General features: G+C 62.0%; 47 protein-coding genes (1 of these 47 running past the window's edge). 21 read left to right on the top strand and 26 right to left on the bottom strand.

Annotated elements, in window-relative coordinates; all coding sequences use genetic code 11:
* From Q5H92_RS08715 to Q5H92_RS08700, 4 genes are all read right to left on the bottom strand, one after another.
* Positions 1-203 carry the 5' end (the start) of a DUF4097 family beta strand repeat-containing protein gene (locus Q5H92_RS08715; protein ID WP_305011126.1) on the bottom strand. 523 nt of this gene lie to the left of the window's left edge, so only the first 203 of its 726 coding nucleotides appear in the window; it begins with the start codon at positions 201-203; its stop codon lies beyond the left edge, outside the window.
* Between the two features lie 139 nt (positions 204-342).
* Entirely contained in the window at positions 343-1113 is a 771-nt protein-coding gene (locus Q5H92_RS08710; protein ID WP_305011125.1) for a DUF4097 family beta strand repeat-containing protein, read from the bottom strand.
* A 225-nt stretch (positions 1114-1338) separates the two neighbouring features.
* Positions 1339-2202: a HEAT repeat domain-containing protein gene (locus tag Q5H92_RS08705; protein WP_305011124.1), complete on the bottom strand. Its 864-nt coding sequence runs from the start codon at positions 2200-2202 to the stop codon at positions 1339-1341.
* A 112-nt stretch (positions 2203-2314) separates the two neighbouring features.
* A complete protein-coding gene (locus Q5H92_RS08700) occupies positions 2315-2869 on the bottom strand; it encodes an RNA polymerase sigma factor (RefSeq protein ID WP_305011123.1) in 555 nt (184 codons plus the stop codon).
* A gap of 451 nt (positions 2870-3320) precedes the next feature.
* Between Q5H92_RS08700 and gnd the strand changes: the two genes are divergently transcribed.
* The 3 genes from gnd to pgl all read left to right on the top strand — a co-directional run bounded on the left by gnd (position 3321) and on the right by pgl (position 7241).
* A complete protein-coding gene (gene gnd, locus Q5H92_RS08695) occupies positions 3321-4820 on the top strand; it encodes an NADP-dependent phosphogluconate dehydrogenase (protein ID WP_305011122.1) in 1500 nt (499 codons plus the stop codon).
* Between the two features lie 164 nt (positions 4821-4984).
* A complete protein-coding gene (gene zwf / locus Q5H92_RS08690) occupies positions 4985-6511 on the top strand; it encodes a glucose-6-phosphate dehydrogenase (protein WP_305011121.1) in 1527 nt (508 codons plus the stop codon).
* Positions 6489-7241, top strand: coding sequence for a 6-phosphogluconolactonase (gene pgl / locus Q5H92_RS08685; RefSeq protein ID WP_305011120.1), 753 nt, complete (start codon positions 6489-6491; stop codon positions 7239-7241). The genes zwf and pgl overlap by 23 nt, the downstream gene beginning before the upstream one ends.
* 151 nt (positions 7242-7392) lie before the next feature.
* On the opposite strand, the gene rpiA is transcribed toward pgl, so the two are convergent.
* Positions 7393-8148, bottom strand: a complete 756-nt coding sequence (rpiA, locus tag Q5H92_RS08680; protein WP_305011119.1) for a ribose-5-phosphate isomerase RpiA — start codon at positions 8146-8148, stop codon at positions 7393-7395.
* A gap of 333 nt (positions 8149-8481) precedes the next feature.
* Here rpiA and Q5H92_RS08675 point away from each other — a divergent pair, with 333 nt between their 5' ends.
* The gene (locus Q5H92_RS08675) at positions 8482-11244 is read left to right on the top strand and encodes a choice-of-anchor I family protein (protein WP_305011118.1); all 2763 of its coding nucleotides are present in this window, start codon (positions 8482-8484) and stop codon (positions 11242-11244) included.
* Between the two features lie 181 nt (positions 11245-11425).
* On the opposite strand, the gene Q5H92_RS08670 is transcribed toward Q5H92_RS08675, so the two are convergent.
* From Q5H92_RS08670 to Q5H92_RS08655, 4 genes are read right to left on the bottom strand one after another with little or no spacing between them, the layout of a single operon-like run.
* Positions 11426-12286 carry a DUF4097 family beta strand repeat-containing protein gene (locus tag Q5H92_RS08670; protein WP_305011117.1) on the bottom strand — a complete coding sequence of 287 codons (861 nt, stop codon included), beginning with the start codon at positions 12284-12286 and terminating at the stop codon, positions 11426-11428.
* Positions 12287-12303: 17 nt separating this feature from the next.
* Complete coding sequence (locus Q5H92_RS08665; RefSeq protein ID WP_305011116.1) at positions 12304-13173, bottom strand: DUF4097 family beta strand repeat-containing protein; 870 nt, start codon at positions 13171-13173, stop codon at positions 12304-12306.
* Positions 13121-14029, bottom strand: a complete 909-nt coding sequence (locus tag Q5H92_RS08660; RefSeq protein ID WP_305011115.1) for a zf-HC2 domain-containing protein — start codon at positions 14027-14029, stop codon at positions 13121-13123. Before Q5H92_RS08660 ends, Q5H92_RS08665 begins: the two co-directional genes overlap by 53 nt.
* 8 nt (positions 14030-14037) lie before the next feature.
* Positions 14038-14562, bottom strand: a complete 525-nt coding sequence (locus tag Q5H92_RS08655; protein ID WP_305011486.1) for an RNA polymerase sigma factor — start codon at positions 14560-14562, stop codon at positions 14038-14040.
* 325 nt (positions 14563-14887) lie between these two features.
* Here Q5H92_RS08655 and Q5H92_RS08650 point away from each other — a divergent pair, with 325 nt between their 5' ends.
* Complete coding sequence (locus tag Q5H92_RS08650; protein WP_305011114.1) at positions 14888-15271, top strand: hypothetical protein; 384 nt, start codon at positions 14888-14890, stop codon at positions 15269-15271.
* A gap of 95 nt (positions 15272-15366) precedes the next feature.
* Positions 15367-15753: a hypothetical protein gene (locus tag Q5H92_RS08645; RefSeq protein WP_305011113.1), complete on the top strand. Its 387-nt coding sequence runs from the start codon at positions 15367-15369 to the stop codon at positions 15751-15753.
* Between the two features lie 111 nt (positions 15754-15864).
* On the opposite strand, the gene Q5H92_RS08640 is transcribed toward Q5H92_RS08645, so the two are convergent.
* From Q5H92_RS08640 to Q5H92_RS08620, 5 genes are all read right to left on the bottom strand, one after another.
* Positions 15865-16218 (bottom strand): hypothetical protein, encoded by a 354-nt coding sequence (locus Q5H92_RS08640; protein ID WP_305011112.1) that lies wholly within the window; start codon positions 16216-16218, stop codon positions 15865-15867.
* A 47-nt stretch (positions 16219-16265) separates the two neighbouring features.
* On the bottom strand, positions 16266-17252 hold the full coding sequence (gene uvsE / locus Q5H92_RS08635; RefSeq protein ID WP_305011111.1) for a UV DNA damage repair endonuclease UvsE: 987 nt from the start codon (positions 17250-17252) through the stop codon (positions 16266-16268).
* A 164-nt stretch (positions 17253-17416) separates the two neighbouring features.
* Positions 17417-18118: a carboxypeptidase-like regulatory domain-containing protein gene (locus Q5H92_RS08630; protein WP_305011110.1), complete on the bottom strand. Its 702-nt coding sequence runs from the start codon at positions 18116-18118 to the stop codon at positions 17417-17419.
* Between the two features lie 117 nt (positions 18119-18235).
* The gene (locus Q5H92_RS08625) at positions 18236-18907 is read right to left on the bottom strand and encodes a hypothetical protein (RefSeq protein WP_305011109.1); all 672 of its coding nucleotides are present in this window, start codon (positions 18905-18907) and stop codon (positions 18236-18238) included.
* Between the two features lie 129 nt (positions 18908-19036).
* Positions 19037-20281 carry a metallophosphoesterase gene (locus Q5H92_RS08620; RefSeq protein WP_305011108.1) on the bottom strand — a complete coding sequence of 415 codons (1245 nt, stop codon included), beginning with the start codon at positions 20279-20281 and terminating at the stop codon, positions 19037-19039.
* Positions 20282-20408: 127 nt separating this feature from the next.
* Here Q5H92_RS08620 and radC point away from each other — a divergent pair, with 127 nt between their 5' ends.
* Positions 20409-21140 (top strand): RadC family protein, encoded by a 732-nt coding sequence (radC, locus tag Q5H92_RS08615; protein ID WP_305011107.1) that lies wholly within the window; start codon positions 20409-20411, stop codon positions 21138-21140.
* 241 nt (positions 21141-21381) lie between these two features.
* Here the strand turns inward: radC and Q5H92_RS08610 are convergent, their stop codons facing one another.
* Positions 21382-22101 (bottom strand): T9SS type A sorting domain-containing protein, encoded by a 720-nt coding sequence (locus Q5H92_RS08610; protein ID WP_305011106.1) that lies wholly within the window; start codon positions 22099-22101, stop codon positions 21382-21384.
* Positions 22102-22233: 132 nt separating this feature from the next.
* A complete protein-coding gene (locus tag Q5H92_RS08605) occupies positions 22234-24693 on the bottom strand; it encodes a M1 family aminopeptidase (RefSeq protein WP_305011105.1) in 2460 nt (819 codons plus the stop codon).
* A 93-nt stretch (positions 24694-24786) separates the two neighbouring features.
* Here Q5H92_RS08605 and Q5H92_RS08600 point away from each other — a divergent pair, with 93 nt between their 5' ends.
* Complete coding sequence (locus Q5H92_RS08600; RefSeq protein ID WP_305011104.1) at positions 24787-25422, top strand: DUF1684 domain-containing protein; 636 nt, start codon at positions 24787-24789, stop codon at positions 25420-25422.
* 96 nt (positions 25423-25518) lie between these two features.
* Here Q5H92_RS08600 and Q5H92_RS08595 read toward each other — a convergent pair whose 3' ends face one another.
* Positions 25519-26262, bottom strand: coding sequence for a ferredoxin reductase (locus tag Q5H92_RS08595; RefSeq protein ID WP_305011103.1), 744 nt, complete (start codon positions 26260-26262; stop codon positions 25519-25521).
* Positions 26259-26903 carry a sulfite oxidase-like oxidoreductase gene (locus Q5H92_RS08590; RefSeq protein ID WP_305011102.1) on the bottom strand — a complete coding sequence of 215 codons (645 nt, stop codon included), beginning with the start codon at positions 26901-26903 and terminating at the stop codon, positions 26259-26261. Before Q5H92_RS08590 ends, Q5H92_RS08595 begins: the two co-directional genes overlap by 4 nt.
* A gap of 332 nt (positions 26904-27235) precedes the next feature.
* Between Q5H92_RS08590 and pheT the strand changes: the two genes are divergently transcribed.
* The 7 genes from pheT (at position 27236) to Q5H92_RS08555 (ending at position 38491) form a co-directional block, all read left to right on the top strand.
* The gene (gene pheT, locus Q5H92_RS08585) at positions 27236-29671 is read left to right on the top strand and encodes a phenylalanine--tRNA ligase subunit beta (protein WP_305011101.1); all 2436 of its coding nucleotides are present in this window, start codon (positions 27236-27238) and stop codon (positions 29669-29671) included.
* Positions 29672-29903: 232 nt separating this feature from the next.
* A complete protein-coding gene (locus Q5H92_RS08580) occupies positions 29904-32924 on the top strand; it encodes a M16 family metallopeptidase (protein WP_369811131.1) in 3021 nt (1006 codons plus the stop codon).
* A 302-nt stretch (positions 32925-33226) separates the two neighbouring features.
* Entirely contained in the window at positions 33227-34726 is a 1500-nt protein-coding gene (locus tag Q5H92_RS08575) for a hypothetical protein (RefSeq protein WP_305011100.1), read from the top strand.
* 261 nt (positions 34727-34987) lie between these two features.
* Entirely contained in the window at positions 34988-35284 is a 297-nt protein-coding gene (locus Q5H92_RS08570) for a hypothetical protein (RefSeq protein WP_243519355.1), read from the top strand.
* A gap of 39 nt (positions 35285-35323) precedes the next feature.
* Complete coding sequence (locus Q5H92_RS08565; protein WP_168673662.1) at positions 35324-35617, top strand: cell division protein ZapA; 294 nt, start codon at positions 35324-35326, stop codon at positions 35615-35617.
* Between the two features lie 156 nt (positions 35618-35773).
* Positions 35774-37438, top strand: a complete 1665-nt coding sequence (rny, locus tag Q5H92_RS08560) for a ribonuclease Y (RefSeq protein WP_440137019.1) — start codon at positions 35774-35776, stop codon at positions 37436-37438.
* A 258-nt stretch (positions 37439-37696) separates the two neighbouring features.
* Positions 37697-38491 (top strand): hypothetical protein, encoded by a 795-nt coding sequence (locus Q5H92_RS08555; RefSeq protein ID WP_305011098.1) that lies wholly within the window; start codon positions 37697-37699, stop codon positions 38489-38491.
* Positions 38492-38612: 121 nt separating this feature from the next.
* Here Q5H92_RS08555 and Q5H92_RS08550 read toward each other — a convergent pair whose 3' ends face one another.
* Positions 38613-39692 (bottom strand): beta propeller repeat protein, encoded by a 1080-nt coding sequence (locus Q5H92_RS08550; protein ID WP_305011097.1) that lies wholly within the window; start codon positions 39690-39692, stop codon positions 38613-38615.
* A gap of 61 nt (positions 39693-39753) precedes the next feature.
* On the opposite strand from Q5H92_RS08550, the gene Q5H92_RS08545 reads away from it, so the two are divergent.
* The 3 genes from Q5H92_RS08545 (at position 39754) to Q5H92_RS08535 (ending at position 42721) form a co-directional block, all read left to right on the top strand.
* Positions 39754-40725: an N-acetylmuramoyl-L-alanine amidase gene (locus tag Q5H92_RS08545; RefSeq protein WP_305011096.1), complete on the top strand. Its 972-nt coding sequence runs from the start codon at positions 39754-39756 to the stop codon at positions 40723-40725.
* 79 nt (positions 40726-40804) lie between these two features.
* Positions 40805-42043: a pyridoxal phosphate-dependent aminotransferase gene (locus tag Q5H92_RS08540; RefSeq protein WP_305011095.1), complete on the top strand. Its 1239-nt coding sequence runs from the start codon at positions 40805-40807 to the stop codon at positions 42041-42043.
* A 24-nt stretch (positions 42044-42067) separates the two neighbouring features.
* Positions 42068-42721 carry a cytochrome b/b6 domain-containing protein gene (locus tag Q5H92_RS08535; protein WP_305011094.1) on the top strand — a complete coding sequence of 218 codons (654 nt, stop codon included), beginning with the start codon at positions 42068-42070 and terminating at the stop codon, positions 42719-42721.
* A 183-nt stretch (positions 42722-42904) separates the two neighbouring features.
* Here Q5H92_RS08535 and Q5H92_RS08530 read toward each other — a convergent pair whose 3' ends face one another.
* From Q5H92_RS08530 to Q5H92_RS08520, 3 genes are all read right to left on the bottom strand, one after another.
* A complete protein-coding gene (locus Q5H92_RS08530; protein WP_305011093.1) occupies positions 42905-45268 on the bottom strand; it encodes a M1 family metallopeptidase in 2364 nt (787 codons plus the stop codon).
* A 235-nt stretch (positions 45269-45503) separates the two neighbouring features.
* Positions 45504-46097: a HupE/UreJ family protein gene (locus Q5H92_RS08525; RefSeq protein ID WP_305011092.1), complete on the bottom strand. Its 594-nt coding sequence runs from the start codon at positions 46095-46097 to the stop codon at positions 45504-45506.
* Between the two features lie 132 nt (positions 46098-46229).
* The gene (locus Q5H92_RS08520) at positions 46230-51395 is read right to left on the bottom strand and encodes a beta strand repeat-containing protein (RefSeq protein ID WP_305011091.1); all 5166 of its coding nucleotides are present in this window, start codon (positions 51393-51395) and stop codon (positions 46230-46232) included.
* On the opposite strand from Q5H92_RS08520, the gene Q5H92_RS08515 reads away from it, so the two are divergent.
* Positions 51394-51657, top strand: a complete 264-nt coding sequence (locus tag Q5H92_RS08515) for a hypothetical protein (RefSeq protein ID WP_305011090.1) — start codon at positions 51394-51396, stop codon at positions 51655-51657. The genes Q5H92_RS08520 and Q5H92_RS08515 overlap by 2 nt on opposite strands.
* 96 nt (positions 51658-51753) lie before the next feature.
* Positions 51754-52164, top strand: a complete 411-nt coding sequence (locus Q5H92_RS08510; RefSeq protein WP_305011089.1) for a hypothetical protein — start codon at positions 51754-51756, stop codon at positions 52162-52164.
* 311 nt (positions 52165-52475) lie between these two features.
* Here Q5H92_RS08510 and Q5H92_RS08505 read toward each other — a convergent pair whose 3' ends face one another.
* The gene (locus Q5H92_RS08505; RefSeq protein ID WP_305011088.1) at positions 52476-52817 is read right to left on the bottom strand and encodes a DUF5615 family PIN-like protein; all 342 of its coding nucleotides are present in this window, start codon (positions 52815-52817) and stop codon (positions 52476-52478) included.
* 2 nt (positions 52818-52819) lie between these two features.
* Positions 52820-53050: a DUF433 domain-containing protein gene (locus Q5H92_RS08500; protein WP_305011087.1), complete on the bottom strand. Its 231-nt coding sequence runs from the start codon at positions 53048-53050 to the stop codon at positions 52820-52822.
* A 356-nt stretch (positions 53051-53406) separates the two neighbouring features.
* Between Q5H92_RS08500 and Q5H92_RS08495 the strand changes: the two genes are divergently transcribed.
* A complete protein-coding gene (locus tag Q5H92_RS08495) occupies positions 53407-53871 on the top strand; it encodes a hypothetical protein (RefSeq protein ID WP_305011086.1) in 465 nt (154 codons plus the stop codon).
* 63 nt (positions 53872-53934) lie between these two features.
* On the opposite strand, the gene clpB is transcribed toward Q5H92_RS08495, so the two are convergent.
* On the bottom strand, positions 53935-56544 hold the full coding sequence (gene clpB / locus Q5H92_RS08490; protein ID WP_305011085.1) for an ATP-dependent chaperone ClpB: 2610 nt from the start codon (positions 56542-56544) through the stop codon (positions 53935-53937).
* 156 nt (positions 56545-56700) lie between these two features.
* Positions 56701-57372 carry a hypothetical protein gene (locus Q5H92_RS08485; RefSeq protein WP_305011084.1) on the bottom strand — a complete coding sequence of 224 codons (672 nt, stop codon included), beginning with the start codon at positions 57370-57372 and terminating at the stop codon, positions 56701-56703.
* Positions 57373-57434 lie beyond the last annotated feature (62 nt).

Here is a 57434-nt window from a genome sequence, read left to right as displayed (position 1 = left end):
CGGTTCTGGTTCAGGTTCACCGATGCTTTCAGCATCACTTTACCACTGGCACCGGCCCGAACGCGGATGTTACTGGCCTGGGGCAGTTCGAGAAATACGCGCTGGCCTTTGGCGAGGTCCACGCTTTTTTCGAGGATTTTCTGAGCGGCGGCAGGCTTAATGGCAGCCGTGACGAGGGCTAGTAGGAATAGGAGGTGACGCATGGGAAGGAGGTTTTGCAGAAGTGGAAGGTGCGGATTTGTAGGCAATAGCGCGTGAGTGGGCTGTAGCGTGGACTCTGCGAGTCCGCGCATGGCAGGACGTTCGCCCAGGCGCGGACTCGCAGAGTCCACGCTACAGCAGCTACTTGGCTTTGCGCACGTAGATATCGCCGCTCACCGTCTTGAGCGACACGCCGTTGCCGCCGCCGTTGATGGTGCCGTCCACCACCTGGCCGCCGATGTGGCGCATGCTGTCGTCGCCGTTTTTGCCCATGGTCAGGTCGAAATCGGTGTAGACTTCGCCCGACACCGAGCGCAGCTTCAGTGTGGCTTTCGTGTTGCTGGGCATGCTCACGTCCACGTCGCCGCTCACGGTGGTGATGGAGCTGGGCCCCTGGCGCATGGGCGCAAACTTCACCTGAATGTCGCCGCTCACGGCCGTGGCCACCACCGGGCCGGCCACGTTTGTCATCTTGATATCGCCCGATTTCATGGTGATTTCCATGCTGCCGCTCACGTCGCGCACCACCAGGTCGCCGCCGTTCCAGTTGGTTTGGGTGTATTGCACGCTGGAGCCCCGGGGCACCTGCACCACGTAGTTGGCGTCCTTGCGCGAGGCCCGCACGATGCGCACCGTGTTGTCGGTCTGCGTCACCGAAAGGCCGATGTTGGTGTTGTCCACGGCCGTGTTGTAGATGGGGTGCAGGCCCTCGGCGCGCTTGGGGGCCGGCTCAAAGCCGTTGCCTTTAATCACCAGCTCGGTGCCGTCGATGCCTTCCACGGTCACGTCGCTGCCCTGCATTTCGAGCACGATTTTGCGGTCTTTGCCGCCGAGTTTGGTCTTGAATTCCTGGGCGCTGGCCGTTTGAATTGCCAGAGCGCCCGTCAGAGCTAAGAGGATGAACTTGTTCATATGGTTGTAAAAATTAAGCAAATGAGGTCCTAGCGCGGCGCCGGGGTGGGCGGCGCCGCGTGCAGAAAAAAGGAGAGAAAAGCGTGGTGTTATAAGGATTTCAAAACGTCATGCAGAGCGCAGCGAAGCATCTTTACCGCAGGCAGTAATTCAATCGATTGGATTAGCGGTGGCGGGCAAGATGCTTCGCTGCGCTCTGCATGACGTTCTAAGTTGCTGACGTTCTTATATCAGTTTACCAATGCCGGCTTCGGCCTGGGCGCGCACCACGGGCAGGGCGTCGGGACGCTTGGCAAGCTTTTCGAGCTGAGGCACGGCGCGACGCACCTGCATCGATACCACCATGTCAATGAGCGTAATCTGCACGTTTGGGTCGGTTTGCACGCTGAGGGCGTGCACTAAGCCTTCGCGCACCCGCGGGTCGGCGCGCAGGCGGTAGAGGGCCTCACAGGTAGCCAGGCGCACGTTGGGGTTGGGGTCGAAGTTGAGGGTATTGAGCAGCACCTGCACGGTGGCGTCGCCGGGCTCGGTTTCGTTAGTCGAATTGTTCACGAGTTGAATCCGGTCGCTGGCCGAAACCACCTGGCCGTTGGCAGGCGTCAGGGCGCGGGCCAGCTGGGTGTGGGTTTGCTGGTTGGCGTCTGGATTAGCAACTGCTACTTCAGCGCCGCCCTGCGGGCCCCAGTGCAGGTTGCGGCCCAGCAGCACTCCGGTGGCAATAAGCACGATGCTGGCCGCCACGCGCATCCAAGTATTGAACCCGGCGGTGGGCCACATCGACACCACTTTGGCTTCGGGCTGCGCCGGGGCGGCCACCGGCTTGGCAACAGCTGCTTCAGGTTTCAGCAGCTGCTTTTGCTCCTCCAACATAGCCATAAAATTGGCGCGCAGAGCGGTGCGGGGCACTTCAGGCAGGGCCGCGTCCAGGTCGTTGGTGAGGGCGCGGAGCTGGATGACTTGCAGTTGGCAGCCGGGGCAGCCAAGTAGATGAGCGGCCACGCGCTCGGCCTCGGCGGCGGGCAGGCTGTGCTCGACGTAAGCCGGCAGCAGCGCTTCAAGCTCGTGGCAGGCAGATAGTTCGGGCTTCATTTTAGTTGTTGGTTGTTCGTTGTCAGTTGTTAGTGTTTTGCTGGTTTTCACGGGTTGTCATTTGTTCCTATTCTGCTCCCTAACAGCTGACAACCAGCAACTAACAACTACTTCAATTGGCGAAATAAATTTTGCGTAGGGCCTGTAGGGCACGGTGTGCTTTCACGCGGGCGGCCTCGGCGGTGCAGCCCAGCAGCTTCCCGATTTCTTCGTAGCCGAAACCCTGAAAGCGATTCAGCACCAGGATTTCGCGCTGGGGCACGGGCAGCAGGTTCAGGGCTTCGTGCAGGTCGTCGTGGCTGTTGTTGACGCGCATTTGGGAGAAAGCGCCACCGCGTAAGGCACCGGTGCGCTCCACGTCCTCCACGTCGGTGTCGGCGACGCGCAGCTTCTGCTGGCGCTGCCAGTGGTCGGCGTGCACGTTGCGGGCCATCTGGTACACCCAGGCCTTGAAGGGCTGGGTGGGCTGGTAGCTGCTGCGGTATTTGAGGATGCGCTCGAACACGGTTTGGGTGAGGTCTTCGCTGAGGTCGCGGTCGTTGGTGAGGCGGGTGAGGTAGTTGAACAAGGGGCCGTGGTAGCGCTCGAACAAGGGCACGAGCTGGTCGAGGTCGTCGGCCCGAACGGCTGCCATCAGTTCTTCGTCGCTCGTACTCGTGAGGGTCACGGGTGGGGATGTTTGGGGTGAGGTGAGAGGAGTACCGGGAGTTTGCCTATTCGTTACAAGGTGCTGTAAAAAAATTATTACCTGAGAGGCAGTACTTTTTTATTTCAATAACAAACTCTTGACATTCAGCACAAACACAAAAGCATAAAGCGTATTATGCTAAACCTGTTTCGTTCTAATGGGTCACTTCACCCCCGGCCCTTCTTCTGCGGAGAGGGGAGCCTGACGATTTTCAGAAGGAGCATGACCGGTGCCCCCTCTCCTTTGGGAGAGGGGGTCAGGGGGTGAGGCGCCACGTCAGAACGAACCGGGAACCCGCCCCAATCTGCGTGTTTCCCGTATCGGGTTGGGACAAACATTTAAAGCCCCCCTCCTCAAAACTTTAGTCGCGCCCCGCTTCTTTTCTAACCTGTTTGCACTTTCAGCCCCTCTTTCACCCTAAACACCTGATATGAGCACCCCTCCCCCCGCGTATTCCTTCGGTATGATTGGCCTCGGCACCATGGGCCGCAACCTGTTGCTGAACCTGGCCGACCACAATTTCGGCGTGGCCGGCTACGACAAAGACGCCGACAAAGTGCGCCTGCTGGCCGAAGAAGGCGCCGGCAAGCCCGTAACAGGCTTCTCCGAGCTGGCGCCCTTCCTTAACAGCCTCCAGACGCCGCGCTCGGTGATGCTGCTGGTGCCGGCCGGCAAAATCGTGGACAGTGTGATTGCCGAGCTGCAGCCCCTGCTCGCGCCCGGCGACATCATCATCGACGGCGGCAACTCCCACTTCACCGACACCGAGCGGCGGGCCGTGGCCCTGGAAGCCGCCGGCCTGCACTTCTTCGGTATGGGCGTGAGCGGCGGCGAGGAAGGCGCCCGCTTCGGGCCCAGCATGATGCCCGGCGGCGACAAAGAGGCCTACCGCGTGGTGCAGCCCATGTTCGAGGCCATTGCGGCCCGCGTGGGCGACGAGCCCTGCGTGACTTACATAGGGCCCGGCGCGGCCGGCCACTTCGTGAAAATGGTGCACAACGGCATCGAGTACGGCCTCATGCAGCTCATCGCCGAAACCTATGCCGTGCTGAAAACCGGCCTGGGAATGGACAATGCGGCCATTGGCGAGGTATTCACGCAGTGGAACGCGGGCCGGCTGCAGTCTTTTTTGCTGGACATTACGAAGGATATTTTCAAGTTCATCGCGCCCGATACCGACCATTTGCTGCTCGACGATATCAAGGACGAGGCCCGTTCCAAAGGCACCGGCAAATGGACCTCGCAGGTAGCCATGGATTTGGAGCTGCCGATTCCGACCATCGACACGGCGGTTTCGATGCGCGACCTGTCGAAGTACAAGGCCCTGCGCGAACAGCTGGCCGGCATGTACGGTCCGGCGGCCGGGCCGTTTTCGGTGGACAAGGAAGCCTTTCTGGTGCAACTGGAGCAGGCCTTTTACTTCAGCATGGCCATTACCTACGCCCAGGGCATGCAGCTGCTGACCAAGTCCTCGAAGGATTTTTCCTACAACCTGGAGCTGGACAAGATTGCCAAAATCTGGCGCGGCGGCTGTATCATCCGTTCCGGTTTCCTAACCGAGATTTTCAACGCCTACCAGCAAGCGCCCGACCTGGCCCACCTGCTGCTCGATGAGCAGGTGAAGAATGTGGTGAGCGCCGCTGTGCCCGGCAGCCGCGCCGTGGTGGCGGCGGCCGTGACGGCCGGCCTGCCGCTGCCCGGCTACGCCTCGGCCCTGAGCTACTTCGATACCTTCCGCACCGCCCGCATGCCCTCGAACCTGATTCAGGCGCAGCGCGACTACTTCGGGGCGCATACCTACGAGCTGATTGGCAAGGAGGGCGTTTTCCATACCCAATGGACGCCGGAGCACGAAGACGCGGCCAACAAGAAAGACGTGGAAGTGGGCGAGGAAGTGAAGACCGAAAAGCCCGTGACGCCGAATAATTAGATTTTCAGCCTCGCCCAAATTGGCGGTCATGCAGAGCATAGCGAAGCATCTTTACCGCACAAGTAATTCAATCGATTGGTTTACGCTACGCGGTAAAGATGCTTCGCTGCGCTCTGCATGACGGTCTTCTCTATTTCGCATTCCGCAACTGCACCTTATCAGGCATGAACAACAACCCCAAAGAAGCCACCCCCACCATTTTCGTCATTTTCGGCGGCACTGGCGATTTGAACGCCCGCAAGCTGGGCCCGGCGCTCTACAACCTGTTTCTGGATGGCTGGCTGCCCGAGCAGTTTGCCATCATCGGCACGGGCCGCACCCAGCTCACCAGTCAGCAATTTGAAGACAAGCTGCTGAATGACATCGGCCAGTTTTCGCGCACCGGCAAGCCCAAAAAGGAGGTATGGAGCACCTTCGCCCCGCACGTGACCTACGAGGTGGCCGACGTGAAAAACGCGGACAGCTTCAAGGTTTTCAGCCAGCACATTGCGCGGCTGGAAAAGGAATGGGATGCCAAAGCCAACGTGATTTACTACCTGGCGGTGGCCCCGGAGTTCTTCCCCGTCATCGCCACCAACCTGGCCAAGAGCAAGCTGGCCGACGACCCGGCCCGCACGCGCATCGTCATCGAGAAGCCGTTTGGGCACGATTTGGAGTCGGCCCGGGCGCTGAACAAGCTGCTGGCGGGCATTTTCGACGAGCGCCAGATTTACCGCATCGACCACTACCTGGGCAAGGAAACGGTGCAGAACATCATGGCCTTCCGCTTCGCCAATGCGCTGATGGAGCCGCTCTGGAACCGCAACTACATCGAGCACGTGCAGATTTCGGTGACCGAGCAGCTGGGCGTGGGCGACCGCAGCGGCTATTACGACGGCGCCGGCGCCCTGCGCGACATGATTCAGAACCACCTGCTGCAGCTGCTGTGCCTAGTGGCCATGGAGCCGCCCGTGAATTTCACGGCCGACGAGGTGCGCAACCGCAAGGTGGACGTGTTGCGCGCCATGCGCCGCTTCACGCCCGAGGAAGTGCGCGAGTCGACTGTGCGCGGGCAGTACGCCGAGGGCTGGATTGAGGGCAAAAAGGTACCCGGCTACCGCGAGGAAAAGGACGCCAACCCCACGTCGAACACCGAAACCTTCGCAGCGGTGAAGTTTTTCGTGGACAACTGGCGCTGGCAGGGTGTGCCGTTTTACCTGCGCACCGGCAAGCGCCTGCACCGCTCGGCGTCCGTCATCACCATTCAGTACAAGGACGTGCCGCACTTCATCTTCCCGCCCGAAGCCGCCGAAACCCATCGACAGAACCGCCTCATCATCAGCATTCAGCCCGAGATGAGCATCCGGCTGCAGGTGCAGGCCAAGCGCCCCGGTCTCGACATGATGCTCAACACCGTGGACATGGTATTCGACTACAAAGGCACCTACACCAACGAGGCCCCCGAAGCCTACGAAACCCTGCTGCTGGACACCATGATGGGCGACCAGACACTCTTCATGCGCGGCGACCAGGTGGAAGCAGCCTGGGATTTGGTGATGCCCATTCTGCACTCGTGGCAGGGCCGCACCAGCCAGAATTTCCCCAACTATTCGGCCGACTCGTGGGGCCCGGCATCGGCGGAGGCGCTGATTGCCCGCGACGGTTTCCACTGGTTTACCCTGCCCCTCAATGGAAAAAACAGCAAGAAATAGCGCCCCCCAACTGCACGTTTTCGCCACCGTGGAGGAAGTCCTCTACGGCCTGGCCGACCTGTTTGTGGCGCTGGCCGAACGCGCCACGGCGGCGCGGGGTCGGTTTTCGGTGGCGCTGTCGGGCGGCGGCTCACCCAAGAAGCTGTACGAGCTGCTGGCTTCGCCCGCCTACCGCGAGCGGGTGCGCTGGGAGCAGGTGTACTTCTTTTTTGGCGATGAGCGCAACGTGCCGGCCACCGACCCGCAAAGCAATTTCCTGATGGCTACTCAGGCGCTGCTGGCGCCGCTGGGCATTGCGCCCACGCAGGTTTTCGCCGTCCACACTTCCCTGCCGCCGGCCAAGGCCGCCGAAGAGTATACCCAAACCATTACAGATTTTTTCGGCGAAGCGGAACTGCGCTTCGACCTCGTATTGCTAGGCCTCGGCGACAACTCGCACACGGCCTCGCTGTTTCCGCATACCGCCGTGTTACACGACGCCACTGTGGGCGCCCGCGAGGTCTTTGTGCCCGAGCTGGACGCCCACCGCATCACCCTCACCGCCCCCCTGCTGAACCTGGCGCACGCCGTGGCCTTCCTGGTCTACGGGGCCGATAAGGCCGCCGCCGTGCGCCACGTGCTGCGCGATGCGCGGGACGTAGAGGAGTTTCCGGCCCAGCTCATCGCGCCGAGTGACGGCGAGTTGCACTGGTTTCTGGATGAAGCGGCGGCCGTTCACCTCACCCTCTGACCCCCTCTCCAAAAAAGAGGGGGCACCGGATTTGCTCCTGATAAATCACCCAATAAAAAAGCCCGCAGTTGCGGGCTTTTTTGCTTCCCAATGAGTCGTTGCAGCCGGGCCGGTGCCCCCTCTTTTTTGGAGAGGGGGTCAGGGGGTGAGGTTACGGCAACTCCGCAAACCCCTCCGCTTCAACATCCACCTGCCCGGCTCGCACCACCACCGCCTGCTCGCCCCGCGCCACCACGGCCGCCTGCGCCATGCCGAGGAATAAGCCATGCTCCACGATGCCGGGCACGGCCTGCAGCTGCAAGGCCAACTGCTCAGGCTCAGAAATCACCTTGAAATGGCAATCGACCAGCAGATTGCCCTGGTCGGAGCGGTAAAGGCCGTCGGGCTGGCTCTGATTAGGACGCACTACCGGCGCGCCGCCTAACTTTTCCACGGCATCCAGCACCCAGGGCAGGGCGAAGGGCACCACTTCGAGCGGCAGCGGGAAACGGCCCAGCTGGGCCACGTATTTCGAGGAATCGGCGATGATGAGCAGGTAGTCGGACGCGGTTTTGAGTACCTTTTCGCGGAGCAGGGCGCCGCCGCCGCCCTTCATCAGTTGCAGCTGCGCGTCGAGCTCGTCGGCGCCGTCTACGGTGAGGTCGAAGCGCAGGCCGCGGCGCGGCTCCAGCAGCGGGATGCCCAGTTGGCGGGCCAGGGCTTCGCTGGCCTGCGAGGTGGCGGTGGCCTGAATCTGCAGCTCGCCGGCCTGCACTTTCTCGCCGAGCAGGGTGATAAAATGGGCCGAGGTGCTGCCGCTGCCCAGCCCCAGCACCATGCCACTGCGCACCCAGCGCAGGGCCGTGGCGGCGGCGTGCCGCTTTTCGTCTTCTTGGTTGGTCGGGGTTTCGGAAGGAAGGGCAGCCATTGGGAGGAGTTGATTGGGAGGCGGGAAACGCGCCGCGAAAGTAGCGCGCGGGCTCTAAGCAAAGGGCAAATGGGAGCGAACTGTAAGCACTAAAAAAACGGTGTTGGCCTGGATGCCGGTGGTGCACTACCCGTTGAACAGGGCTTGGCGACGACTTCCAACGAATTAGTGATACGACGGCTGTCAGCCGTCGCACCACTCCGGTTTAGCCTACCGCCAGGAAACGGCCAGGTGCCTGAAAAACGACTGCAACGCAATTAGGTAACGTGCTTGTCATCTTGAGCTAACAGGCGCCCGATAGTTTTGGCTCGTTGTTTCATCAAGCTAAAATTCATGCATTTACACCCTTACCTTACTCGTTTTTCGGCGGCTTTGCTACTGGCTTTTGGCGTGGCCGGCACGGCAGCCCGGGCCCAGAACGTGGCTCAGAGCTTCGAGAGCAGCGCGGCCGACACATGGGCCTTCACGCCCACGCCCGCCACGTATAACGACCTCGCCGCCACCGACCAATGGGCGGTGCTCACCACCATTGGCACGGCCGGCACCGGCCTCACAGTGGCCACGCCCTCGGCCGGCGCCAACCTGTGGGGCGGGCGCGACTTGGAAGGCCCACTCACCGCAAACCTGAGCGTGTGGCACTACCTCGACTTCGCGCCCGTGGCCATTACCAGCGGCGCCACGGCGGCCAATACGGTCACGTTCAAGTATTTCAGCAACGCCTTCGACAACTCCGACTCGCTGGCCTACGTGGTGCGCTTCGACAACGGCACGACCTGGTCGATTCCGCGCACCTACAACCAGCTCAACAAGGACACCCAGGCCTGGACCACCGTGACGGTGCCCGTGCCGGCCGGCAGCACCCACGCCCGCCTGCGCCTGGCCGTGCGCCAGAACGGCAACGACGACTGGGTGGCCTTCGACGAAATCAGCCTCAGCCGCACCGCCACCGCCGTGGTGCCGGACCTGGGTTTCACCGCCAGCACCACGCCGCTCATCGTGACTGAAAGCGCGGGCACCGTGGCCATTCCGCTCAGCATCCGCAACGCGGGCACCACGGCCAGCACGGTGCAGGCCGTGGTGGCGCCGCTGGGCACGGCCACGGCCGGTGCCGATTTCACTTTTGCCAGTGCCCAGACCATCACCTTCGCGCCGGGCAGCACCACGGCCACGCTCACGCTGCCCATCCTGGATGATGCCACGGCCGAGGCTGTCGAATACTTCACCGTGCGCCTCCAGAACCCAACCAACGCCACGCTCACGGCCGGCGCTACGGAATTTCTGGTGTTCATCAAGGACAACGACACGCAGGCCCCGGCCCGCACGGGCAACCTGCGCCTGAACCTGCTGGGCAGCTACCAGAACGGCGTGAGCGGCACAAATTCGGCCGAAATCATCGCCCACGACCCCACCACCCAGCGCCTGTACGTGGCCAACTCCATCGGCGGCAAGCTCGATATTCTCAATTTCAGCACGCCCGGCGCGCTCACGTCGGTGGCCTCCATCAGCATGGCGCCGTATGGCGGCATCAACTCGGTGGCGGTGCGCAATGGGCTGGTGGCCTGCGCCATCGAAAACGCGGCGCCCCAGCAAAACGGCAGCATCGTGTTTTTCGACCAAAACGGTACCTTCATCAAACAGGTGACGGTGGGCGCCATGCCCGACATGATAACCTTCTCGCCCGATGGTCTGAAGCTCATCACCGCCAACGAAGGTGAGCCCAACACCGCCTACACCGACGACCCGCTCGGCTCGGTGTCGGTGGTGGATATGACCGGCGGCATCGCGGCCGTGACCCAGAGCCGCGTGACGACGCTGGATTTCAGCGCCTACAACAGCCAGGCTGCCACCCTGCGTACGTCCGGCATCCGCATCTACGGCGGGCCGGCGGGCACGCCCAGCAGCGTGGCCCAGGATTTGGAGCCGGAGTACGTGGCCGTCTCGGCCGACTCGCGCACGGCCTATATCGGCCTGCAGGAAAACAACGCCCTGGCCACGCTCGACCTCACCACGCTGCAGTTCACCAGCCTGCGCCCCATCGGCTTCCAGGACCACAGCCAGCCCGGCTTCAGCTTCGACGCTTCCGACCAGGCCGCCGACGTGCTGCTGGCCAACTGGCCCGTACGCGGCATGCGCCAGCCCGATGCCATTGCCTCATTTGAGCTGCCGGCCAGCCTCGGTGGCGGTCGTTTCCTCATCACGGCCAACGAGGGCGACGCCCGCGAATACACCGGCATGAGCGAAGTAGTGCGTCTCGGCGACGCTGCTTACACCCTCGACCCCACCGCTTTCCCGCAGGCCGCGATGCTGAAAAACGCCAGCGCCCTGGGCCGCCTCAACGTGACCAACAAGCTGGGCGACACCGACGGCGACGGCGACTTCGACCAGATTTACGCCTACGGCAGCCGCTCGTTCAGCATCCTGAACGCCAACACCGGCGCGCTGGTGCACGACAGCGGCGATTTGCTGGAGCGCATCACCAGCACCGACGCCACGTTTGGCAGCATCTTCAACGCCAGCAATACCACCGGCAACCCGGTGCGGAAAAACCGTTCCGACGACAAAGGCCCCGAGCCCGAAGGCACCACCATCGGCATGATTCGCGATACCACTTATGCCTTCGTGAGCCTGGAGCGCCAGGGCGGCGTGGTGGTCCTGAACGTGAACGACCCGGCCAACCCGCGCCTCGTGCAGTACATCAACAACCGCAGCCTGACCACCGGCGCCGGCGACGAAGGCCCCGAGGGCATCGTGTTCGTATCGGCCGCCAACAGCCCCACCGGCGCCCCGCTCCTGCTGCTGGCCAACGAAGTAAGCAGCACCGTGGCCGTGTACCAGGTGGGCCTGCGCGGTACCGTCACGGCCGTGAAAAACGGCCTGACCGCGCCAGAAGCCCTCTACTGCTTCCCCAACCCCGCCGCACCCGATGCCGCCGTGCGCCTGAGCCGCCCCGTGGTCGGCACCCTGCTTGATGGGCTGGGCCGCACTATACGCCAGTTGCCCGTAGCCACCGATAAGCTCGACGTGCGTGGCCTGCCGGCCGGCCTGTATCTGCTGCGCGCGGCGGATGGCGCTACCAGCCGTCTGGTGGTGCGGTAAACAGAATGGGCTGATGCAGGCTGGGCTTATGCCCAAAGCTGAACGTCATGCAGAGCGCAGCGAAGCATCTTTACCTCGGAAGTAATCCAATCGACAGGATTTACTACTGAGGTAAAGATGCTTCGCTGCGCTCTGCATGACGTTCTGTTTAGGATGGCTTGCAGACAAGCACCATGCCCCCCTACTTCGCCTTGCGCAGATAAATATTCCCGTTCATCGTTTTCATCATCACCTCGGCGCCGCCGCCGTTTACTTTGCCGTAGGTCCAGTCGTCGGTGCTGAGACGGGTGAGGCCGTTTTGGCTGGTGCGGGTGACTTTGCCGGGGGATTTATCCACGGCCACGTCGAAGTCACTGTACACTTCGCCGCGCTCCGATTTCATTTTCAGGGCCGCCTTTAGGTTGGCGGGGAAGGTCACGTCCACCTTGCCGTTGAGGGTGGAAAAGGCCATGGGCGTGCCGTTGGTGATGCTTTTGAAGGTGGCGGTGAGGTTGCCGTTCACGGTGTTGGCCACGGCCGAGCCCGACACGTCGTTGAGCTGAATGGCGCCGTTCACGTTCGAGATTTCCAGCTCGCCGCTCACGTTGTCGACGATGATGCTGCCATTATTCACGGTAGTCAGTTGCAGCGAGAAGTTGTGCGGCACCCGAATAGTGAGGTCGACCGGCTGGGTGGGCACTTCGGTCGATACCTCCACGTGGTTGTTTTTTTCCTCCACGGTCAGGTTCAGGCCGCCGGCCGAGGACAGGCGCTTCATGCCATTGGGGGGCGGGGTTTCGGCGCGCCGGCTGCCCTGCTTGGGGCGGAAGGCGGCATCGACCACCACGTCTTTGCCATTGTAGCCCGTGACGTGGATGGCGCCGAAAATAAGGCCCACTTCCAGGGTACCGGGCTTGCCGGGCGCGCTCAGCGGCACGGTGAGCGTTTCTTTGGATTCTTTGGCTTCCTGGGCCCGGCCGGGCAGCGCGCCGCCGAGGAGGGCGAGGGCGAGAGTAGCTCGGCGCATCAGGGGCGCGAGGGATAATTGAAGGAAATGAGTCATGATAACGAATTGATTAACTAAATCTTGGAGATAATAACGTCGCCGTTCAGTGTTTCGAAGCGGAAGTCTGGTCCGCCTTTGCCGATGCGCACGGCGGTGTCTTTGGTGAGCTTATACACGGTGCCACCGCCAGTACCTTCCTTGTTTTTGGTGACTTGCGCGGGCAGCATTTCGGCGTTGGGGAAGTCGGTCAGGAATTCGCCGTGCATGCTCTTGAAGTGCAGGTCGGCGCCCAGGCTGGCCGGGTAGTGCACCCGGATTTTGCCGTTGATGGTGTGGTAAGACGAGGCGCCCGTAGGGTTGGCGGCGTAGGTGGCGTCCACGTTGCCGTTCACGGTGTGGGCCCTAGTGGTGCCTTTCACGTTTTTAAGGGTAATGGGGCCGTTTACATTACTCACGTTCAGAGGACCGGTTACGTCTTCCACGGTCATAGAACCATTATTGACGGTGCTCACGCGCAGGTTCATGGCGTAGGGCACTTTCACTACAAAATCGAACTCGTAGTGGTAGTCGATTTCGCGGTCGTGCCAGCGGCCGTGGTTGTCGTGGGGGCGCGAGTCGTAGGGCTCGGCGACGTACACCACCACGCTGTCGCCGTGCTGGGTTAAGCCTAGCTTCACTTCCCGCTGGCCCTGCACCAGGGTGGCTGGGTCGTCGGCCCGCACGCTCTTGGTGGCTTCCACCAGCACTTTGTTGCCGGCGTAGCCCTGCACCCGTACCGAGCCGAAGATGTTGTAGACGGCCAGGGTGCTGCGGCCGGCGTCGGCCGTGAGAGTAAATTCTTTGCTGATTTTTTCGGTGGCCTCTTTGCTCTGGGCCCGGCAGGCGCCGGCGCTAAGCAATAGAAGCAGCAGGCTCAGGCTGCGGCGCAATATGGGTCTGGTCATGGCGGGGGGTGGTTGAGGGCGCGGCGGGCCGGCCGGTTTGGATGGTTTGAATACTTTGTTCGATTTTGCTTTTCACCGATTCGTCGAGGCCAGGTTGTTGCAGCAGGCGGCGCAGCGGCTGCACCGAGCGGCGTTCTTGCAGCTGCACCATCACATCAGCCAGGGCGGCCTGCACCATGGGCGAGTCCTGCTTGGGCAGCGAGTGCACCAGGCCCAGGCGCACAGTGGGGTCGTCGGCCAGCGGGGCCAGGGCTTCCAGGGTGGCCAGGCGCACGTTCACGTTGGGGTCGTGGTCGAGGGTGCTGAGCAGGGCGCTTACCACCTTGGCGTTGGGGGCGCTCAGGTCTTTGGTGTAGCCCACAGCCCGCAGCCGCTCGGTGGCGGAGGGGTTGTCGATGAGCGAGAGCACCATCACCTGCCGCATCTGCGTCACCTGGGCAGCCAGGGTGGCCAGCTGCTGCTGCTCGCCGCTGGGCGCGGCCGGCTGACGGTTCAGCCAGTAGCCCCCAATCAATCCCACGCTCACCAGGCACAGGCTGTACACGGCCCGCAGAATGGGCCGCGGAATCTCCAGGTTCAGCCACCACTGCCACAAGCCCTTTAGTGAGTAATCGGGTGTGGCTTTCAGTTCCTGTTTAAACCCGGCCAGCATGGCGTAGAACTCGGGGCGCAGGTGCTCGCTGGGCTCGGGCGGGCGCACGGCACCCAAGGTTTGCCACACGCGCTGGGTGGCCTGCAGCTCCGCGCGGCAGTCGGCGCAGCCGGCCAGGTGGGCCGTGAGGGCGGCCTGCTCAGCGGCGGAAAGCTGGCTGCTCAGGTAGTCCACCAGCTGGTCTTTCACATGGTCACAATTCATAGCGGAAGTCAATTTTCGATGCGCAGATAAGTCGTTTTCAGCTCGTTCATGGCGCGATGCACGCGCACCTTCACGGCGCCTTCGGTGGTGCCCAGCACCTGGGCTATTTCGCCGTATTTCATTTCCTGAAAGCGGCTCAGCACCAGCACTTCGCGGTGCTCAGGGCTGAGGCGGGCCAGCGCCCGGTGCAGGGTAGCCACTTCCTGGGCGCGGTCCAGACCGGCGTCGGCGGGGGCGCCGCCGGGCAGGTGCTCGGCCACGTCGTCCACGTCGGCGTGGTGCCGGGCGTGGCGGTTTTTCTTCACGTGGTCGGCCAGCACGTTGCGGGCCAAGTGGTACATCCAGGTGCGGAACTCGCCCTCGCCGGTGAAGGTGTGGCGGTATTTCAGCATGCGGTAGAACACGTTTTGCACGAGGTCCTCGCTGGTGTCGGCGCGGCCCAGCATGTGGTAGAGAAAGCCAAAGAGCGGCCGGTGGTAGCGCTCGAAGAGCAGGCCCATCCGGTCCACGTCGCCGGCTTTCACGCGCAGCATCAAGGCATTATCCGATAGCGAGTCCAAGCTGATAACAGGGGGTTGTGAGGGTATTCGGGGGTGGACACCGCGCCAACCGGGGAAGGTTACCGGAAGGTGAACATTTTTTTTGTTGCGTGCCCACTCACCTGCTGCCTAGCCCATGGTTAAGCTTGATATTCAGCCACAAAAACAAAAGCTAAACAGTTGGTATTATGAATATTGTCTTTTGTTTTTCGCAACCCCGGGCCCGCATCTGTCCGTAGAGACAATCCCGCGCCTGCCGCGGCTATTCCTCGCCTCTTTCTCCTTTCCACATTTCCTCTTTTCCAAACTCTTCTTTATCATGAATACCTCCAAAATCTTCCTCGCCGCCCTCCTGACGCTTGGCTTTAGCAGCGCCGCATTCGCCCAAACCACTGCCGGTGGCAACATGGGTACCACCAGCGGCAGCACAGGCGGCGCCATGACGACCTCCGGCACCACCAGCGGCACCATGGGCACCACGTCGGGCACCACCAGCGGCACCATGCGGACCACCAGCGGCACGATGGGCACCACGTCGGGCACGATGGGCACGACCAGCGGCACCATGGGGACCACATCGGGCACCATGCGCACGACCAGCGGCACCATGGGCACTACTTCCGGCAGCACCACGGGCCGCATGAAATCCAAAGGCAATATGAACAACGGCAGCGGGAAAACCAAAACCAAGCCCATGAACTAACCCTTTGCGGCTCAAGGCCGTATAAAAGCCAGAAACCGGCTGTTTCTTCCGAAGCAGCCGGTTTTTTTGTTTTCTTCCTCCTCCCCTCTTCACCCATGAAACCGTTCCTGCTAGTTGCCGGGTTGCTGCTCAGTGCCGCCGCCCAGGCCCAAACCGTTCCCTTCGACCCCTCGGCGCCGGTGCGCGGCGGCAGCCAGGGTCAGACCACCATTCCGCCCGTCAACCCGGCCCTGAACCAAAGCACCATCCAGGGCCCGCCCGACATGCAGCGCACGCCCACCAACCGCGACGCTCAGATGAGCCGCCCCTTGTCGAACCCCGGCGGGGCCATCATCCCGGCCGGTACACCGGAGCTTTCGCCCACTTCCGTGCCCGATGTGCGCGAGCAGCCCATCATGCGCGACGTTCGCCCCCGCCAGTCGTCCGACATCGTGCCCAGCCGCTCGCGCCGCAGTAGCAGCAGCAATGTGCCGCGTCAGTAGGGAGCTAATAGTACGTCATGCTGAGCGCAGCCGAAGCATGACAACCCGATTGAAGACAAAAAGCCCCGGCCAGTTACTGGCCGGGGCTTTTTGTTTGAAACACGCGGATACCTACTTCTTGTTTTTCGCGGCGTGGGCCAGCAAGTCGCTGCCGTGCTTGCGCAGCAGGTCGGCCAGTTCCTGGAGTGGCTTTTTCAAGTCGTCGGCCGCCTGCTTGCTCACCTGGCTGGTCTGGTCGCCGAGCATGGAGAGCGAGTTGCCAATAGCTGTGGCACTCAGGGCGCCGCTGGTGAGGAGCGACTGCAGGTTGCCGATTTCGCGGGCAATGTCCTGCAGGCCGGGCAGGCCGCTTTGCAGAAACTGCTGCTGCCAGGTTTCAGTGTTGTCCATGGCCGAGCCCAGGGGCAGGCTGGTGAGGCCGTTTTTGAGGGCGCTGATGGTGGCGAGGAGGTGGTCGGAAGGCATGGTTGGTGGGTTTGTGGATTGGTGAGTTGGTGGATTACCGACAACGGTTAGCTGACAACCTTTTTAGGGGCGCGTTTGGCTTTGGCGGGTGCGTTGGGGTCGGGCGGGAGGTTCAGGGGCGGCTCGGGCAGGTTGGGCGCGGGCGCGCTCAGGCCCCGCTCGCGCAGAATGGCCACGGCGCGCAGAGCACTAGCTTCCTTGTTTTTGATTTCGAGCATGATGTCGAAATCGAGGCCGTGCAGGTGGGTCAGGAATTCGCGGAAGGAGTCGTCCACCAAGTCGTCGGTGTGCTTGCCTTTGCGCTCGCCCAGGGCCTGCGAGCTGTAGTCCATCATGGGCACACCGTCGGCGGTGGGGTGCCAGGTGCCAGCGGCCAGGCGCAAGGCCTCGGCCATGGGCTCGCCGTGGTTGAGGCACTCGTGGTGGAAATTATCGAACAGAATGGGCACGCCGGTCAGCTCGTGCAGGTGTAGGCAGTCGCGCAGCGAGAACAGCCGGTCGTCGTTTTCGACTACCACCCGGGCCTTCACGACTTCGGGCAAAGTGGCGTGCACCTGCGCAAACCGGCTGATGGCCAGCTCCCGCTCGCCATACAGCCCGCCCACGTGAATCTGGAGCTTGGCCGTGCCGTCGAGCCCCATCAAGTCCTGCATCGAGCCCTGATACACCAGCTCCTGAATGCTGCGCCGCACAATGTCGGGGCTGGGCGAGTTCAGCACCACAAACTGGTCGGGGTGGAAGCTCACCCGCAAATCATTGGCCTTGATGTAGTCGCCGATTGCGCGGAATTCGGCGGCGAAATGGGTTTGCCAGGGAAAGGTGTTGATTTCGTGCGAGCCGAAGGGGACGATGCCCGAGCCCATGCGGAAGAAGAGCAGACCCTGGCTCACGTTCCATTCCAGCATGCGGCGCAGGCAGGCCAGATTGGCTGATACGGCCGTAATGAGGCGTTCGTCGGAATAAGAGGCTAGCCGGAAGGTATTGGCCGCGCTGCAGTCCATCGCCTCATTCACGCAGGGATACCCGATTTTCATCTTCGGGCTTACGACGGTTATCAACGAACAGTTATTGGAAAAACCAGAACGTCATGCTGAGCGCAGCCGAAGCATCTTTACCGCCATACTAAAATGAATTAGTTGCGCGGTAAAGATGCTTCGGCTACGCTCAGCATGACGTTCCTAATTGGTTCGTTCAAGCCCTACGGCTCGTAGCCGCGGTTGTCCCTGAAGGCTTTGTTGTATTGGGCGCGGGCTTTGCGGCGCTTCTCAGCGTCCAGTTCGGCCTGGATTTCCTCCATCTTGCGGCGCTGCTTGCCTTCGCGCGAAAACTGGTCGTAAATCAAGCTGATGGGGCTGGCAATGGTGGGCACCGGGGCCTTGGGCGCAGTCGAATCGACGGCGAAGAGGGGCTTGGGCGCGGGTGGGCGCTTCACGCCGCTCACCACGGGCGGCTTGGGACGCTTGATGTTGCGCAGGGCCCGGTTGATGATAGCGCGGTCGGCGCGGTCGCTCACCACTTCCACCTCGCCCAGCTGCACGCTGTCGCGCGCCAGCTGAATGCGCACCACCAGCTGCGATAGGCCGGTGCCGCCCATGGGCAGCTTCTGGGTTTTGAAGCCGAGGGCACGGAACAGCACGGTGTCGGTGGGCAGCACGTCGAGGCCGAAATTGCCGGTGGCATCGGTCACCACGCCGCGGCGGGTGCGCTGCACCTGCACGGTGGCGCCGGGCACGGGCAGGCGCGAACCGGCTTCGGCCACGCTGCCGGTCAGGCGCACCGTGTTGGGGGCCTGGGCGCGGGCCGCGCCGGCGCCCAGCAGCCACAGCATGGCCAGCAGCCACAGCCGCTGGCTCCGTTTGGGCCAAACACCACGCACACAGAGCACTACTTTCGCAAACATCAATAAACTACGCACAACCTGACTACAAAGTAGCAACCCAATGAGCCAAAAAAAACCTGCCCCGTTGCAAGGGCAGGCTTTTCTACGATGGTTCGGCCGATTGCATCGACCAAACCCTTAATTTTTTACTTTGGTGCCGTCGGCGTCTTTGGTTTTCACCTTGCCGTTTTCTTTCACCTTGATTTTGCTGCCGTCATCGGCTTTGGCTTTCATTTTCGAAACGCCCGCGGCGGTGCCGCTCATGCCGTTGTCGGTGGTCGTGGTGGTGGTTTCTTCCGTGGTGGTCATCGTCGAGGAAGACGGGGCCATGGAGCTCGCCGTGTCCGACATCGACGAAGACGACATGCTGGCATCATCGGAGTAGTTGCTGTCGTCGTAGGTCGAGCGGCTCGATTCGTAGGCCTGGTACTGGGTGGGGTCCACGAAAATCACTTTGAATTCCTGGTCCTCGGCCATCCGCTCGTCGCGCATGGCGGCGGCCATGCCGGTGGTGTCGGTGGTGTATTTGCTACGCATGTCGTTCATGCGCTTGTAGCGGTTCACGTACGCGGTGCGGATTTTGGTTTTGGTGGCCTCGTCCGTGATTTTCATGTTGGCCACCATTTTATCGGCAATCTGCTGGGCGCGGGCCTCAATCTGGGCGTCCGTCATGGGGCCCGTGGTGGTCGTGGTCGTGGTGGTCATCGTCCCATCGGCCGGGGTGGTCGTGGTTTCGGTGGTTTTCTCCTGCGAGCAGGAAGCCAGCGACAGGGCAGCAGCGCCCGCGAGAATCAAAAGGGAATTTTTCATGAGAAGTAGTTAAAAGACAACCGTAATGGGTTTGGGGGCGCTTTACGGCAATATCCGGATAGATGTTACTTTCAGAAAAAGAACCTTATAAATAGAACGCTCAGCATGACCGTACTTTTATCAGCTTAGCTACGCCCGCCGCAGCTCAAACACCGTGATTTCGGGCAGGAAGCCTACCCGGCCCGGGTAGCCCAGAAAGCCCAGCCCGACGTTGACATATAGTTTCTGGCGGCCTTGCTCGTAGAGGCCCGCCCACTGCTTGTAGGCGTACTGCACGGGGCTCCACTTCAGAAAGGGCAGGTTGAGGCCGAACTGCATGCCGTGGGTGTGGCCGCTGAGGGTGAGGTCGATGTCGGGGTAGTTCAGGATGTGCGATTCCCAATAAGAAGGGTCGTGCGAGAGCAGAATTTTGAAGGGCGCGTCGCCGCTGGCGGCGTGGGCCTTGGGCAGGTTGCCGTAGGTGTGAAAGTTGAGATGGGAGCTGCTGTTCTGGATGCCCACGATGGCAATTCGGTCGCCGCCGCGCTCAATAAAGCGAGTTGTATCGTTGAGCAGCGTCCAACCCATTTTGGCGTGGTTCTGCATCAGGCGCTCCAGGTTTTGGCGCCACAGGGCGCGGTCGTCGCGGAATTCGGCCACGTAGTCGCCGTAGTCGTGGTTGCCGAGGCTGGAGAAGATGGGCAGGTCGGACTTAATTTTGGAGAGGGCCGGGATGTGGGGCTCCACTTCCTCGGCGCGGTTGTTCACCAAGTCGCCGGTCATCAGGATGAGGTCGGCGCCCTGGCGGTTTATCATGGCCACGGCCCGCTCCAGCGGCTCGGTGGAGTTGAAGCTGCCGGTGTGCAGGTCCGAAATCTGGAGCACCTTGAAGCCGTCGAATCCCGCCGGCAGGTTGGGAAATTTGAGCGTGACGCGGCGCACGGTGTAGTCGGTGGCGCCTTTGGCCATGCCCCACAGCAGCCCAACGAACGGGATGGCGCCTAGCCCCAACGCCAGCTTGGCAATGAACTCGCTGCGCGGAATGGCCGCGCCCTCCGTGCCGGCCGGGCTTTTGGCGGAGTTGGCCAACCACCGCACCAGCCGCGTGAGGTCTTCGAACAGCAGCGGAATGAGAATGACCAGCTTGGCGGCCAGCAGCAGCAGCGGCAGGCTCATGAGGTAGCTTTTGAGGATGGTGTGGCCATTCTGGCGGGTGCTGCCGGCCCAGATGGCCAGGCCCCACACGGCTACCGTGAGCACCCAATACCCAATATTTACCCCGCGCCGGGCGCTCGGCGACAGGTGCTGCGCCACCGTGCGCACCGCCTGATACCCATACCATTCGGCCAACACCACCAGCCCCAATACCAAACACAACACCAACGGATTTCGCATATTCTGAAATAGAAGCCTTAGATGGCCCGGCTGCTTAACGCCGTAGCGGGCCGCAGGTTTAAACGCGCCGCGTCGGCTTTTGCTTTACATTTAATCGACTTTTTACCCTCTACCACTCCCGCGTCGCATGGAACCGCTTGACCGTCTGTCCGAACCAGCCCCCGCCTACCCCACCCCCACCTCCGGCATCAAGAGCTGGGCCGAGGACGACCGGCCGCGCGAAAAGCTCGAAAGCAAGGGCCGCGCCGCCCTCTCCGATGCCGAGCTGCTGGCCATCCTCATCGGCTCGGGCACCACCAAGCTTACGGCCGTGGATGTGGGCAAGCTCATGCTGCAGGGCGTGGGCAACGACCTCAACGCCCTGGCCCGCGAAAGCGTGAAGCAGCTCTGCCGCCACCCCGGCATCGGCCCGGCCAAGGCCATCACGGTGGTGGCCGCGCTGGAACTGGGCCGCCGCCGCAAGGAAGCCGACGCACCGATGCGCGCCACCATCACCTGCTCGCGTGACATCTACAACCTCATGCGCCCGCACCTGCTCGATTTGCCGCACGAAGAATTCTGGGTCATCCTACTGAACCGGGCCAATGTGGTGATGCGCAAAACCGCCATCAGCCGCGGCGGCGTGGCCGGCACCGTGGCCGACCCCAAAATGATTTTCAAGGAAGCCCTGGAGCAGCTGGCCAGCAGCATCATCCTGGTGCACAACCACCCCAGCGGCAACCGCAACCCCAGTGGTGCCGACATCCAGCTCACCAAGAAGCTGAAAGAAGCCGGCGGCTTTTTGGATTTGCCGATTCTCGACCACCTGATTTTCGCCGAGCAGGGGTACTACAGCTTTGCGGACGAGGGGATTTTGTGATTCAATAGCTGCTGGCTGAAACTCACGATTCAGCCAGCAGCTATTGAATTATAGGCTCTGCCAATGTCAATACATTGGCGTTTAAGAAACTCGTCTTCTAACGGCTTTCCGTAGACGTTCGAGTAGCAGACGAGTTTCGTGAACTCAACAAAGGCAGCAAAGCTATTTCCTAGGCCTTCGCAGAATGCCTGGGCTGTATACCATAGCATGCTGTATACCATAGCATTTCAAGGAAAGGTGCCTATAATTTAACCACTCTACTGGCGAGGCCGGTGGCGGGGTCGCGCAGCAAATAGAGGCCGACGGGTAATGTGCTGACGTCTAGGGGTTGCCCGGATACTGTGCCGGCACGCACCGTCTGGCCCAGCCGATTGAGCAACTGGTAGCCCTGGCCAGGGGTGCCGTGCAGGGTTAGCCAGTCGGTCGCCGGGTTGGGGGCGGCGTGCAGAGCTACGCTGGGCCGGGCCGTCATTGTGGGCAGTGGTCCGGTGGCAGCCGTCACGGTGAGGGTGTAGCCGCTACAGGTTGTTCCATCGATGGAGGAGACCACCAGCACCAGCGTTTCGCCGGCGGCGGCCTCGACCGAGCAGGAGCGCGTCGCTGGGGTGCCAACATACATGTTGTTGTCGGCCCGGTAGTTGGTGGCTAGGTTGGCGGGGTCGAAGGTGCCGGTGTACGCGCTGACCAGCAGGCCGGCCCGCACTTCGGTGCAGGTCGGGTTCAGGGCGAGAATAAAACACATTGGGCTGGCGACCGTGTTGATAATCGTGTGTGTGGCGTAGAAATACCGGCCGTTCTGCGTGGGCGGATTCAGGCCCGGGAACGGCTTGGGGCTGGCGCAGGTAGAAACGGTGCCCGTGGTACGCATCATCTGATTGAGCGTGGGGCTGGTGGCGGGGAGTGTGCCGGTGAAGACGTAGGGGAATTGGGCAAAGCCAGTACGGCTGATTACCAGTAACATGACCAGAAGTAGCGAAATTTTCATGCGCGGAAGGAATGAGTTGCCCCCCTTGACGCAAAAACTGCACCGAAGCACCCTATCGCAGCGCTTCTCGTTCAAGAAAAGGGTCGTTTAAATGTATGAGCGAATCCACTACTTCGCCACCTCAATGGCCCCCACCGCCTGCTCCACCAGGCCTGCCACCAGCGCCGCATTCGGCCGTTGCGCCTGCCGCTGCTGCACCTGCCGCAGCAAGCCTATGATGCGGCCGGCATCCACGTAGGGCTTGAACTCCACGGTCAGGTCGCGGATGCGGGTGATGCCTTCGGTGAAGGCCGTGGGGTCGTCGAGGCGGCCGAGCATTTCAAACAGGCCGCCCAGCATCTGGAAGCGGCCGTTGGGGTCGGCGGCGTCGTATTTGGCGCGCACCAGCGGCCACTGCGCGGCGCTGCCGGCCGTGCCGTACACTGTCACGAGGGCGCTGGTGAGGGCACCTTTGTTATCGGCCTCGAAGGCGGTGGCGCGGGCCAGGGCCTGCGCGGGGTTTAGCGGCAGCAGGGCTTCCAGGGCCGCGCCCTGCACCCGGTACGAGGGGCTGCCGAGGGCTTTGGTAAAGAGCGGGGCGTAACGCTTTTCTTTGAGCGTGCCCAGCGCCGCGAGGGCCCGGGCTTGCACCAGCGGGGTGGCATCGGTGGCGGCCAGTTTCTCTAGTAGTGGAGTGGCGGCTTTGCGGAGCGGCGCGTTTTTGAGGTCAAGCAGTTCAATGGCCATATCGCGCAGGGCGGGCGACTTATCGGCCAGCCCGGCGAGCAGGATTTGCTGCGCGATGGGGTCGGCGGGTTTGTCGCCGGCGGCGCGCAGGGCTTCGCGGCGGTCGAGGTAGTGAGCGGCGTGGCGCTGCTGGTAGGCAAATTCGGTTAGCGACTTGTGGTCGGTTTTCTGCCATAGCAGCACGTTTTCGGCGTCCACGTTCACTAGGTCGGGCCGGGCAGAGAGGGGCATGGTGAAAGTTTGCGTGGCCTGAGTCATCATCACGGGCTGATGAATAGCTCGGCCGCCCCCGTAGTAGTCGATGGTAAACGGCAGCTGGAAAACCGGGCCCGCCTGGATTTGCTTCACCGTCACAGACTGCGTTTTGCGGGCCGCGTCCCAAGCGTAATCGATGGTAACGACGGGGTGGCCCGCGCCGAAATACCACTGGTTGAAAAACCAGCTCAAATCCCGACCCGAAGTCTCTTCCAGCGCCAAGCGCAGCTGGTGCGCTTCGCCGGTGCCGAAGGCGTTCTGGGTGAGGTAGCGTTTCAGGCCCCGGAAGAAAACGTCCTCGCCCAGGTAGGCGCGCAGCATGTTGAGGATGCTGCCGCCCTTCTGGTAGGTCACGTTGTCGAACATATCCTCCTTGTCGGCATACCCGAAGTACACCAGCGGGCGGGCGTAGTTGGCGGGGTTGCGCAGGTAGGTGCGGCGGCTGCGCTCGGCCTGCTCCTGGCCGGCGTCGGGGCCGTGGGCGTGCTCGGCCCAGAGCACCTCGCTGAAGTTGGCGAACGACTCGTTCACGGTCAGGTTGCTCCAGCTTTCGCAGGTCACGTAGTCGCCAAACCAGTGGTGGAACAGCTCGTGGGCAATTTCGCGCTCCACGCCGGCGTATTCCCAGTCGAGCAGCTCGCGGGCCGTCCCCTGGGCCTGCTCGCCAAAGAGCGAGGCCGAAGCGTTTTCCATGGCCCCGGCCACGTAGTCGCGGCACACCACCTGGCTGTATTTATTCCACGGAAAATCCACGCCGAGGCGCTGCGAGAAAAACTCCAGCATCGCGGGCGTCTGCCCGAAAATCTGCTTGGCCTGGGCCGCATACCGGGGTTCGAGATAATAATTTACCTCCTTGCCGCGCCAGCTGTCTTTGGTGATGCGGAAGTCGCCCACGGCCAGCATCACCAGGTAGGGCGCGCAGGGCTCGGTGAGTTGCCAGGTATCGGTGCGCAGGCCGGGGCCGGCGGGCGCCTGGCGGGCGAGGCGGCCGTTGCTGAGCGTGACGTACTTGGCCGGCACGGTCAGGCTAATTTCGGTGGTGGTTTTCTGGTTGGGCTTGTCGATGGTCGGGAACCAGGCCGAATTCGATTCCGACTCGCCCTGCGTCCAGATTTGCACCGGCTTGCCGGCCACGGCCGAGTCGGGGTTGATGAAGTACAGGCCCTTGGCCTGTCCGATGGCCGCGCTGCCCTTGGCGTCCAGCTCGTCGGGTTTGGCTATGTAGTCGAGGTAAACCGTGTAGGCCTGGCCGGCACCCACGGCCTGGGGCAGATGAATGAGCAGCTGGCGCCGGTTGTAGTCGTACTTCAGCGGCGTCCGGCTGCCGCCCTGCACCAGCGCCACGGCTTTGATGTCCATGCCCTTGGCATCAAGCCGCAGCGAATCGGTGGCCGTGCCGTGCGGCTTGAGCGTCAGTTCGGCCTCGCCGTAGAGGTAGCACTTGGCGTAGTCGAAGCGCACGTTCAGTTTGGTATGCACCAAATCATTCACCCGGCGGACGGCTTCGTGGTAAGGTTGCGGGGCCGGTTGTTGGGCGTGGGCGGGGGCAAAAGCGGCCAGGGCCAGCAGGAGCAAGTAATTTCGCATGCGGCGAAGTAAGGGCCCGCCAAGTGGCCGGCCCGGCCATTGATGCAGGTGTGGGGCCGGGCGTTGCCTTACTTGTCAAAAATTCAGCTGAATATGATTAAAAAACTCGCGCTGGCGGCGGCCATTATCGGCATTATTATTTACTGCATCAGCGGCTTGAGCTCCGAGGCCGACGTTTATGCTGCGCAGCTGCAAAAGTTTCGTAGCGAGAAAAACCGCTCGTTCCGGCAGTCATCGGATTCGCCGCTTTCCACGGAGCAGAAAGCGGCTTTCGACAGCCTGAAATATTACGGGCCCGAGGCGGCCTACGCCTTTCACTGTACCCTTACGCGCAATGCCAACGCTGATACCGTCCTCATCCAAATGAGCGACAACCGCAGCGAAAAGTACCTGCGCTGGGGCGAGGCCGCCTTTTTCCCGCCGCTCGATTTGGCCGTGGGCACAATGGACATTGCCACCCGCCTCACGCTTTTCCGCAAAGCCGACGGCCGCGATTCCACCCTCTTCGTGCCCTTCACCGATAACACCAACGGCCGCGAAACCTACGGCGGCGGCCGCTACCTCGACGTGCCCCTGCCCGCGCCCGATTCTACCGGCCTCACCCTCGATTTCAACCGCGCCTACAACCCCTACTGCGCTTATAATAATGACTACAGTTGCCCCGTGCCGCCGGCCGAGAACCGCCTGCGCGTAGCCATCCCGGCCGGCGAAAAGTCGTTTCACGAGTAGAGGCGCAATATTTTGCGTCTCATCGTCCGAACCGCGTGGGTTCGTTCTCTCATCATCGTTCAACAACGAGACGCAAGTATGCGTCTCTATATCGTGCTACCCACCCGTCGGCCCGAACCGCTCGGTGCGAATAGCCGCATCCGGCAAGCCCTGCGCCTGTAGCAGCGTGGCCGCGCTTTCCACCAGGCCCGTGGGGCCGCACACGTAGCACTGCGGCGGGCCGGGCAGGTGGGCCACGGCCTCCGCCAGCATCGCCGCATCGAGGCGGCGGCGGTAGCCGGCCCAGCCGGGCGGCGCCTGGCGGGTGTAGGTGAGCAGCAGCGTGAAGCTGGGGTCAGCAGCGGCCAGGGCCTCTAATTCCTGCCGATAAATGACTTCTTCCGGTGTGCGCACGCTAAACAGCAGCACGGCAAGATTGCGTAGGCCGGTGCGCTGGCGGTGGCGCAGCATGGCCATCAGCGGCACCACGCCCGAGCCGCCGGCTACCAGCAGCAACGGGGCATCGGGCGGGCCGGCGGGCCACACGAAATAGCCGCCGATAGGCCCGCGCACTTCCAGCTGGTCGCCCACGGCCACGCCGTCGAAGAGGTAGCCGGAGACTTCGCCTTCGGCAATCAGCTCCACGGTCAGCTCGATTTCGCCAGTTTGCTCCGGGGGCGAGGCCACGGAGTAGCTGCGCTCGGCCTGGTAGCCGTCGGGGGCGGTGAGGCGCAGGTCGTAGTGCTGGCCGGCGCGGTGAGCAGTCCATTGCGGCAGGCGTAGCGTGAACGTTTTCACGTGGGGCGTTTCGGGCCGAATGGCGGTTACGGTGGCCAGCTGCCAATCAAGCAGCCGGCTCACAGGCGGAAGTGGGCTTCGTCGGGCGCGTCGGGGTCGTCGCTGCGGTAACGCTCCTCCTTCCACGGGTCGCCGCGCATGCTGTAGCCGTTGTCTTCCCAGAATCCGGGCTCGTTTTCGGCCATGAAGCGCAGGCCCTGCATCCATTTGGCGCTTTTCCAGAAGTAGAGGTGCGGCACCACCAGCCGGGCCGGGCCGCCGTGCTCGGGCGCCAGCGGCTTGCCGTCGTATTCCAGGCCGATGAAGGCTTGGCCGTTGCGCAGGTCGGCCAACGGCAGGTTGGTGGTGTAGCCACCGTAGGAAAAGGCCATCACGAACTTTGCCTCGGGCTTGAGTTGCACGTGTTCGAGCAGGGTATCGAGGCTGACGCCGCGCCACTTGGTGTCGAATTTCGACCACTTCGTGACGCAGTGAATGTCGGGGTTGAATGACTGCATGGGCAAGGCGCTGAACTCGTTCCAGCTCCATTTCACGGGGTTTTCCACCAAGCCTTCGAGCCTAAATTCCCAGTTCACCAGCGGAATGCGCGGCGTGGGGCCGGCCGTGAGTACCGGAAAATCCGGGGTTTCGTACTGGCCGGGCGGCAGCTTGTGCGCGCCATCGGTGGGCCGCTTGGCGTGGAAGCCTTTGTTGATGAAGGGCATGTATGGAAGGCGTTTGGTGGTTAGAAGAACGTCGTACTGAGCGCAGTCGAAGCATCCCTACCACGCCGGTTGTCATGCTGACGAAGGAAGCATCTTATTACGACCTGACGACTTATTTTGAAGTGGTAAGGTCCTTCGGCTCAGGATGACAACCGGCGCGGTAGAGATGCTTCGGCTGCGCTCAGTATGACGTTTTGAATATGCCGACCAGTTCAAACCGGCCTCAAGCAAATATATGCCAGCACCCTCCAATTCAGTCATTTTGCCCCGCCGTACCTTTGCCCCGTCGTCCGCCCTCCTGACAACGGACCACCAATAACCGACAACGACCCATGCGTATTTCCCTCGACTGGCTTAAAACCCTCATTCCGACCGACAAACCCGCCGCCGAGATTGGCGCCCTGCTCACCGGCTCGGGCCTGGAAGTGGAGAGCCTGGAGGAGTTGGAAAGCATTCCCGGCGGGCTGCGCGGCGTGGTGCTGGGCACCGTGCTCACCTGCGAGCGCCACCCCGACGCCGACAAGCTCAGCCTGACCACCGTGGACGTGGGCGATGGCACCCCGCGCCAAATTGTGTGCGGCGCCCCCAACGTGGCCGCCGGCCAGCGCGTGGTGGTGGCCCTCGAAGGCGCCACGCTGCACCCCGCCTCCGGCGAGCCGTTCAAAATCAAGAAAAGTAAAATCCGCGGCGCGGCCTCCGAAGGCATGATTTGCGCCGAGGACGAAATCGGCCTGGGTGAGTCGCACGCCGGCATCATGGTGCTCGACACCGACCTGCCCAACGGCACGCCCGCCGCCGACTACTTCGGCCTGGGCTCCGATACGGTATACGAAATCGGCCTCACGCCCAACCGGGCCGATGCCGCCTCGCACTACGGCGTGGCCCGCGAGCTGCGCGCCTTGCTGCGCCAGCCCTGCCACCTGCCCGATGTGAGCGGCTTCGCGGCGCCGGAGTCGGCGGCGAACAATATTAAAGTCACGATTGAGGACATTGAAGCGGCTCCGCGCTACGCCGGCTTGCTGCTGGAAAACGTGCACGTTGGCCCCTCGCCGGAGTGGCTGCAGCGCCGCCTGCGCAGCATCGGCCTCTCGCCTATTAATAATGTGGTGGACGTGACCAACTTCGTGCTGCACGAGCTGGGCCAGCCCCTGCACGCTTTCGATGCCGACCAGATTACCGACGGCCAGATTCGCGTGAAGCGGGCCGAGGCCGGCGAGAAATTCGTGACGCTGGACGGCGTGGAGCGCAGCCTCAAAGCCGAGGATTTGGTGATTGCCGATGCCCACGGCGCGCCGATGGCGTTGGCTGGCGTGTTCGGCGGCCAGACCTCGGGCGTGAGCAACGCCACTACCCGCGTGTTCCTGGAAAGCGCCTACTTCGGCCCCGCCGCCGTGCGCCGCTCCTCCCAGACGCACCAGCTGAAAACCGACGCCTCCTTCCGCTTCGAGCGCGGCACCGACCCCAACATGGTGCCCGTGGCACTGAAACGGGCGGCGCTGCTGCTGCAGGAAGTGGCCGGCGCCACCATCGCCGCGCCGGTGGTGGACGAGTACCCCGCACCCGTGCCGCCGGCCACCGTGCGTCTGCGCCTGCCCCGCGTGGAGCGGCTGGTAGGGCAGTACATCGCGCCCGAGCGCATCCGCCAGATTCTGACGGATTTGGACATTGAAATCAGCGAAGAGAACCCCGACGCCGGCGACCAGGATACCTGGACGTTGACCGTGCCGCCCCACAAAGTGGACGTGACCCGCGAGGCCGACGTGATTGAGGAAATCCTGCGCATCTATGGCTACAACAACGTGGCGCTGCGGCCCAACAACTCGGCTTCCTTCCTGGCCAAATTCCCGAACCCCGACCCGGAAGTAACGCGCGTGAAAATTGCCTCGCTGCTCAGCGGCCAGGGCTTTTCGGAAATTCTGACCAACTCGCTCACCAACTCGCTGTACTTCGAGAAAGAAGGCGAGGCGAATGATTCGCTGGTGCGCATCCTGAACTACAACAGCGTTGATTTGAACGTGCTGCGGCCCACGCTGCTGCACTCGGGCCTGGAGATTATCCGGCACAACATCAACCGCCGCCAGCGCGACCTCAAGTTCTACGAGTTCGGCAAAACCTACGCGCAGAACGAGAACGGCAAGTACCAGGAAAAGAACAAGCTGGTGGTTTACCTGACGGGTAACGCCGCCGGCGAAACCTGGCAGCACAAGTCCGAAAAAGCCGCCTTCCACGACCTGGCGGGCGCGGTGCAGCAGGTGCTGGCGGCCCTGGGCTTCTCGGGGGCGGCTTCGCAGCCGGTGCAGCACGAGTACCTGGCAGGTGGCCTCACGCTGCTGGTGCACAACCAGCCGCTGGCGCAGTTGGGCGCGGTTTCGGCCTCGGTGCTGAAGCGGCTCGATGTGACGCAGCCGGTGTGGTACGCGGAGCTGGATTGGGACGCGCTGAGCAAGAAATACAAGCCCACGCTCACGGCCCGCGAGCTGCCCAAATTCCCGGAGGTGCGCCGCGACCTGAGCATCGTGGTAGACACGGCCGTGACCTTTGACCAGCTCCAGCAGATTGCCCGGAAGACGGAGAAAAAGCTGCTGCAAAGCATCAACGTGTTCGACGTGTACGCCGGCGAGAACCTGGGTGCGGGCAAGAAGTCGTACTCGGTGAGCTTCACGCTGCAGGATTACGGCCAGACGCTCAGCGAGCAGGCCATCGACCAAGTGATGCAGAAGCTCATTCAGCAGTTTGAAAAGCAGGCCGGCGCGCTGATTCGGAAGTAAGTTTCGGTCAAAGCTGGTTGGCAAGCCCTGGCATCTGTGACAGATGCCAGGGCTTTTTCAATTTTTATCCCGCGTGGGCGTAATCCCGACGCAACCCCGCCGATATACTTTTTGACCTTGCTGCGCAAGCTCAACCACACCGCGCTTTCCCGTGAATAGTTGCGTTGGAAGCCGTAAGTTGCAGCCTGAATTACTACGCTCCATTCTAACTTCTTCACCTTTTCCTCCAAGAATGAACCTTCGTTTTCTCTCAACCCTGGGCCTGGCCCTGATGACGACGGCCAGCTTCGCGCAGCAGAAGCCGGCTGCCAAAGCTCCCGCCGCAAAAACCGCGGCCCTGATGACCACGCCCGGCGGCACCAAGCTCATCGAGAAAGTGACCAAACAGCCCGGCCAGGTTTCCATTCCCTACGAGAAGTACGTGCTGGCCAACGGCCTCACGCTCGTGGTGGCCGAAGACCACTCCGACCCGCTGGTGCACGTCGACGTGACCTACCACGTGGGCTCGGCCCGCGAGCAGATTGGCAAGTCGGGCTTCGCGCACTTCTTTGAGCACATGATGTTCCAGGGCTCCGACCACGTGGGCGACCAGCAGCACTTCAAGCTGGTGACGGCCGCCGGCGGCACCCTGAATGGCTCGACCAACCAGGACCGCACCAACTACTTCGAAACGCTGCCCAGCAACCAGCTCGAAACCGGCATGTGGCTCGAAGCCGACCGCATGGGCTTCCTGCTCGACGCCGTGAGCCAGAAGAAATTCGAAATCCAGCGCTCAACCGTGAAAAACGAGCGGGGCCAGAACTACGACAACCGCCCCTACGGCTTGGCCAGCGAGTACATCTCGAAGACACTCTATCCCTACGGCCACCCCTACTCCTGGCTCACCATCGGCTACCTCGAGGACCTCGACCGCTCGAACGTGGACGACCTCAAGAACTTCTTCCTGCGCTGGTACGGCCCCAACAACGCCACCCTGACCGTGGGCGGCGACGTGAAGCCCGCCGAAGTGGTGAAGCTGGCCGAGAAATATTTCGGCTCCATCAAGCGCGGCCCGGCCGTACCGGTGCAGAAGTTGCCCGCGCCCGTCCTCACCCAGGACCGCTACGTGAGCTACACCGACAACGTGCGCTTCCCGATGCTGCAAATGGTGTTCCCGACGGTGCCCAACGGCCACCCCGACGCCGTTGCTATCGATGCCCTGGCCGAAATTATCGGCAGCGGCAAAACCTCGCTGCTCTACAAAAACCTGGTGAAAACCCAGAAAACCGTGCAGGCCCAGGCCTACCAGCAGAACTCGGAGCTGGGCGGTTTCCTCGATTTCGTGGCCCTGCCCTTCCCCGGCAAAACCCTCGACAGCACGGAGGTCATCATCCGCAACACGCTGAAAGAGTTTGAGAAACGCGGCGTGACCGACGAGGACGTGCAGCGCTTCAAGGCCCAGACCGAAGCCCAGGCCATCAACGGCCTGGCCAGCGTGCAGGGCAAGGTGAGCCAGCTCGCCGCCTACCAAACCTACTTCAACAACCCCAACTACCTCACCGTTGAGCTGAAAGAGCTGCGCGCCCTCACCAAGGCCGACGTGCAGCGCGTGTACGATAAGTACGTGAAGGGCAAAAAAGCGGTGATTCTGAGCGTATTGCCCAAAACCGGCGGCGTGGCCGCGGCCAAGCCTGACAACTATACCATCGACAAGTCGGGCTACAAAGCACCCGACTACGGCTACGCCGGCCTGAAATACGTGAAGCCGACGGATAATTTCGACCGCAGCAAGCAGCCCGCCGCCGGTGCCAACCCGGTGGTGAAAGTGCCTGCGCTGTATCAGGAAACCCTGCCCAACGGCCTGAAAGTGGTGGGCACCAAGAACGCCGAGATTCCGGCCGTGACCATGCGCCTCACCATCCGCGGCGGCCACCGCCTGGAGCAAACCATGCCCGGCAAAGCCGGCATTGCCCAGCTCACGGCCAGCATGCTGAACGAGGGCTCGGAGAAGTACACCGGCGAGCAGTTCTCGGCCGAGCTGGACAAGCTGGGTTCGAGCGTGTCGGTGAACGCCGGCGACAACGAAACCACCGTGTACGTGCAGAGCCTGACCAAGAACCTGCCCGCCACCATGGCTCTGCTCAACCAGCGCCTGCTGCACCCGCGCTTTGACGCGGCCGATTTTGCCCGCGTGAAAAAGCAGCAGATTGAGCAAATCGCCAACTTCGCCAACCAGCCCGCCGTCATCGCCGACCTGACCTACAACCGCCTGTTGTATGGCACCAGCAACATTGCCGGCACCTCAGTAGCCGGCACCACGGCCTCGGTGAGCAGCCTCACGCTCGACGATGTGAAGAACTTCTACAACACCTACTACGCCCCCAACGTGAGCTCGCTCGTGGCCGTGGGCGACCTGGACCAAGCCACCCTCGACGGGCAGCTCGGCTTCCTGAAAAACTGGGCGAAGAAGGACGTGACCATTCCGACCGACATGGCCGGCGTGCAGCCCGACAAAACCACTGTGTACTTCGTGAACAAGCCGGGCGCGGCGCAGTCCGAAATCCGGGTGGGCTACCTCACCGACATGAAGTACGACGCCACCGGCCAGTACTACAAAGCCGGCCTGGCCAACTACCTGCTCGGCGGCGCCTTCAACTCGCGCATCAACCTGAACCTGCGCGAAAACAAGGGCTACACCTACGGCGCCCGCTCGGGCTTCGCGGGCACGCGCTACGCGGGTCCGTTCACGGCCTCGGCCGGCGTGCGCGCCGATGCCACGGCGGCTTCGGTGAAGGAATTCATGAGCGAAATCTCGAACTACCCGAACGGTATTTCGGATGAGGAGCTGGCCTTCGTGCAATCGTCTGTGGGCCAGAGCGACGCGCTCAAGTACGAAACCGGCCAGCAGAAAGCTGGCTTCCTGGCCCGTCTGGTGGAGTACGACCTGCAGCCCACTTACGTGACGCAGCAGACCGAAATCCTGAAAAACCTGAAAAAGGAAGACGTGCAGGCCATTGCCAAGAAATACCTGCCGGCCGATAAAATGTACATCGTGGTGGTAGGCGACGAAAAGCAGCTGCCCTCGGTACAGGCCCTGGGCTACCCCGTGGTGCAGCTCGACCTGGAAGGCAAGCCCGTGGCATCGGCCGAAATGCAGAAAATGCCTAATTCGGCGCCGTCCCAGATGGCCATGCCCGTCACCGACGAGAAAATCAAGGATAAAACCGACGACGGCGGCAAGCTGAAGGTGAAAACCAAGAAAGGCAAGGGCTAGCCCTCGCGCTAACCCGGCCTGCTAAAACCGGCTACCCCAAGCGAATTCTTTTCGCCGCGGGTAGCCGGTTTTTTTTATGGGCTACTTCTGTTTCGGTCCGACCTCCCCAGGTGGTCCGACCGGTTGCTGTCCCAACGACTCGTTCAACCATCAATCGGTCGGACCACCTGGGGAGGTCGGACCGGAACAGGCGTCTACTGCTGCCCAGCCGCTTAAAATCAGGTATTTCTACCTGTAAACAGGAGCTAAATAAGGTAGAGCTTTGACCAGAATTTTTCACCACTCTCCAAAGCCCCTTTTTCATGAGAAAGAGCTACCTATTGCCCGTCGTGCTAGCGGCTTGCACGCTGATATCCAGCTGTTCTTCGCAGGAAACCAAGAAAGAAACCACCACCGACGCGCCCGTTGCCGGCGCCGAACCCACCGCCGACCTGCCGGGCATTCAGCCCGTGCCGCTGCCCGACCCAGGCATTGCCGGCTTCCAGTTCCCGCAGGACAGCACCACCATCATGGGCTGGGTGGCGGCCGGCAACACCACCGCCATCAGCCAGCACGGCTGGGGCATCTGGACGGCCCTGACCAGCCTCACGACGCAGTCGTACGGCGGCGCCCGGCTGCGGGTGTTCGAAACCTGGCACACCAAGGCCGAGGTCAACGCCCTCATGTATGAGAGTGCGGCCCGTCCCGCCCAGTTCAAGGGCCTGGAAGTGCGGCCCCTGGCCAGCATCCGGCGCACCCTGGACCGGCCGCGCCAGTTCAGCCGCGACCCCAAGCTGCGCGCGCTGGCCACCGGGCACCGCGTGAGCGACGGCGCCGATACCACCGTGGTCGAAACGGTGAGCTACAGCCCCGAAGCCGCCGCCACCCTGGTGCAGCAGAAGCTCTTCCGGCCCGATACCCTGCAGCAAAAGCTCAACAGCGGCCAGCGCGCCGTGTCGGGCTTCTCGGCCCGGGCCACGGCCATCAAGCCCGTGTATGAGATAGTGCCGGCCTCGAAGGGCGGCACGCTCTACAAGATGAAAACCTGGACCGGCAGCCCGGCTACCCCGCCCGCGGGCGGCTTCTACCAGTCGCTGTGGTCGTCGTGCGTGTACGTGGACCCGCTCAACCGCGTGAAGCCGAACAAGCAGCAGGGCAACCCGCCCTTCAGCTGCTCCGGCTCGACGCCCACCAACACCTTCAACATCAACGACTTTATTCACTACAAGCTCACCGCCGCTGAAGCCGCGGCCTTCAACAGACTGCAGGGCGACAGCGTGGCCCAGGCCGGCGACTTCGCCATCCTCGTGGCCATGCACATTGCCACCGACGAAATCAACAACTGGACCTGGCAAACCATGTGGTGGACGCCCAATCCCGACCGCGTGCCCGACCCCAGCTCGGCGGCCGTGGTGGCGGCCCGGCCCGCGCAGCTCACCGGGGCGCCGCGCCACTACGCCATGTCCATTGCCTACCAGATGGTGAACCCGGCCCAGCCGCCGGTGCCCAAAGACGGCATCTACGTGGGCGCGTCGGCTTACACCTTCAACCCCTACCTCGAAGCGCCCTTCAGCAGCAGCACGTTTACCCCATATAAGGCCCTGTTGCGCACCAAGGGCGTGGTGGTGAACAACAACTTCGGCGTCCGGACCAACTGCATGAGCTGCCACATGCAGGCCTCCTTCGGCTCCGACGCCACGGACCCGGGCTACATCGGCGACACCTACGTGGCCCGCGGCATGCCCCGCTTCAACGGGCGCCTGCGCACGGCCTTCCTGTGGTCGATACCCGACGTGGCGCGCGACAACGCCAAGCGCAAATAGCGCGCTGGTTGAATAGGAGTTGGCAACAACCTCCTGAACGTCATGCTGAGCGCAGTCGAAGCATCTCGCGTGTGGTAGTAATCCAATCGAAAGGATTCACTATTGCAGTAGAGCTGCTTCGGCTGCGCTCAGCATGACGTTCTTTTTTTGCGTGGCTCTCCCCGAAACCAAACCTGCCTGAGATACAAGCCGCGAGCAAGCGCGGGGTAAAGCGTAGCTTTCGGCGCGCCGCTTTATCTTCACGCAAAAATTTACTCGACCGTGGCCTCCTCCCAACAGCTTGCGCAACTCGACCGCCTGGAGCGGCAGATTACCACCTTAGTGGCTGCCTATCAGGAACTGCGCGAGGAGATGGCCGACGCCACCACCACCATTCAGCAGCTGAAGGCCGACGTGCGCGAGAAGGACCGCCAACTCAAGGAGCGCCAAAACCAGGAAAATATTGTTAAACTTGTACACACCATAGCTGGGGAACCCACCCACGCCAACGAACTTAAACTACGCCTCAACGAATACATCCGCGAACTGGACAAGTGTCTTGCCTATTTGAGAGACTAACCCACTGACCCTCCCCTCCCCCGCCGTAACTTCCGCCGAATGAGCGAGCTAGCCATCAAAATTCGTATTGCTGACCGGGACTATCCCATGCGCGTGGACGTGCAGGATGAGGAACGGCTGCGCCTGGCCGGACGGCTGCTGGGCGACAAGCTGCGCGAATTCCGGGAAGGCTACGGCATTCAGGACAAGCAGGACTTGCTGGCCATGGTAGCGCTGGCTACGATGGCCGACCAATTGAAAGTGAGCAAGGAAAAGGATGGCACCGATGCGGCGCTGACCGAACGGCTGGCTCGTTTCGACGAGCTGCTTTCAGGCGTGGTGCTGACGGGCTGAGTTAGCCCCGCCCGGCACCCACACACTCGTTGGCCCGGTTGGGCGGCGCGGCAATCGGCCGCTTCCGCCCCGCCCGGGCACTTCTGTTCTACCTGGTTATGGTTTTTCACCCACCCCAAAAACCATAATTACATGTCACCCATCATATTATACTGTTTGCTGACCGCGGTGGTCGCCCTTGTGGCGGGCTACCTGGTGGGCAAGCAGCTGGCCGGCAAAGCTCGGCTCGACCACGAAGGCGAGGCCCAGGCCCGCGCCCAGCAAATCCTCCGCGAGGCCGAGGAGAAGGGCAGCCGCCTCCGCGACGAGAAAATCAAGCAGGCCGATGAGCGCCTAGAGCAGAGCAAGAACAAGTTCAAGAGCCTGCGCAACGAGTTCGACCAGGACAGCAAGCGCCTCAAAACCGAGCTTGACAACGAACTGACCCAGCGCCGCCAGGGCGTGGTAGAGCAGGAACAGAGCATCAAGCTGCTCACCGAAACCACCCAGCGCCAGCTGGAACAGTTGCAGAAGAAAGAGGCCGACCTCGACCGCCAGCGCGAGAAAAACCAGACCGATACCCAGCAGCTACGCGACAAGCTCGAAGCCCAGGCCGAAAAGCGCCGCCTCGACCATGAGGAAACCATGGCCGAATTGGAGAATAAGCAGCGCGAGGCCGATGAGCAGTTGCACTCGGTACAGCGCCAACTCGAAACCATCGCCAACCTGACCGCCGCCGAGGCCCGCGAGCAGCTGGTGGAATCGCTCAAAAACGAGGCCCAGATTCAGGCCAGCTCCTACGTGAAGGACACCGTGGCCCAGGCCAAGCTCACAGCCACTAAGGACGCCAAGAAGATTGTGCTGGAGACGATTCAGCGCACCGCTTCGGAGCACGCCATTGAGAACTGCGTGTCGATTTTCAACATTGAAAGCGACGACGTGAAGGGCAAAATCATCGGCCGCGAGGGCCGCAACATCCGCGCGCTGGAAGCTGCCACGGGCGTCGAAATCATCGTGGACGACACGCCCGAGGCTATCATCATCTCGGGCTTCGACCCGGTGCGACGCGAAATTGCCCGCCTCTCGCTGCATTTACTGGTGAAGGATGGCCGCATTCACCCGGCCCGCGTGGAGGAAATTGTGGCCAAGACCCGCAAGAACATTGAGGAGGAAATCGTCGAGATTGGGGAGAAAACTATCATCGACCTCGGCATTCACGGCCTGCACCCGGAGCTGATTAAGATGGTGGGCCGGATGCGCTTCCGCTCCTCTTACGGCCAGAACCTGCTGCAGCACAGCCGCGAAGTGGCCAACCTCTGCGCCACCATGGCGGCCGAGATGGGCCTCGATGTGAAGAAAGCCAAGCGCGCCGGCCTGCTGCACGACATCGGCAAGGTGAGCACCGAGGAGCCCGAGCTGCCGCACGCCATTCTGGGCATGGAGATGGCCAAGAAGTGGAAAGAGCACCCCGACGTGGTCAACGCCATCGGCGCCCACCACGACGAGATTGAGATGACGGCCATGATTTCGCCGCTCGTGCAGGCCTGCGATGCCATTTCGGGCTCGCGCCCCGGTGCCCGCCGCGAGATGATGGAAAGCTACATCAAGCGCCTCAAGCAGCTGGAAGAAACCGCCAACGGCTTCAAGGGCGTGAATCAGTGCTTCGCCATCCAGGCCGGCCGCGAGCTGCGCGTGATGGTGGACGCCGAGAATGTAACCGACGAGCGCGCCGCCGAACTGAGCTTTGAGATTTCGCAGAAAATCGAGAAGGAGATGCAGTACCCCGGCCAGATTAAAATCACCGTCATCCGGGAGATGCGCGCCGTGGCGTACGCCAAGTAAGCAGTAGCACGGGCTTCGGCTTGCGCCTTTTTGACTGAAACGAAAGAAGCCCTCGTGACGAAAGTTGCGGGGGCTTCTTTCGTTTCAGTAAATTTCAAAAGTCCTTCAACTTTACAAAACGGTTTGGAATTGGTCGAAACAGATACTTTGCGGTCCACTCATTGATTCTTTAAAGTCCTTATTTATCAAATATTAGCTGGCATCATGCCGGACAGGCAACTAGCTTTATTTTCGCTCTTCATCCTTATGCTACTTGCCATGAAACACTTCGACTCCCGCAGCTTCCGAGGCTTAGGATTGGTGCTGTTATCCGGCGCAAGCAGCTGCACACTTTACCAGCCGCTGCTCAACATGCTGCCGGCCGTGCGTAAGCCAGGCCAGGGGGCTGTGGCGCTGAACGGGTCATTTCCCTACGGTGTGCAGGGCACGGCCACTTTATCGCCGCTGCCGCACACCTTGGTTTTCGCCGGCGGCGGCCTGCATGCTTATAACGTCGAACGCGACAGCAGCAACAACTACGCACGTAATCGACAATACGAAGTGGGCATTGGCGGCTACTTCAACGTGAAACAAACGTGGCTGAGCGCGACGGTGGGCGGCGGGCGGGCGCGGGGCTACCGCTACGGCAAGTTTGGGTCGTCTGACTCGGGCGGCGGGTTTGGCATATTGGGGCTGCCCACGGGCGGGAAGGCCCGGTGGACGCCCGTGCCCGAGTTGCTGGGCTACTATAATACCCGCTTCGTTCAGCTTACCGGGTGGTGGCAAGATGCGCGGCATCCGAACCAGGAAATAGGCGCCAGCCTAAGGCTAAATCAGGTGCAATTCACGCAGCTCACGCTCAACGGAGAAGTCCAACCGCTGCCAGCCACACAGCACTATGTGCAACTGGCCATTGTGACCCAGAAACCGCTGTGGCGGCAGCTACGGTGGCAAGCCGCTGCCAGTTGGGACTTCTCGTCGCCTCTCATCCCGGCCAATGCCGCCTTGGCGCGAGCACCGCTGCGGGTCTGGGCAGGGCTGGTGCTGGGGCCACGTCAGGCCAGAGTACAATAGGGCCCGTTTGGAGCGCTATGGTTCGCAGATGCAGCGTCTATCCAAACTTGCGTTCCGCTTTGAAACCTGGAGAAGCCCTCGCAGCGGAAGTTACGGGGGCTTCTCTTATGAGTGAGGCAGTCTATTGCTGCTTCTCAAAAAAGGTTTTTACCGGCCGGGCAAATAGGCCCGAGGTTGTGGCCACGTATACAGTATCGCGCAGGTATTCGATGCCGGTGATGGTGGCGCGCTCCAGCCCGTCGTTCTTTAGCGGGCGCATGGTGTAGCGGGGACCGTTCCAGCGCAACGTGTAGAGGCCGCCCGCGTGCGTGAAAACCAGGCTGTCGCGCACGGTATAGTAACTGGCCAGGGCGAATTGCAATGGCACCCCCGTCGACCGCGTCCAAGTGTCCCCGTTATCCGTCGAAGTCAGCATTTCGTTGTATTCCAAGGGGGCATACACCGTGTTATTCCACTTGTAGAAAGCATCGGCCAACGCGGACGCATAAACCTGCCGGAAGGAGCCGTCCTGCTTAATCTTGAAGATGCCGTCGCTGCCCAGGTTCACCAGGAAATAGTCGTCAATGGCTTCTAAGTTGCGCAGGTAGCCGCCGACAAAAGGCAGCTTCGGGATAACGACTTTGCGGGTGCTGGCCGTGAGGGGTGTTCCCGCGCTGCCCGGCGTCACGGCCGCCAGCAGGAAGGTGTAGGCGCGGTCGGGCCGGGTGTTTTCGTAGGGTGCCAGCAGGTAATTATTCCTGTTGATGGCCATGCACTTCGACAGGCTGAACAGCCGGGTATTGAAGCGGGTGGCGGCGGGGTCGAAGCGGCGAAGGCTGACGTAGAACTGGGAAGTAAGGATGTCGTTGTTGCGGACGATGGTCAGCAGACTATCCATGTCGGGGTACGCGAAAATGTCGCGCCCAATGGGCAGCCGCGCTTCCACGTCGGCCGGGAATGGGCCGGCCGTTGTCACAAGGCCCTTCAGTCCTGCTTGGCTGTTGAAGCGGGTGAAGGCCCGGGGCTGCTGCAAGTAGATGGACTGGCCGTTGCTGCCCGTACTCAGAATCACGCGCGCCAAGCCATACAAGCTCGGCACTTCCGACCAACTGCTTTGCTTGACTACTTCCTTTTCAACAATAATTTCCGTTTCCTTTTTACAGCTGCTCAGCAGCAGGATAGCAGCTAGCAACGGGGCAGCGGAAGCATGCGGGTAGCGCATAAAACCAATGGTAGAAAGTAAAAACTGTAAATTGAGCACCGAAGATAATTCCCCAGCCCCGTTGCGATACCTACCCAAAACCAGCCTGCTTTTAGTAGCCGCACTGCTGGCCGCCTGCGCCGCCCAGCGCAACCCCTACGCCGCCACCAACAAGTCCTACAAAACGCAGGTCAAGGCCTACGCCAAGGCTCTGCGCGCGACTCCCGTGCCCACGCCCGGCGCCGACAGCCTGCTGCAGGGAGCCTACTGGGTGGGTACTACCAATTTCAACCTGCGCAAACCCAACTACGTCATCATCCACCACACGGCGCAGGACTCCACGGCCCAGACGCTCAAGACCTTCACGCTACCGCGCACGCAGGTGAGCGCGCACTACGTGATTGGGCGCGACGGCCGCGTGTTTCACATGCTGAACGACTACCTGCGCGCCTGGCACGGCGGCGCGGCCAAGTGGGGCAACACCACAGACATCAACTCCTCCTCCATCGGCATCGAGCTGGACAACAACGGCACCGAGCCATTTTCGGAGCCGCAGGTGGCCAGCCTGTTGCGCGTGCTGAGCGGGTTGAAAAGAACCTACGGCATCCCCACCGCCAATTTCATCGGCCACGCCGACATCGCCCCCACCCGCAAGAACGACCCCAGCCGCCTCTTCCCCTGGAAGCGGCTGGCCGACAACGGCTTTGGCCTGTGGTACGATGCCGGGCCGCTGCCCAGCCCCTTCGTGGCCGACAGCGCGGCGGCGCTGGCTAGCCGCCTGCTGAACCCGACCGTGACGCTACCCGAAGCCGACCCGGCGGCGCCCACCGTGCCCACCGACAGCACCAAAGTTGACGCCCAGCTGGCGCGCCTCAATAGCCCGATTATCACCTTCAATCCCAAAGATGCATTGCGCATTATTGGCTACGACACCAAGGATTTGCCGGCGGCCATTCGGGCGTTCAAGCTGCATTTCATTCAGCAGAACGTGGGCGGGCCGCTGACGGAGGCCGATAACCGGATTCTGTATAATCTGTATAAGAAGTGCTTGTAGGTGGCCGGTGGCCGCTATATTAGCCGATAGTGGGGTTCGGCGGCTGCGGCCGGGCGGGCCAGGGGTTTAAATTGATTGTATGCCAGAAGTATCCAAGCGCGGGCAGGATATGCCCGTTTCGCCGTTTCGCAAGCTGCTGCCGTTTGCCGAAGCCGCCCGCCAGCAGGGCAAGATTGTCTACCCCTTGAACATTGGCCAGCCCGACGTGCTGACGCCGCCCGAAATGCTCGACGCCGTGCGCCACGCCGACGTGCAGGTGCTGGGCTACGCGCCCGGCGCGGGCACCGATAGCTACCGCCGCAAGCTGGAAAGCTACTACCAGCGCGCCGGCATCCCGGCCCGGTTTGAGGATATCATGGTGACCACGGCGGGCAGCGAGGCCATTCACTTCGCCCTGCTCACCTGCCTCAACCCCGGCGATGAGGTGATTGTGGCCGAGCCGTTCTATGGCACCTACACCGCCTTTGCCATTGCGGCCGGCGTGCATATCGTGGCCGTCACGGCCCACATCGAGGACGGCTTTGCCCTGCCGCCGCTGGCCGATTTTGAGGCGGTAATTACACCCCGCACTCGCGCCATCCTCATCTGCAACCCCAGCAACCCGACGGGCTACGTGTACCGGCGCGACGAGCTGGAGGCGCTGCTGGGCCTGTGCAAGCAGCATGATTTGTACCTGCTTTCCGACGAAGCCTACCGCGAATACTGCTACGACGGCGCCCAGGCTACCAGCGCCCTGAGCCTGGCCGGCGGCGAAAAGCACGTGGTGATGCTCGACACCATCTCGAAGCGCTACAGCGCCTGCGGGGCGCGGGTGGGCGCCCTCGTCACGCGCAACCCCGACGTGTGGCTGGCGGCCTTCCACTTCGGGCAGATGCGCATCTGCCCGCCGGTACTCGAAATGCTGGCCGCCGAAGCCGCCGCCGACCTCCCCGCTTCCTACTTCGACGGCACCCGCGCCGAGTACCAGGCCCGGCGCGACCTCACCGTGGCCCGCCTGCGCGCCATGCCCGGCGTGACCTGCCCCGTGCCCGGCGGCGCCTTCTACGTGGTAGCCCGCCTGCCCGTGGATGATGCCGAGAAGTTCGGCCAATGGCTGCTGGAAGAATTCACCCTTGATAATCAGACGCTGATGCTCTCGCCTGCCAACGGCTTCTACCAGACGCCGGGCCTGGGCCGGCAGGAAGTGCGCCTGGCCTACGTCATTAATCGGACGGATTTGGCGGCAGCCTTCGACTGCCTGGAGCAGGCGTTGCTCGAATACCCGGGCCGCGCCGAACCAGCGTCCGCCGCCTTCGTAGAAGCTGCCACTGCCACTTAGTTTTTAATCTGTTTTTAATTCCGAATGAACACGAGCATTGCCCCCGCCGTCGAAGTACCCACCAAAGACTACCGCGGCACGCTGCGGTTCTGGCACTGGGCCAATGCGCTGCTTATCAGCCTTCAGCTGATGACCATTCTGTTTCAGAAGGTGATTGTGAAGGCCAAAACGGCGGTGCCGGAGCTGCAATCTTCGGGCAAGGAGGTGTCGGTGCCGCAGGCACGGGAGTTGGCCCACATCATCAGCGAGCGGATTTGGGCCTGGCACATCTACTTCGGCTGGGCGCTGGTGGCGCTGTGGGTGCTCCGGCTGGGCTTGCAGCTCACGGGGCCGTCGGAGCTGCGCTTCTCGGACCGGCTCATGGAAATCCTGCGCCGCTACCGCCTGGCCCCGCCCGCCGATAAAAGCAAGGCCGGCAAGATTCTATTTGCCAAAACTACCTATGCGCTGTTCTATCTTTTCATCACCATCATGGTGTGTACTGGGCTGATTCTGGTGTTTGAGGACGTGTCGTGGCTGAAAGGCATTCACCACACCGCCGAGGAAATTCACAACGTGACGATGTACCTCATTATCGGCTTCATCCTCCTGCACGTAGTGGGCGTGGTGTGGGCCGAAATGAAAGAAGACCACGGGCTGATTTCGCGTATGGTGGGCGGCGAGGCGAAAAAGGCGTAACCTCACCCCCAGGCCCCCGGTTCGCTTGAAGCGCTAAGCCTGCGGAGAGGGGGAGTCTATCAAAGCACACAAAAAAGCCTTCGCTGTGTAGCGAAGGCTTTTTTGGCTTTAACCGGCAAATGCCAATACTCTACCGTGGCTCTCCCTCTCTGCAGGGAGGTGGTTGGGATGCAAGGTTATGTTCTACTGCCCGCTGCCCACTGGCTTCTGCTCCAGCTTCTGCATAGGGCTGGTGGTGCGGCTGGTTTGCTGCTGCATGGGATTGGGCGGGGTTTGCGGGCGCTGCTGCTCAAATAGCTCGAAGCGCGAGGCGGCGGGCTGGCGCGGGAAGGCGTTGTTGCTCAAGTCCGTGTCGGCCGTTTGCTGAAAGGGGTCGATGACGAAGCTGATGACGGGCTTTTTGGTCACGACGACTTTGGTGACCTGGGCGTTGTTTTTGCGCCAGATTTCGGCCGGGATGGTCTGGATTTCCTGCGAGTTGTCGGCGTAGGTCATTTGCAGCACGATGGGCATCACTAAGCCGCCCACGTTGCGGAAGCTCAGCTCGTAGAAGTTAGTCTGCGAGTCGTTGAGGCGCTGCTGCTGCTCGGGCGTGAGGCTGCTGAGCATCGCGGTGTAGCGCTGCTGGTCAGCGGGCGTCACGGCCAGCGGGTCGTAGCTGTTGTAGAAGTCCTTGAGCTCAGGCTTCTCGTCCACTAGGGTTTTGGGGATGTCCTGGGCATTGCGCTGGGCTGTGATGGACTGCGGCGCGGCGGCGCGCTGCTGCTGCAGGCGGGCATTTTCCACCTGCGGGTTGAGGGTGCTGGCGTTGTAGGACTTCACCGATTCGAGGGCCATATCGGTGTGCTCGGTGGTGTAGAACCAGCCGCGCCAGAACCAGTCGAGGTCCACGGCCGAGGCGTCTTCCATGGTGCGGAAGAAGTCGGCCGGCGTGGGGTGCTTGTAGGCCCAGCGCTGGGCGTAGGTTTTGAAGGCGTAGTCGAACAGCTCGCGGCCCATCACCGTTTCGCGCAGGATGTTGAGGGCCGTGGCGGGCTTGCCGTAGGCGTTGTTGCCGAACTGCAGGGCCGATTCCGAGTTAATCATAATCGGCGATTGCAGGCTGGCGTCCATGGCCATGTAGGCCGCGATGTTGCGGGGCTCGCCGCGGCGGCTGGGGTAGTTGCGCTCCCACTCCTGCTCGGTCAGGAACTGCACGAAGGAGTTCAGGCCTTCATCCATCCAGCTCCACTGCCGCTCGTCGGAGTTGATAATCATGGGGAAGAAATTGTGGCCCACTTCGTGGATAATCACCGAAATCATCCCGTATTTCACCTGCGCCGAGTACGTACCGTCCTTCTGGGGCCGGCCGCCGTTGAAGCACAGCATCGGATACTCCATGCCGCCCACTGGGCCGTGCACCGAAATGGCCACGGGGTAGGCGTAGGGAATCGTGAATTTCGAGTAGGTTTTGATGGTGTGGGCCACCACCTGCGTCGAGTACTGGCCCCACAGCGGGTTGCCCTCCTTAGGGTAGTAGCTCATGCACATCACGGGCTTGCCGTCCTGCTTAATCTGCATGGCGTCCCAGATGAACTTGCGCGAACTAGCCCAGGCGAAGTCGCGCACGTTGCGGGCCACGTAGGTCCAGGTTTTGGTGCCGGTGGCGCGGCCGGCCTCAGCCTTCACGGCTTCGTCCTGGTTCACCATGAGCACGGGCTTGGTAGCAGTTTTGGCCTGCTCCCAGCGCTTCATTTGCGTAGCGCTGAGCACCTGCGCCGCGTTTTGCAGCGTGCCGGTGGCGCCCACCACGTGGTCGGCCGGCGCGGTGATGCTCACCTTATAGTCGCCGAAAGGCAGCGTGAATTCGCCATTACCCAGAAACTGCTTGTGCTGCCAGCCTTGGTTGTCGGAATACACGGCCATGCGCGGGTAAAACTGCGCGATTTCGTAGAGGTAGTTCTTGTCCTGCGGAAAGTACTCGTAGCCGCTGCGGCCGTTGATTTTCGACTGGTCGTTGATGTTGTAGTGCCACTTCACATTGAAGGACACCGACTGGCGGGGCTGCAGCGGCGCGGGCAAATCCACACGCATCATCGTGTGGTTGGTCACGGTGTGCAGGGCCTTACCGTCCTTGCCGGTCACGCTCTCGATTTTGAAGCCGCCGTCGAAGTCCGACAACATCCCCTCCAAGCCCTGAAACGACATTTTATCCTGCAGCTGGCCCACCTGCGTGGCCGTCGTGATGGAGTTTTTGTCGAAGATGTTCTGGTCGAGTTGCACCCAGAGGTAGGGCAGCGCGTCGGGCGAGAGGTTGGTGTAGGTGATGGTTTCGCGGCCGGTGATGGCCTGCTTGGCATCGTCGAGGGTGACTTTGATGTCGTAGTCGGCGCGCTGCTGCCAGTAGTCGGGGCCGGGCGCGCCGCTGGCGGTGCGGTAGGAGTTGGGCGTGGGCAGCATCGTTTCGAGCTGCGCGAATTTGTCGGTGCCCGAATTGGTGGTTTGGGCGGCGGCCGGGAGTTGGCCCGCCACCGCCAGTACCAGCCCGGCTAATAGAAAACGACGCATGGATAAAGCGTTAGTGGAAAATCAGAAAAAGCGAAAGCTGAGAAAGTCGCTAAAGTTACGCCAGGGTTGCGGCAGTACAGATGAAACGGCAGGCTGGACAATGAACGGTTATGCTGAGCGCAGCCGAAGCATCTCTACCGCGCAACGCAATCCATTCGCTTGAATTTACTATTGCGGTAGAGATGCTTCTGCTGCGCTCAGCATGACCGTTCTTCTTTCCAATGCCCCTCCTCCCCTACGGCCACAGCTGCTGCACCAGCAGCACTGTGGCAATACCCAGCGCCGCACCGCTAGTGGTCAGCAGCCAGTCGCGCCGAGCCACGAGCAGGCTGCCCAGCAGCACTGCCCCCAGCAGCAGAATGGCGCTTACAATCAGAATCTGGCCTAGTTCCACGCCCACGTTGAAAGCGAACAGCTCCTCCACGGGCCGGCTGGTGGCGCCCAGCAGCCCTCGCAGGTAGCTGGAAAACCCCAGCCCGTGAATCAGGCCAAAGCCCAGCGCCAGCGCATTGGGCGCGGCCGCAAACATGGGCGCGCGCCGGGTAATGAGCCGCCCCGCGCCGCGCATGTTCAGCAGCGCGGTTATGATGATGGTAACCGGAATCAGGGCCTCAATAAAGGCCGACTTAAAGCTCACCACGCCCAGCGTGGCCAGCGCCAGCGTGAGCGAGTGCCCCACCGTGAAGCTCGTGACCAGGGCCAGCACCCGCCGCCAGTCGTTCAGCACGTAGGGCGCGCACAGCGCCAGCAGGAACGTGAGGTGGTCGGCCGCCCGTGGCGTGCAGATGTGCAGAAAGCCGAGCTGCAGATACGTCTGGAAAACGGACATGGCGCAAAGCTACGGCGAAGCTCAGGAAGCCTTTGCGGCGGTCCTGCTACGCCGCCTGGCACATAAAAAAAGCCCCGGCCAAGCTGGCCGGGGCTTTTTCAGTAGCGCGAACTGAAAGCTCGCGCTACGGCGCTATTGCTTCACCACGCGGCGTGTATCCAGGCCGCCTTCGGTCTTCACCCGCAGGATGTAGACGCCCATGGCCAGTTGCGTGAGGTCAACTGCTTGCGAAGTAGTCCCATTTGAAGCCGGCACGTTGGTAGTGTACACCACCTGGCCCAGGGCGTTAAGCACGGTCAGCTCGGCCGACTGGCGGTAGCCGCTCAGCTCCACGGTGAAGCGGCCGTCGGGCGTGGGGTTGGGGTACACACTCAGGGAAGTGCCGGTCAATGCCTTCACGCTCGATGTCACCACCAGCGGGTTCGACGGGAGCGAAACGCAGCCGTTGGCGTTGGTGGTGGTCACGGTGTAGGAGCCCAGCTGCGAGGGCAGGCCGGTGAGCACCAGGGTCTGGCCAGTGGCGCCGGTCACGGGGCCGCTGCCCAGGTACCACTGGTTGCCGGTGGTGGCGCTGGAGGTGAGCGTAGTGGTCGAGCCGTTGTAGGCCACCGAGATGGTGGGCGTGGCCGGGCGCGGGTTCACCGTGAAGGTCGTGGTGGCCGTGGCCGCCGCGCAACCGCCGGCGGCAGCCACGGTGTTGGTCACGGTATAGGTGCCCGCCGTCGAGGTCGAGAGCGTGATGGCGCCGGTGGTGGCATTAATCGTCAGGCCCGTGGTCGAGGAGAACGTGCCGGCCGTGGCACCGGTGCCCAGCGTGGGCGTCACGGCCGAGGCCGAGCCCACGCAGCCGGCTGCGGTGGCGTAGCTGAACGTGGCCAGCGGGGCGGCCGTGATGGTCACCGAGGTCGTGGCCGTAGTAGCGGCGCAGCCGCCGGCGGCGGCCACCGTGTTGGTCACGGTGTAAGTGCCGGGCGTGGAGGAGCTGAGCGTAATCGCGCCGGTGGTGGCGTTAATCGTCAGGCCCGTGGTCGAAGTGAACGTGCCAGCCGTGGCGCCGGTGCCGAGGGTCACGGCTGGTGCCGTGGTGCCGCTAACGCAGAACGTGGGCGTACCCGTGCCGTAGCTGAAGGCGGCTACCGGCGCGGCGCTAATGGTCACCGAAGCCGTGGCCGTAGTGGCGGCGCAGCCACCGGCGGCAGCCACCGTGTTGGTGACGGTATAGGTGCCGGGCGTGGAGCTCGAAAGCGTGATGGCACCCGTCGTAGCATTAAGCGTCAGGCCCGTGGTCGAAGTGAACGTGCCAGCCGTGCTGGTCGTCGGCACTACGGCCGTTGGGTTAGTGCCCGACACGCAGTAAGTAGCGTTGGCATACGAGAACGTGGCCACCGGAGCCGCCGTGATGGTTACTGAGGCCGTGGCCGTTGAGGGGCAGGTACCGCCCACGCTGTAAGTCACGGTGTAAGTACCGGGCGTCGAAGAGGCCAGGGTGATGGCACCGGTGGTGGCGTTAATGCTCAGGCCCGTGCCCGACGAAGTGAACGTGCCGCCGGCCGTGCCCGTCACCGTGGCGGTGGGGTTGGCGGTGCCGCTTACGCAGTACGTGGCGCCCGGGTAGCTGAACGTGGCCGTGGTGGCCGGGTTCACCGTCACGGTGGTAACGGCCGAAGTGGCCTGGCAGGTGGCGGCGTTGGTCACCACCACGGTGTAGGAGCCGCTGGCCGTGGCCGTGAACGTGTTCGTGGCCGAGGCCGCGCCCAGGCTGGTGGGGCCGTTGAAGAACTGGTACGTGTTGCCCGTGCCGGCCGGGGCCGTGAGCACCACCGAGCCGCCCGCACAGAACGTCGTTGGCGTCGTCGTCGTCAGCGTGGCCGTCGGGGCCGCGTTGATGGTGACGCTCGTCGTGGCCGTAGCCGCCGCGCAGCCGCCCGAGGCGGCAATGGTATTGGTCACGGTGTAGGTGCCCGCCGTGCTGGTGGCCAGGTTGATGGCGCCCGTCGTGGCGTTAATCACCAGGCCCGTGCCCGAAGCCGAGAAGCTGCCGCCGCTAGCGCCCGTGGCAAAGGCCGGCGTGGGGTTGGTGCCGCCCACGCAATAAGCCGGGCTGGCGTACGAGAAGCCGGCCAGCGGCGCGCTGGTCACCGTCACGGTGGCCGTGGCCGAGCTGGGGCAGGCCCCGCCCACGCTGTAGGTCACGGTGTAGGTGCCCAGGGTCGACGCGCTCAGGTTGATGGCGCCGGTGGTGGCGTTGATGCTCAGGCCCGAAGCGGAGCTGAACGTGCCGCCGACCGTGCCCGTCACCGTGGGCGTGGGATTGGTGCCGCTGGCGCAATACGTGGTGCCGCTGTAGCTGAACGTGGCCGTGGTGGCCGGGTTCACCGTCACGGTGGTAACGGCCGAAGTGGCCTGGCAGGTGGCGGCGTTGGTCACCACCACGGTGTAGGAGCCGCTGGCCGTGGCCGTGAACGTGTTCGTGGCCGAGGCCGCGCCCAGGCTGGTGGGGCCGTTGAAGAACTGGTACGTGTTGCCCGTGCCGGCCGGGGCCGTGAGCACCACCGAGCCGCCCGCACAGAACGTCGTTGGCGTCGTCGTCGTCAGCGTGGCCGTCGGGGCCGGGTTCACGGTCACGGTCACCGGGGTCGAGAACACCGTGCGGTTGTCGGCCGTCAGAATTACGGCGCGGAAGGTGGTGGTGGCCGTCAGGTTAGTAAAGGCGTAGGTGGCGCCGGTGTTTGTGCCGGGTACGTCCACGAAGCCCGAGCCGCTGTCGGCCTGGTATTTCACAATGGTACCCACGTTGTTGGCCAGCGTGAGGGTGCCCGAGTTGGTGCCCGCGCACACGGCCGCCGTTGGGCCCGTCAGCGTGCCGCCTTCGGTGTTGGCCAGCACGAAGTAGTCGTTACCGGGAACCAGGTCCAGGGTCGACACCAGGCCCGTGGTGGGCGTGGTGGCCGCCGCGCCGCCGATGGAAGCGTAGGCGCCCGCTGCCGTAGGGGCCTGCGCCACCACGGCCGTGGCGGCGTTGCCCAGCACGTCGTCGGCGCCGTAGCTGAGCTGCACGCGGGCCGTGGCCGGCAGGTTGGCCGTGTTTTCGAGGCGCACGTAGCGCGTAGGGTTCAGGTTGGTGACGGGCGAAACGCCCGTGCCGCCCGTGGCGCCGTTGATAACCGTGGCGGTGAAGGTTTGGTCGGCACTGGTCGTAATGCCCGTTACCACCACCGGCCGGAAGCCGGCGGCATCACCTACGGCAAACAGGCGCGATACCGCCGTGGCGCTGTTGACAGTGGCCCCCAAAGGTCCTTTCACGTAGGCCGTGGCCGAGCCCGCCGGCATCACCGTAGTGGCCACGCCGCTGATGAGCCGGTTGCCGGCCGAAGTCGTCACAATGCCCGCGAGCAGGCTGATAGAGCTGCTCGCCGTGGAGGGGCCCACTACGGTCAGGTCGCCGCCAGCCACCGTGATGCCCTGCGGGTTGTTGAAGTCGGCGTAGTAGAGGATGCGCGAAGACGGCACTTCCACGCCCGTGGTGCGCGCCGCCAGTTCGGGGTTGTAAATCAGGTACAAGCCGCTGGTCGACAGGTCGAAGGTCGGAGCCACATCGAAGCTGCCGGCCGAGGAAGTGGGGCTGGCGATGCCAAAAGAAATGACGGCCAACGCTGTCGTCGTGCTTTGCACCGTCAGGTTGTTGGCCCCGATGACGTTGCCGCGGAACATGGCCACGTTGCGCACGATGATGGGCAGGCCCACCGTCACGCCCGAGCCGCTGTTCTGAAAAGTTAGCTGCACCAAGGGGCTGGTCACGGTGCCCGTGCCGCCAATGGTCTGGGCCGTGCTGCCCTGGAAGTAGAGGCGGCTGCCGGTGGCAGTCCCCGTCAGGGTGCCATTAACGCTAATGGTGGGGCCCAGCTGGAGCAGAATGGTGCCGTTCAGGTTCAGCGTGGTAGTGGGGTTAATCAGCACCGTGCCAAACGGGTTGGTCTGGCCGGCGAGCAGTGCGCTTTTCGGGTTGGTGGTGTTGTCGATGGTCAGGTTGGGCATATTGCCCCGCACCCGGAAGTCGAAGTTGGTGGCCGTGGCGGCGGTGCCCACGTTCACGGTGCCGCCCGTGAAGGTGTAGGTGCCCGCCACGTAGTAGTCGAGCGGCGTGGTGGCGGTGCTGCGCTGCACCAGGTTAATGTTGCCCCCCGAAATGGTGGTGGTCCCGTTCACGCCGAACGAGGGCGTGCCCGAGGTGTTGCCCACTGTGCTCACGTTGAGCGTGCCCGCGCTCATGGTGAAAGTCATGGCCGCCGCCGAGGTGGCGCTGGTGAAGCTCGTGAAGCGGCCCACCGTGGTCAGGGTGCCGCCCTCCTGGGTGTACACCGAGCCGGTGCTGAAGTTGATGGAGTTACCGATGCTGCTGCCCACGTTGTAGGTGCCCGCCGAAACGCGCAGCAGGCCATTCACCGTAGGCGAGCCCGTCTGGGCGGCCACCGTGAAGTTGGGGTTGTTCAGCCAGAAGCCGCCGGTGGCCGGAATGAAGTACGACGCGGCGTTGCTGAACACGCGGTTGCTGGCCGTGTTGGTGCCCGAGATTTTAAACGTCCCGGTCATGTCGTCCACGGTGTTCGTGGTGATGCGCGTCGAGAGAAAGCCGTCGGTGATAGTGGCGCTGCCTTTTACCGTGAAAGAAGGCAGGTTCATTTCTACCACGTCGGCGCGCACGGATTTGGCCAGCGACACGGTCTGCAAATCCGTAGTGCCCGTACCCGAGAACGTGGCGTTGCCCGCGCCGGTAAAGCGCAGGTCCGAGCCGATGGTGCTGCTCGCGCTCAGGTCGAGCGTGCCGTTGTTGGTCACGTTGCCGCCCACTTGCAGCACGTAAGCCGTCGTGGCCGAGTTCAGCAGCGAGCCCGCGCTGGCCACCGTCAGCGAGGCGCAGGCCGCCGCCACGTCCAGCGTCACGGTGGCGCCACCCACGATGGTCACGTCGTCGGTGGCCGTGGGCACCACGCCGCCCACCCAGGTGGCCGGGGCGCTCCAGATGCCCCCGGCGGCCGTCGAACTGATGGCGGCCAGGCTCTTGTGGGCCGCCTGGCTTTTGCTGGGTTGCGCCGGGGTGGGCACCGCCGGCAAGGGCTGCGGGATGGCAACTTCAGCAAAGGCGGGCCGCACCAGGGCGCGGTGTTGGGCCTGAGCGCCCAGGGTGAGGAGGCCAAGGGCCGCCGCCAGGAAGGGCCGCCAGGGGCGGGCGGCCGATAACGTCTGCCGCGCCACGAGGGAGCCTGGCGACATACCAGCAAAGGGTAGGTTTTGCTTCATGAAAAAAGTTGGTGGAAAAATAAAATCAGGAACAAACGATTGCGGGTTCCGGCCCGACCGGGCCGGAATTGTCACGGAAAAAGCAGCCGGGAATCCTCCCCTGCTTGCCTGCGCTCAGGCAATGCAGAAAGCGCGCACCAAAAGGCAATACAATAATAGACCAAACCCCGGCAACGAGGGTGATTCTTGGAGCTTTCCTGTTTTGTCGGCAGACGGCCGTTTCGGCAAACGCATCCGGAAAATCGACCGGAGGCGAAGCTAAAAAATGAGTAGCGCCGCCTAGCTTTGTTGCAAATCATGTCCTTTTTCCAATCTCCATAAAACCGCGGCAAACCGCGTCGTCTTCCCTGCTTTACCCATGAAAAAAATGCTACTGAACGCCGGCCTTCTCTTGAGCATTGGCTTCCGGGCCCACGCCCAGCAGCCCGCCGGCCCGGAAGCCATGCACGTGCATGCCGACACCGTGCGGGCCGTGCATCGGCTGTTTGGCCAGCACCGCACGGGCGGCTACATCTGGTCGGCTATCGGGGCTGCTTTCGCGGTTCGCATCGCCACAGCCGCCGCCAGCTCCGATTCCGGGGCCTCGGGCGGGGGCATTGCTACGGGCGTGGCGGTGTTTGGCGGGGTGCCTGCCGCCATTGGCGTGGGCAAGCTGGTCCGGTTTAGCGGCGGCCGCGAGGAAACCGTCATTCAGGCTTACGAGCAAGGCAAGGCCCTGCCGCGCTACGTGGTGAAAAGGTTGAAACGTCAGAAATATTTCGCGCAGTAGGTTGTGGTGCTCCGAGCGGTTCCTGCGCGCCTGTTCGCTGGCATCCCGGTGTCAACAATGGAGTAGCACCGCTTTCGCCTCAAACGCCGGACTGATGTGGGTCAGCCCGGCGTTTTTTCGTTCGGTATTATTCGCTGAGTGTTCTTGTTTATCTCCCAATCCCGTGAGTGACAGCTTCGCCAAAACTCGCGCCGGATTGGGGTAAATGAACTGCCAAAATTGCGCAGGATTTGGGTGGAGAATATCCAACTGTGCACTACCCCCCCCCGCCACCGTGGCCGCCGCGGCCACGGTGGCGGGCGTTGCTCGCGTTACGGCAGGCGAAGCTGCAAGAAGCCAAACTCCGTCTGTTCACCTAAAAACGCTTCTATCTGTGGCAACCGGGCCAGCAGAGACTCGGCCAGCTTCGCCACTGGTACTTGCGCGTTTTGTACGGCCACCACGCGCGGCGGGAAGCCTTCGGCTAGCACCAGCCGCAGGAAGTCTTCGTCTTTGGTAATGACATCGTAGCCGTGCTGCCTGGTGTAGCGCCAGATGCTGGTGTCGGGACTGTTATCTAACTGACTATCCCGAACGTGCAGGACCACCGCGCAATGCGGGCGTAGGTACGCCGCGAGGCGCCAGGAAATATTTTCATCCAGCAGCAGGCGCATAATCAAGCTGCCAACAGCACCACGCTTTCTTTGTAAGCCGCGTAGAGCAGGCAAGCGCGAACCTGCGCCGGGCCAATGGCCGGAAAGTCCTCCTGAATATCGGCCGCGCTCATGTCGTTGGCCAGCATTTCCAGCACTTCGGCTACGGTCGTGCGCGTGCCCTTCACCACTGGCTTGCCAAAGCGCACCTGCGGGTTCAGTTCAATGTAGGCGGTGATAGTGGCGGTGTCCATAAGCGGCGAGGGTAGCTGAGTTACCAAAAATACGCAGGATTGGGAAGAAGGCGCACAACTATCTACCTACGCCCCGCCGCCGGGGCCGCCGCGGCCAGGGTAGTGGGAGTTTCTCGCAGGCGTGCGCTGACGCAAGGACGGTTGCGGAACTGCATAGGAAATCAACATACTTTTGGCTTTCCGGGACTTTTCACATCCATAAAATTCAGTAAAAACGACTGCAAACATTGCGTTTACTATGCAGAAATAAATAATACAACCTTCCCAAAAAGGGCATTAAGCATTGCTCGACTTAGTTGTTCTACGTTTGCTGACACACTTACTTCGCTCCATCGACTGCCCGATAAAGCCTTGCTATGAAATTCGCCATTGTAATCGTGCTGCTGTTTACCATAACCGCAAATGCGCAAAAAGCCAGCACCAATGTAGATTCAGCTAAAATCGTAATTGCGCCAGTGCAATTCACTCATGCTGATACGGTTCGCGCTTTGCACAATCTATTTAAGAATAAACGCAGCACAGGCGGCTGGCTGGCTTACGGCAGTGCCGCCTTTGCTGGAATGGCTGCACTTGGGGAAGCTATTGAAGGCCCCCAGCCTGGTAGTCTTCACTTCGGGGTGGGGGGAGTCATTATACTCTGCGCCGTTGGTAGCGCTCATGCTTGGGTACCGGGTACAATTTCGCTAATTCGATTCACAAAAAAGCGAGAGCAAATAGCAATGGCTGAATTTGAAAGCACAAAGCAAATCCCCAATAATCTACGCAAGAAATTAAAAAGAAGGTTTTTCAATACGAACTATCGATTCAGCAAACCCAACTGATATAAACAAAAAGCCCCGCCAGCACGACGCTGACGGGGCCTTTCCATTCACAACCAACCGGAATTACACCGCCGGCATCTCCACGTTCTCGAACTTCACCGCGCCGTCTTCCAGCACGGCTTCTACCACGGCGTCTTTCGTGACGCGGCCCGAGAGGATGTCTTTCGACAGCTCGTTCAGAATCACGCGCTGGAGCACGCGCTTGAGCGGCCGGGCGCCGAACTGCGGGTCGAAGCCGGATTCGCCCAGGTAGTCGAGCACTTCGTTGGTGGCTTCGAGCTGGATGCCGGCTTCGGCCAGGCGCTGCTGGATTTGCTTGAACTGGATGTCGACGATGCGGCGGATTTCCTTGCGCTTGAGGGGCTGGAACATCACGATTTCGTCGATGCGGTTCAGGAACTCGGGGCGCATGTGCTGCTTGAGGCGCTCCACCACTTCGTCGCGGGTGCGGTCGACTACCTCCTCGTGGTTGAACTCGTTGAGGTCCTTGAAGTTCTTCTGGATGATGTCGGCCCCGGTGTTCGAGGTCATGATGATGATGGTGTTCTTGAAGTTCGCCACCCGGCCTTTGTTGTCGGTGAGGCGGCCGTCGTCGAGCACTTGCAGCAGGATGTTGAACACGTCGGGGTGCGCTTTCTCGATTTCATCGAGCAGCACCACCGAGTAGGGCTTGCGGCGCACGGCCTCTGTGAGCTGCCCGCCCTCGTCGTAGCCCACGTAGCCGGGAGGCGCGCCGATGAGGCGCGAGGTAGCGTGGCGCTCCTGATACTCGCTCATGTCGATGCGGACCATCGCATTCTCATCATTGAACAAATACTCGGCTAAGGCCTTGGCCAGCTCGGTTTTGCCCACACCAGTGGTGCCCAGGAAAATGAACGAGCCGATGGGCCGCTTAGGGTCTTGCAGGCCGGCGCGGGAGCGGCGCACGGCATCGGAAATGGCCGCGATGGCCTCCGCCTGCCCGGCCACGCGCTTGCCCAGCTCGGCTTCGAGGTTCAGCAGCTTCTCGCGGTCCGATTGCAGCATTTTGCTCACCGGGATGCCCGTCCACTTGGCCACCACTTCAGCGATGGACTCGCTGGTCACGACTTCCTGGAGCATGGCGCCGCCGTCTTTGTTGGCGTTGGCTTCGTCCTGCAGGGCTTTCAGCTTGGCTTCGGCTTCCTGAATCTTGCCGTAGCGCAGCTCGGCCACGCGGGCGTAATCGCCCTGGCGCTCGGCTTGCTCGGCTTCCAGCTTGAATTGCTCGATGGCCTCCTTCTGGGTTTGGATGCCGGTGAGGACGCCTTTTTCGCTTTCCCAGCGGGCTTTCAGGGTGTCGCGGCGGTCGTTCAGCTCGGCCAGTTCCTTGCTAAGAATGGCTTCGCGGTCGCGGTTGTCTTCGCGGCGGATTGCTTCGCGCTCAATTTCGAGCTGCATGATGCGGCGCTGGATTTCGTCGAGCTCCACGGGCATGGAATTCAGCTCGATGCGGAGCTTGGCGGCGGCCTCGTCCATGAGGTCGATGGCCTTGTCGGGCAGGAACCGGTCGGTGATGTAGCGGGCGCTCAGCTCCACGGCCGCAATCACGGCGTCGTCGGTGATGCGCACGCCGTGGTGCAGCTCGTACTTTTCCTTGATGCCGCGCATGATGCTGATGGCGTCCTCAATAGTGGGCTCGTCCACCATCACGGCCTGGAAACGGCGTTCGAGGGCCTTGTCCTTCTCGATGTACTTCTGGTATTCCTTGAGCGTGGTGGCCCCGATGGCGTGCAGCTCGCCGCGCGCCAGGGCGGGCTTGAGCAGGTTGGCGGCGTCCATGGCGCCCTCGCCCCCGCCGCCGGCCCCGATGAGGGTGTGCATCTCGTCAATGAAGAGCACAATCTGGCCGTCGGAGTCGGTCACTTCCTTGATGACGGCCTTGAGGCGCTCCTCAAACTCGCCCTTGTACTTGGCCCCGGCCACGAGCAGGCCCATGTCGAGGCTCATGATGACTTTGTCGCGCAGGTTTTCGGGCACGTCACCGGCCACGATGCGCTGGGCCAGGCCCTCCACGATGGCGGTTTTGCCCACGCCGGGCTCGCCGAGCAGCACGGGGTTGTTTTTGGTGCGGCGCGAGAGGATTTGCAGCACGCGGCGGATTTCCTCGTCGCGGCCAATCACGGGGTCCATCTTGCCGGCGCGCACCTGCTCGTTGAGGTTGCGGGCGTAGCGGTTCAGGCTCTGATACTGGTCTTCGGCGCTCTGGCTCGTGACTTTGCGCCCGCCGCGCAGCTCCTTGATGGCGGCCTTCAAGTCCTTGTCGTTGAAGCCCGTGTCTTTGAGCAGCGTGGCCACGGCATCGCGGCCGCCGAGGATGCCCAGCAGCAGGTGCTCGACGGACACGAATTCATCGCCCATGTCCTTCATGGCCGCGTTGGCGCGCTGCACGGCGGCGGCCGCGTCGTTGGCGAAGTAGGGCGAGCCGCCGCTCACCTTGGGGTAGGCGGCCACAATGGCATCGAGCCGCGGCGTGAGGATGTTGAGGTTGGCGCCCAGCTTGTTGGCCAGAAACGAGAAGACGCTTTCGTCGCTCTGGAAGAGGCCCTTCAGCAAATGGCCCGTTTCGACGGCCTGCTGCTGGTTGCCCCCGGCTATTTCGGTGGCCTTCTGCACGGCCTCCTGTGCCTTGATGGTGAAGTTTTTAAAGTCCATGTTGGTTAGTTTCTGGGTAGGAACTTCGGGTCAGGAAGTTTGTACGCAGGGACTAGCAAATGGGGTGCGAGAGTGGGTTTTCGGACTTTTTGGCGGAAAAATGCAAATTGCAGTATAATCACACCGACATTTTTTCAGCACAAACCTTCGCTATTTTTATAAGTCGTTAATGAGCGGATAGAGCTTATCAATTTCACTCGTCGAAAAGGTCCTATTCATATAGCCCTCTGCGGCGAACTTATAATTCACATAAATGGCTGGGTTATCCGGCTTACTGTCGTAGACGCTAAACGCAGTATAGCATACTTCAATACAGTATGGGTCTCTACGCTGAATTTCAACAGCTTTATTCAGGTAGTGAGCATACTTTCTCCATTTGCCTTTTAATTCATCCGATGGAATAGCATCATCCTGTATCGGAGCAACGCTGTACAAGTAGGGATTAGCTGTTTCAAATAAGTCGGGGACTGGATTTGCAAATAATTCATAGGAATTGCTCTTTCTCATCATCTGATAATAACTAATTCCACGCCCCTTGAGTCTTTCCATCAAAACCTGCTTTTCATCATCAAGCATTTTCAAGCCAAAATAAATCGATTTTACAGCACGGTAATCATAATGTTGTTTTCCAAAATTATCAGCAATTAGCCTCGACTCATTTTCGTAATTCCATATAGTTGGCTTTGTGCCAATAATCTTTTGTAGAAACTCATTTCCTCCCTTTTTTCTGATTACCATAAGGTCTTCCATCTGAATTTTAGCAGGAGCATCAGAATATTTTACATCTATTGAAAAATGCTTTCCAAAAGAATTTGTACGCTTCCCCATTCGGTAAGCCAGTCGTTAGCAGAGGCTAAGCGACTTGTTTAAATTCGGTGGGGGTCATAAAA

The sequence above is a fragment of the Hymenobacter mellowenesis genome (assembly GCF_030581005.1).
GTDB classification, from domain to species: Bacteria; Bacteroidota; Bacteroidia; order Cytophagales; family Hymenobacteraceae; genus Hymenobacter; species Hymenobacter mellowenesis.
This window is presented reverse-complemented; position numbering and strand designations above follow the sequence as displayed.

What these genes read in the sequence shown, in the direction of transcription:
- clpB (WP_305011085.1), bottom strand. Translation starts at nt 56,544, where the DNA reads ATGGACTTTAAAAACTTCACCATCAAGGCACAGGAGGCCGTGCAGAAG.
- zwf (WP_305011121.1), top strand. Translation starts at nt 4,985, where the DNA reads ATGAACAACAACCCCAAAGAAGCCACCCCCACCATTTTCGTCATTTTC.
- Q5H92_RS08525 (WP_305011092.1), bottom strand. Translation starts at nt 46,097, where the DNA reads ATGTCCGTTTTCCAGACGTATCTGCAGCTCGGCTTTCTGCACATCTGC.
- Q5H92_RS08485 (WP_305011084.1), bottom strand. Translation starts at nt 57,372, where the DNA reads ATGGGGAAGCGTACAAATTCTTTTGGAAAGCATTTTTCAATAGATGTA.
- Q5H92_RS08510 (WP_305011089.1), top strand. Translation starts at nt 51,754, where the DNA reads ATGAAAAAAATGCTACTGAACGCCGGCCTTCTCTTGAGCATTGGCTTC.
- pgl (WP_305011120.1), top strand. Translation starts at nt 6,489, where the DNA reads ATGGAAAAAACAGCAAGAAATAGCGCCCCCCAACTGCACGTTTTCGCC.
- Q5H92_RS08710 (WP_305011125.1), bottom strand. Translation starts at nt 1,113, where the DNA reads ATGAACAAGTTCATCCTCTTAGCTCTGACGGGCGCTCTGGCAATTCAA.
- Q5H92_RS08665 (WP_305011116.1), bottom strand. Translation starts at nt 13,173, where the DNA reads ATGACCAGACCCATATTGCGCCGCAGCCTGAGCCTGCTGCTTCTATTG.
- Q5H92_RS08625 (WP_305011109.1), bottom strand. Translation starts at nt 18,907, where the DNA reads ATGAAAAATTCCCTTTTGATTCTCGCGGGCGCTGCTGCCCTGTCGCTG.
- Q5H92_RS08675 (WP_305011118.1), top strand. Translation starts at nt 8,482, where the DNA reads ATGCATTTACACCCTTACCTTACTCGTTTTTCGGCGGCTTTGCTACTG.
- Q5H92_RS08500 (WP_305011087.1), bottom strand. Translation starts at nt 53,050, where the DNA reads ATGGACACCGCCACTATCACCGCCTACATTGAACTGAACCCGCAGGTG.
- Q5H92_RS08590 (WP_305011102.1), bottom strand. Translation starts at nt 26,903, where the DNA reads ATGCCCTTCATCAACAAAGGCTTCCACGCCAAGCGGCCCACCGATGGC.
- Q5H92_RS08705 (WP_305011124.1), bottom strand. Translation starts at nt 2,202, where the DNA reads ATGAAGCCCGAACTATCTGCCTGCCACGAGCTTGAAGCGCTGCTGCCG.
- Q5H92_RS08505 (WP_305011088.1), bottom strand. Translation starts at nt 52,817, where the DNA reads ATGCGCCTGCTGCTGGATGAAAATATTTCCTGGCGCCTCGCGGCGTAC.
- Q5H92_RS08670 (WP_305011117.1), bottom strand. Translation starts at nt 12,286, where the DNA reads ATGACTCATTTCCTTCAATTATCCCTCGCGCCCCTGATGCGCCGAGCT.
- Q5H92_RS08660 (WP_305011115.1), bottom strand. Translation starts at nt 14,029, where the DNA reads ATGAATTGTGACCATGTGAAAGACCAGCTGGTGGACTACCTGAGCAGC.
- Q5H92_RS08550 (WP_305011097.1), bottom strand. Translation starts at nt 39,692, where the DNA reads ATGCGCTACCCGCATGCTTCCGCTGCCCCGTTGCTAGCTGCTATCCTG.
- rpiA (WP_305011119.1), bottom strand. Translation starts at nt 8,148, where the DNA reads ATGGCTGCCCTTCCTTCCGAAACCCCGACCAACCAAGAAGACGAAAAG.
- Q5H92_RS08580 (WP_369811131.1), top strand. Translation starts at nt 29,904, where the DNA reads ATGAACCTTCGTTTTCTCTCAACCCTGGGCCTGGCCCTGATGACGACG.
- Q5H92_RS08655 (WP_305011486.1), bottom strand. Translation starts at nt 14,562, where the DNA reads ATGCTGCGCGTGAAAGCCGGCGACGTGGACCGGATGGGCCTGCTCTTC.
- Q5H92_RS08605 (WP_305011105.1), bottom strand. Translation starts at nt 24,693, where the DNA reads ATGCGAAATTACTTGCTCCTGCTGGCCCTGGCCGCTTTTGCCCCCGCC.
- pheT (WP_305011101.1), top strand. Translation starts at nt 27,236, where the DNA reads ATGCGTATTTCCCTCGACTGGCTTAAAACCCTCATTCCGACCGACAAA.
- uvsE (WP_305011111.1), bottom strand. Translation starts at nt 17,252, where the DNA reads ATGAAAATCGGGTATCCCTGCGTGAATGAGGCGATGGACTGCAGCGCG.
- Q5H92_RS08535 (WP_305011094.1), top strand. Translation starts at nt 42,068, where the DNA reads ATGAACACGAGCATTGCCCCCGCCGTCGAAGTACCCACCAAAGACTAC.
- Q5H92_RS08555 (WP_305011098.1), top strand. Translation starts at nt 37,697, where the DNA reads ATGAAACACTTCGACTCCCGCAGCTTCCGAGGCTTAGGATTGGTGCTG.
- Q5H92_RS08640 (WP_305011112.1), bottom strand. Translation starts at nt 16,218, where the DNA reads ATGCCTTCCGACCACCTCCTCGCCACCATCAGCGCCCTCAAAAACGGC.
- radC (WP_305011107.1), top strand. Translation starts at nt 20,409, where the DNA reads ATGGAACCGCTTGACCGTCTGTCCGAACCAGCCCCCGCCTACCCCACC.
- Q5H92_RS08645 (WP_305011113.1), top strand. Translation starts at nt 15,367, where the DNA reads ATGAAACCGTTCCTGCTAGTTGCCGGGTTGCTGCTCAGTGCCGCCGCC.
- Q5H92_RS08650 (WP_305011114.1), top strand. Translation starts at nt 14,888, where the DNA reads ATGAATACCTCCAAAATCTTCCTCGCCGCCCTCCTGACGCTTGGCTTT.
- Q5H92_RS08610 (WP_305011106.1), bottom strand. Translation starts at nt 22,101, where the DNA reads ATGTTACTGGTAATCAGCCGTACTGGCTTTGCCCAATTCCCCTACGTC.
- gnd (WP_305011122.1), top strand. Translation starts at nt 3,321, where the DNA reads ATGAGCACCCCTCCCCCCGCGTATTCCTTCGGTATGATTGGCCTCGGC.
- Q5H92_RS08565 (WP_168673662.1), top strand. Translation starts at nt 35,324, where the DNA reads ATGAGCGAGCTAGCCATCAAAATTCGTATTGCTGACCGGGACTATCCC.
- Q5H92_RS08515 (WP_305011090.1), top strand. Translation starts at nt 51,394, where the DNA reads ATGAAAAAAGTTGGTGGAAAAATAAAATCAGGAACAAACGATTGCGGG.
- Q5H92_RS08530 (WP_305011093.1), bottom strand. Translation starts at nt 45,268, where the DNA reads ATGCGTCGTTTTCTATTAGCCGGGCTGGTACTGGCGGTGGCGGGCCAA.
- Q5H92_RS08600 (WP_305011104.1), top strand. Translation starts at nt 24,787, where the DNA reads ATGATTAAAAAACTCGCGCTGGCGGCGGCCATTATCGGCATTATTATT.
- Q5H92_RS08620 (WP_305011108.1), bottom strand. Translation starts at nt 20,281, where the DNA reads ATGCGAAATCCGTTGGTGTTGTGTTTGGTATTGGGGCTGGTGGTGTTG.
- Q5H92_RS08540 (WP_305011095.1), top strand. Translation starts at nt 40,805, where the DNA reads ATGCCAGAAGTATCCAAGCGCGGGCAGGATATGCCCGTTTCGCCGTTT.
- Q5H92_RS08630 (WP_305011110.1), bottom strand. Translation starts at nt 18,118, where the DNA reads ATGTTTGCGAAAGTAGTGCTCTGTGTGCGTGGTGTTTGGCCCAAACGG.
- Q5H92_RS08520 (WP_305011091.1), bottom strand. Translation starts at nt 51,395, where the DNA reads ATGAAGCAAAACCTACCCTTTGCTGGTATGTCGCCAGGCTCCCTCGTG.
- Q5H92_RS08495 (WP_305011086.1), top strand. Translation starts at nt 53,407, where the DNA reads ATGAAATTCGCCATTGTAATCGTGCTGCTGTTTACCATAACCGCAAAT.
- Q5H92_RS08575 (WP_305011100.1), top strand. Translation starts at nt 33,227, where the DNA reads ATGAGAAAGAGCTACCTATTGCCCGTCGTGCTAGCGGCTTGCACGCTG.